Raw genomic sequence first — 54,007 nt, forward strand, 5'->3', positions numbered from 1 at the left:
GCACCGCACCGCACCGCACCGCACCGCACCGCACCGCACCGCACCGCACCGCACCGCACCGCACCGCACCGCACCGCACCGCACCGCACCGACCATTATGTGACCCTCACCACTTGACCTCCACCGGCCGGCCCGAAATGTCGTACCCATCGGTCAGGGTTGTTGATCCGGGGATCTTCAATTCGCAAAACAACCGGTGTTCGTCGTGCCCGCGGGGCCGCGGCGCGCGGTCGCGCGTCCCGATTCAGAGACACGCGACCGCGAAGGCGCGCACGGCGTCTCGGCGTGCCGTTCAGGACGCCGAGGGCACGGACGCCGGAGGCGCGTTCGTCGCGACCGGCGGGGGCCCTTGGGGTTCCGCCCTCTTCGGCCTCGTCGCGAGGACGATCCCGGTGACCGTGATCGCCAGACCCGTCCACAGCAGCGAGTCCGGGCGCTGGCCGAACAGAGGCCAGGCCGCGAACGTCGCGAGCGGGGTGACCAGCAGCATCAGGCGCGCGGTGTCCGCGGCTTGACGGTGGCGGAGCATGAGGAACGTCAACGCGGAGGCGATGCAGGAGTTCCCGATGGCGAGGAACAGGACGACGCCGACTGAGGTGCCGTTGACCGGAATCGCGATGCCGCCCTCGAAGACGAGGGCGAGCGGAAGCGTGACGGCGGCGGCGACCGCCATCTGCACGGCGGTCCCAGTCCGCAGGTCCATGCGGGCGCCGGTGCGGCGCTGGACGAGGGTGCCCGCGGCGAACGCGATGGACCCGGCGACCGGCAGCAGCGCGGCGACGCCAATGGCGACCGCCTGCCACTCCCCCGCGATGGCCACGGCGAGGCCCGCGAATCCGAGTAAAGTCCCTCCCCACTGGAGTGGCGAGAGCCGTTCGCCGAGCGTGAAGGTCCCGCCGACCGCGACCAGGACCGGGGAGGCGCCGATGGCGATCGCGACGATCGCGACCGGGACGCCCAGGGCCAGCCCGAGGTAGCAGAAGCTGAACATGCCCGCCTGCATGAGCAGGCCGGTCGCGACGACCTGGACCCACGCGTCCCGGCCCTGAGGCCAGCGCGCGCGGGTGAGGACGGCGAGGATCGCGAGGATGACGGCGGCGACGCCGAAGCGCCAGAAGCAGAGCGCGAGCGGACTGGCCTGGGTGACGCCGATGGGTCCGGCGATGTAGCCGCCGGTCCACATGACGACGAAGGCGACGGAGAGTCCGGGGCCGAGGAGGAAGGAGCGGGATCGAGACGAGGCAGCGGTGGTGGGGGTGGCCGCGGCGGGAAGTGCGGGGAACGTGGGGACTTTGATCGGCGTCGGCGCTTCGGTGGTCATGGACCCTCCAGTTGTAACGCTTCATATCGTTACAACGTAAGTCGGGCCTTTGTAACAAGTCAACCTGTTACATTGTCCTGATGAAATCCGACAGTCGCAGCGAGTTCACGTTCTCGACAGGCCGGCCATGGCTCGATTTCATTGCGACGCTTGCCGATCGGCTCGGTGAAGAGCCCTTCGAGCGGCTTTGGGACACCGGGCGCCTCGCGCTGTGGCTCCAGCGCGGCATGGGCGCCGAGCCGGAGGTGAAGGTGACCGAGGCCGATCTGGAGCACGCCCGGTGGGCGCGGGAGGCGATCCAGGTCCTGGCCGATGCGGCGCTGGACGGGGCGGCGCCGCCGCAGCGGGCCGTGGCGGCGGCGAACCGGGCGCTGGAGTTGTACGAGCCGCCGCGCGCGCGGATCGAGGGCGGGCGGTTGCGCGCCGGCGCGCCGACCTCGGTGGAGACGGCCGTGTCCTGGCTGGTGCTGGAGGCGCTCCAGACGTTGAGCGGGGACGGGGCGCGGCTGCTGCGGCGGTGCGCCGCACCCGATTGCAGGGCGGTGTTCGCCGACCCTTCGGGCAGGCGCCGGTGGTGCCCGAGCGACCGGTGCGGGGTGAAGCACCGCGTGCGGGCGCACAGGGAGCGGGCGAAGCAGGTCCCGGGCGAGGATGTCGGCGGTGTCCCGTAACCTGCCGGGGTTCACCAAGACCGAGGAGGCCCGGTGAAGTTCAGGAAGATCGACGAGCAGCGCTCGATGCGCAGGCCGCTGTGGGAGGCCGACCGGCTGGCGGCGGTGGCGGAGCCGCCGGAGGCGGACTTCGAGTTGAGCGAGCGGTTGTTCGACGGTCTGGAATGGACGGGCGGGGCCGCGGACGGCAGCCTGGACCAGTCGCTGCTGCGGAGCGTGGACTTCTCGGGGACGGCGCTGTCGCCGTTCGAGGTCGTCGACGTGACCGTGGAGCGGTCGGTGCTGTCGAACGGCAGATGGGAGCGGGCGACGGCTCGCCGCGTGGAGATCACCGACAGCCAGCTGGTGGGCTGGCAGGCGCAGTTCGCGCTGGTGCAGGACCTGTACGTGTCCGATTGCCGGGCGGACTTCGCCGGGATCTCGATCGGGACGGCGAAGGGGCCGGTGGTCTTCGAGCGGTGCCGGTTCATGAACGCGACGTTCTTGGGCGACTTGTCGAAGGCGGTGTTCATCGACTGCGCGTTCCCGGGGGCGGACTTCTCGCGGGTGGCGAACGCGAAGGGCTGCGACCTGCGACGCTCGGACCTGGTGGGCATCACGGGCCTGATGAGTCTGCGAGGAGCGCTGATCACCCCGGGTCAAGCGGTCGAGATAGCGGGGGAACTGGCGAAGGCCGCGGGCTTCAAGCTCGCCTAGCGGGCCGAGGGCCGGCGGGAAGTGCGGGTTGGCGAACTGGAACCGGCGAAGGCGGCAGGTTTCAAGCTCGCCTTGCGGTAAGGCGAAGCGATCGTGTGGCGAGGCGGCGTTGCGGGGTCGCAGCATGGCGAACCGGCAACGGCTAACTTGACCTCGGTGAAGGTCGCGGAGTGGACCTCGCCGGTGCGCCCGCCGTCGGCGTCGAACGACCAGAAGCCGGTGATCGTGCCGGAGTTGAAGTCCATGACGTGGGTGACGGCCGCGCCCGAGACCTCGTTCCAGCCGAGCAGGTAGACGCTGGGGGCGACCTCGCCGACGTGCAGGTCCACTACGCCGGAGCCGCCTTCAGAGGCGCCGTCGATCTGTTCGTATCGGAGCTTGTTGCCTTCGGGTGCATACGCATTGCGAAGGACGACCCCGTTGTCGACGCGGATGTCGAAGACCTTGCCGGCGAACGCGAAATCACTCATGTCCGGTTCCTCTCTCCTCGGATGCGCCCGCGCGCCGAAGCGGCGCGACGGACAACGGCCACCCTCCAACCTATGAGCTGCGAGGCCGGAAGACAGGAGATTCCCCGACTCCATCGTCAGGGTCGATCGAGTTCCGGGCCTGCCAGAAGGCATCGCTGAAGCCCCCTCGCCCCTCGCCCCTCGCCCCTCGCCCCTCGCCCCTCGCCAACGAAGCGTCGTGCCCCTCTCCTTTCGAGCCCAGGGCCCTGCGTCCCGGCCCGCCCCGGAGCCCGGGCCGCGCCTTTCGCGGCGCGACCCGGACTCGGTTTCACCGCCGACGCCGACGCCGACGCCTCACCATTCGCCGAGGCCACTCGTGCACGCCCGCTTCCTATGCCTCGCCTTCCTACGCTTCGCCACCGGCCGAGATCGCCGAATTCGCTGCGGCAAGCCGCACCGCGAAGTCCGCGTCGTCCGTCTCCGCCAGCGCTTCCAGCGTCGTCTTCCTGCGCCGCAGCGACCGCTCCAACCAGTCCTGCCATTCCGGCCCGGCCTCGGCCGCCGCGATTGTGGCCGGTCGCCAGACCGGCATCGGCGCGCCGCTCGCAGGGAAGCGCGGATTCGGCTTCAGCCCCTCCGGTTCCGGTAGGAAGTCGCGGACCGCCGTGTCGGTCCACCCTCGCGAACGCAAGAGCGGCTTGGTGACCCACACCGACCCGTCCCCGCGCTTGACGAACCGCCGCTCCGGCGGCGTCGATCCTTCCGCGGATTCCCTCTGGTCCCCCGCTGCGATCAGTTCGCCCCGCGAGGTTCCCGGCAGAGCGGGCGGTGGGATCGACGTTGTCGCGCTCGGCGACGTCGGCGGGGCCGAATTACCTGCCGAGCTCTGCGATGCCGCCTGCCGAAGGGCCGAGGCGGTCTTGTTCGGCGAACTGCGCGACGCCTTCCGGCGGGTCGGCGAGGCACCTTGCCGCGTCGGCTCACTCGCATCATTGAGCGGGGCCGGTACCGGTCGGGCCGTCAACGGTTCCGCTTCCTCGGCGCCCGTTCCCGCCTTCGACTCGGCTCCCGCCTTCGCATCACGCGTGGCCTCGTCGGCGCCGTCCAGTGACCGCACCAGCCACCTGGTGAAGTGCTCGCGCAGCGGTGTCGCGGGGATCGTCTCGAACGGCAGCATCCGATCGAGCGTTCCCGGCCCCTGCACAACTTGCGGAGGGCTTGCGGCCCTTGCTGTTCGTAGCTTTTCGCCAGGCCAGATGTCGCTCCTGCCCGCCGATGCCTTCCGGCCCGGCGAGGTGCCGCTCGCGGGGCGGTCGGCGAGGTTCTTTCGCTTCGCCTGGGTTCGTGAACTGTCTGATGGTCTCGTTGCCGCCATCGCGCCGTCCGATCGGTCGATCGCGCCTCGCTCACAAGCTCGGCGCTCGCTGTGCAATTGCCGCGACAACTGTACGAGCAGGGTACGACACTTTCCGTGATGTCACTGTCTACCTGCGACGACGCATCTTCAGCGGCTCAGGCCCGGTTCGTCCACGGGCGCACTTCGATCACCGCGCTGACCGGCAGCGGCCCGTAGATGTGCGGGTACCGCTCAGCTCCGGGCTCGAGCGCCTCGTACTCGATCGGCGCTCCCACCAGCGCGTCGTCGATGACCAGCACCACCAGCGGCCCGTCGTAGTCGCCGTAGAGGAAGGCGCCCACCGCATCGACCTGGTCCGGCAGCGAGCAGTGGATGAACCCTTCCTCGGCGAGGGTCTTCCCGCGCGTCGATCCCTCGTACGATCCGGCGGCGAGCGCCGCCTCCCACAGTGCGGGTTCGGTCAGGTGCAGCAGTTCGGCCATGCCCGCACGCTACCTCCCCGCCGACCCGATCTCGACCCGCTTTTCGCCACTACGGCGATGCCGCCCGCGACCGGTCGGTCGCGGGCGGCATCGATCTCCGCACCCTCAGGCGCCGTAGCGAACCGTCAAGTCGCCGACGCCGATTTTCACCGTGATGGTGTAGTCCGCCGTCGTGGAGGGGTCGGTCGCGATGTCGATGTCCTGGCTGCCCACGCCGGAGTCGAAGCGCACGTCGTAGGTAGTGCCGTCGTCGGGCAGGATGAGCTCGACGTCGCCGGTGCCGATGTCGATGCTGATGTCGCCGAGCACCTGGTCGTAAGCGAGCCTCACGGTGCCCACACCGGTCTCGACCGAGGTCGAGGTGGCGCGCAGCTTCTCGCCGTCGACGGCGCCGACGCTCGTCTCGGCGTCGATCTCGCCGTCGAGCCCGTTGAGGCGGATGTCCCCCACGTCGATGTTCGCCTCGGCGTCGGTGCCCGCGGGCAGGTGCATGATGTAGTCCACTCTGCACTCGTCGATGTTGACCCAGAAGAGCGGGCGGTCGTCGCATTCGCCCTCGGCGGTGAAGGTGTCGCCGCGCCAGCTTTCGGTGGTCTCGGGTTCGGCGCCGCGCCAACCGGTGTCGCGGCGGACTTCGAGCACGTCGCCGTCGGCGGCGCTGAGCTCGATCAGGCCGATCTCGACGTCCACGTCGACGCCGCTGACGGGCTGCGTGTGCTCCTCGGTGTGGGTGCGCTGCTCCTCGGGCGAGGAGGCCGACCAGAGCCAGACGCCGGCGATCGTCATGGCGAACAGCAGCAGTGCACCGGTGAAGGTGCCGCCGACGATCCACCAGATCTTGCGGGTCGAGCGGCCCTCGGCCTCCGACGGGTCGGTTGCGGTTGCGTTCTCGGGGGTGACGGTCATGACCGGTCCTTTGCGTTGCCTTGCAGGAACTTGAGAATGGCGAGCACGCGGCGGTTGCCGCTGTCGGTGGGCGGGAGCCCGAGTTTGGAGAAGATCGAGTTGATGTGCTTGCTGACGGCGCCCTCGCTGAGGACGAGTACCGCGGCGATCCCGGCGTTCGAGCGGCCTTCCGCCATGTGCGACAAGACCTCTCGCTCTCGCGGGGTGAGGCGGTCGAGCTCGTCGCCGTCGCGGCGCACGAGGAGCTGGGAGATCACCTCGGGGTCGAGCGCGGTGCCGCCCTCGGCGACGCGCCGCAGCGAGTCGAGGAACTCGGTGACGTCGGCGACGCGGTCCTTGAGCAGGTAGCCGATGCCCCGCATCTGCCCGGTGAGCAGCTCGACCGCGTAGCGCTCCTCGACGTACTGCGAGAGCATGAGCACGGCCAGGTCCGGGTAGCGGCGGCGCAGCACCAGGGCCGCGCGGATGCCCTCGTCGCTCTGGTCGGGCGGCATCCGCACGTCGGCGACCACGAGGTCGGGGCAGTCGCGCTCGACCGAGCGCAGCAGCGCCTCGGCGTCCCCGACGGTGTCGATCACTTCGATGCCGCCGATCTCCATGAGCCGGGCGAGCCCTTCCCTGAGCAGGACCGAGTCTTCGGCGATCACGACGCGCATGGCAGCTCCGCTTCGATGGTGGTGGGCCCGCCGAGCGGGCTGGTGAGGTGGAAGGCGCCGTCGACCGAGCGGACCCGGTCGTCCAGGCCGCGAAGCCCGGTGCCGCCTTCGGGGTCGGCGCCGCCGCGGCCGTCGTCGGTGATGCGCAGCCGCAGGAGGTCGCCGTTGAACGTGATGTCCACGGTGGCGTTCTCGGCGCCCGAGTGGCGGGCGGCGTTGGTCAGCGCCTCGGAGACGACGAAGTAGGCGACGGCCTCCACGTCCTGGGCGGCCCTGCGGTCCATGTCGACCCGCAGGCGCACCGGGATGGGCGAGCGCGCGGCGACGGCCGACAGGGCCGCATCGAGGCCGCGGTCCTCCAGGACGGCCGGGTGCAGGCCGCGGACGAGGTCGCGCAGGTCGGTCAGGACCTGCTTGGCCTCCTCGTGGGCCTCTTCGAGGGCGCGCGAGCCCGCTTCGGGCATGTCGTCGATGGTGGCGCGGGCGATCCCGAGGTTCATGGCGAGGGAGGTGAGCCGCTGCTGGGCGCCGTCGTGGAGGTCGCGCTCGATGCGGCGGCGCTCGGCGTCGGCGGCATCCACAGTGGAGTTCCTACTGGCGGCGAGGTCGGTGACGCGCAGTGCGAGCGCCTCGGCACGGCTGGTGCCGAGCAGGTGGCGGGCCATCTGGGCGTCGAGCCACGCCAGGCCGCGGGTGATCCACGGCGCGGCGATGAACACGACTATGCCTGCGACGCAGATGATCCAGTGCCGCAGGCTCACGCCCGACCCGATGGCCACCAGCGGCGCGAGCGCCATCGCCGGGCCGAACGCCCACGAGAACAGGGTGATCAGGAGCGCGACGAACCCGTAAGGGCCCGCGATGAGGTGGTACGAGAGCTGGCGCCAGGTCTTGGGGTTGCGCAGGATCGCCAACAGCGCCTTCGGTGCGAACGTCACCGGCTGCGCGAAGGGCCCGTCGGGCCATTCGGCGCCGAGGAACGCGGTGTGGCGCGAGCGCTGCACGACGGTGAGCGCGGCGCTGAACACGAGTACGGCGCCCGCGGTCGCCAGCGGGACCACGATCGTGACGATGCCGCCGATCCCGACGAGCACCAGGATGAAGAGGATCAATCCGCCGAAGATTCCCACGGCGGCGCCGGTCGCCAAATGCATGAATGAGCGCCAGGTCGAGCCCGCCCCGAAGGCCCGCACCGCCGTGAGGGGTGCCTGCCGCCAGGGGCTCGCCGGCGTCGCTGAGATGTCCATGCTTGAACAGTAATTTCACCGCGGTCCACCCGCATTGCCGCTGGAGCCCGACTTCACGGTGAAGTTTTCTCCACCCCGCTTGCCGCCGACACTTCTCGGCGGACCCGTTCCTCGTCGCTGCCGGGACGCGATCGCCGACCCGATAGTGTGACAGCCTTTGGCTTGGGGTTGAACACAATTCGTGCTTACGGTCATACTCGGTTGCAGAGCTTGCGGAAAGGGACACCCTATGCCGATGACCGAGAAAGACCGCGAACGGTGGATTGCGATCCTCGACGGTCTGCCGGCCGATCAGACCCCCCAGCCCGAGAACCGCGTCGCCGTCGAAGCCAACCTCTCGGGCTTTCTCGGCAACATGTGGTTGAGCGCCACGAATCCCGAGATCCAAGGAGTCTCGGTCGCGGAGTTGCAGATGGTCGCCGTGCAGTACTTCCTCAACCGCGCCGACGCGTACGCGGCCGCCAGCCTCGCGGCGATGACGGAGCTCGCGGACTCCCCGGGCGGGCGACGGGCCGCGGTCAAGGCCGTCGAGCGCCTGGAGAAACTCGGCGTATCCGCACCTTCCTGGTACGGCGAGGAACTGACCTTGGACGAGTGTTGGGAGGGCGGCGACGTCTACGGCGACTGCCGCACCTACTTCATGTCGTTCCGCGCATCCAGCGGCGACTTCGCCTTGTCCTACACCGTCGAGTACTCCGACTTCCACTTCGACATGGTCACCGCCTGTGGGCACCATCCCGATATCGAGGAACTGCTCCGCCCGCACCGGGAACGGAACGCGCGCTTCGCGGACCGACTCTACCCGCCCCGCCGGTGCGAGCCGGCCGAGGTCTACAAGCACACGATCAGATCCCTCACCGACTGGGATCGCTTCTGCGTCGGGGGCGATCCGAAGCTTCTCGATTTCAGCTTCGTGTCCGTCCGCGCGCTGTGGAAGGCCCGGCTCCGGATGCTCCCCCGGCCGGAGGTGGATGCCGAGGAGATGGTCGCGCCGACTGACGAGGAGCAGGGACTTCGGAACGGCGCCTTCCTGATGTACCTGATTAGCGGCCATCACGAACTCGACGATCCGCATATGAGAGCCATCGACGAGATGTGCTGGTTCCACGGCTTCAACGGCTTCTCGGTCAGCCCCGTCAGCTCGTTCGTCTTCCTGGAGCGCTACCTCCCTGGGAAATACGAGCCGCGCGACCCGGTGATCGACGCGGTCAAGGAACTCATGCCGGACTTCGTGGCCTGGGCTGCCAATGTCACCGACGTCCCGCTCGAAGCAGTGCCGCATCTCAGGCACAGCACCGGGCGGCTGCTCACCGGCTACCCGAAGTGGAAGGTAATGGACAAGGACATCGCCCGCATTCCCCGGCCGCGCTCCCTCTGAAAGGCGATCAGAGGGAGGCTGCGGCCAAGGGATACGGGCGCCCGTTCCGATGGAGCTCGACGAACCGTTTACGCGCGATCGTCGGCGCGGAGCGCCAACGCGGTCTCGCGGCGGTCCTCCCCGCGGATCTGGTCGGTGAACAGGTTGTCGAGCCGACGTTTCTCCTTGCGGAGGTCGGCCGGGTCGCGCTCGTCGATCAGGCGGCAGACCTCCACCAACGGCCCGAGCTCCATCCTCGGTTGGGGGATTCCGGAGAACACGGGCTGGAGCAGCGCTTCGCGGCTGTCCGATGCCCCCTCCGCTGCGGTAACGTTGCCCGCCATCCGGTGCAATGACCTGAGCCGCAGGATGAAACCCTCCCAGGCCGACTGCATTTTGACGTTCAGCAAGCCTACGAGGTCGTCGCGCAGGGTCCGCAGGTCGCTCCAAGCCGAGTCGTATGCGGCGATCCCCCGCTCGGTTCGGCTCGACTGCCATTTATAGCGCCACCGAAGCAGCCGCAGTCGCCGTCGCAGCACGGACAGTTCGTCCGCTACTGGATCGTCAGCAAGGAGCTTGACGACGATCGCGCCGATCGTGAGCAGCGCGATCAGCAGCATGACCGACTCCGGCCGGTACCCGTCGGGCGGCGGCGTCGGATACATCGCCCGCAGCCCGGCCCACCTCGCGAGGACGAAGAGCAGGAACGCCACGAACCCGAACGGCAGCATCCACCAGGCGGCCCGTTGCACCCACTTGCCGATGACGCGCAGCGCGTACGTCAAGGCACCGGTGTCGTCGTCTCGCCGGAGCGGTCGGGGCGCCGCGGCCTTCCAAGCTCGCAACGGTCGCGAGAGCGCGTCGGCCGAGGCCGCGATGATGATCGCCAAGACCACGCCCGGCACGATCCCGACCACCACTTCCAGAGCTCTGACCGCGTTCAGGCCCCTTTCCGCGTCACCGGTCTCCGAGGTGAGGTACCGGAAGACCGCCCCGAAGTACCAGACGTCGAATAGGCCGATCCCGGCCACCACCGGCCAGCGCACCGCGCGCAGCCAAGCGGGCCGCCGCCGACTCGACTGCGCGGCGCGCTCGGCTCGGTCGAGTTCGCCCGCCGCATTGTCGATCCGTTTCTCTTCGATGGTGGTGCGCAACCTGGTCAGTTGGCGCTGCGCACCGCTCCAGGCCGTGTTCGCCGCATGCCGGCGTTCGACGACGCGGGGGTCGGACCGGACGGTCTCATATCCCGTTCGGACGGCGATCAGCATCGCCCGCATCTCCGAGGCGTCGATCTCATCGGCATCTCGGGGCCCGCGGTCGTTCTCGTGGGCGATCAGTTCTCGGACTCCGCACACGCAGCCCGAAGGACATTGCGCGAACGGATCGGGGGACGACTGTGGGGGAACGTCACTCATTGGCACTCCACATCAGGTGTAGACAAGGATCTCGACTCGGCGGTTGCACGCCATGTTGAGCAGATCGGGCTTGCCGTTGGCAAACTCGGGTTCGCACGCGGGCCTGGTAGAGGCATAGCCTTCCGTCGTGATGTCGGTGAAGCCCTCGCCGGCGAGGTAGTCCGCCACCGCCTTGGCGCGCAGTTCCGACAGCGTCTCGTTGCGCTCGGGTGTGCCGGTTGAGTCGGTGTGGCCGTAAATCTCGATCTTCGTGTAATCGAGGGCGTTGAGGAAATCGACTATCTCCCGCAGGGCTTCCTGCGTCCGGTCACCGGCGATGCTGTGCTCGTCGATGTTGAATAGGACCGATGCGGGCACGTTGATGAGGGTGGGGTCTCCCGGTGTGAGAATGATGGCCGGCATAGCCACATCGGCATCGCCTTCGGGGGCGATACCGGCCGCATCGGTGCGGCCGGGTGCGGCCGAGCCCGGCTCGACACAGTTCGCCCCGGTCTCCTCGCACAGTGCAGACCAGAGGTCCCTCATCCAGGTTCGTTGCGACGGTATGACGTCCGACCATCCGTCGGCGGGGTATCCGATGCCGAGAAACTGGACGGTGTAGCTGTCATCGAGTCTGGGCAGTTCCGATCCGCAGGATTCGACGATGCGCGGGATCGCCGTCGGATCTCCGATCGCCGCGGCGCGCAGGTCGGCGCATCCGGTGTTGCTGAGCCCGTCGGTCGCGATGTAAATGGTCTTGGGCCCGCTCCGGTCGCGCACGTAGTCGGCGGCGTCGGCGAGTGCGCGAAGCACGTCCGTGTGTGGCTTGGGCGGCGGTGCGGAAATGGCGTCGGACAGGTCGGCGACCAGGCATTCCCTGGTGTCGTTCATGTCGTTTCTGGTGCGGTTCGCATCATTGCTCTTGCCAGCGGTGACCTTCTCGGACTTCCAGTCCACGGCTCCGCCGAACAGCCCGATCACCACGAGGTCGTTGCCGTTCTGCGGCAGCTTCTCACTCAGCATGGTCGCCCAGTCCTGGCGGCTCTCGGGCTGGTCGACGTTGACGAAACTTGAGGCCGAGCCGTCTGCGAGCAACACGGTGGCCGTCGCGATCTCGCTTTCACCGGTGGGATTGGTGAGCAGGGAGTCGCATCGTTCCTCCGACGGCCCGTCCGACGGGTTGGATTCGGGAACCGGCTCGCCTAGCAGGTCTTCTGTCGAGCAGCCGCTCGCCAGGACGGCCATGGCGCAGAGCGGCGCGAGAACGCGGACAAATCTCATGTGTTCGCCCCCTGCCAGTCCCCGTCCGCGTCGTCGAAGGCGGAGGCAGGCCCCTCGTCCGGCCGCGCGATCCCGAACAGCTCGAAGGTCTGCCTGAGCGCTCGGTCGGAGGCCAGCACGAAGTCCAGCAGGTCCAGCTTCTCGTGTCCGGCGCCCACAGCCCCGACCACCTCGACCAGCTCGGAGGCCTCCTGTTTGCGGTCGCCCCGCATCTTGTACAGCGTGGCGGTAGCCTGCTCGGGCTGCTGCGCCATGTGGATCGCGTACGGAGTCTCCCACTGCGACAGGCCATCGCGGATGAAGGTGGTCCACACTTCCCGCAGCTCACCGAGCCGCTGCGCGGTCTGCTCGCTCTGCTCGTACCGCGCCTCGAACTTGACCTGGTCGGCGACCGCCAGGCGCTGCATCTCGCGCACGACTTCGGGCATGTCCACTCTGACCTTGACCGTGCAGGTGAGGACCGCCCCTTCCTCGTCCGGGATTCCCGCCAGGACGGTTTCGACGGCCTGTTGGACCGCGGTGGTCATCTCCGGTTCCGCCGCACCGGGTCGGAAAGGCGGATAGTCGCGACCGGTCCTCCGCGCGACCGACTTGACCTCAGCGAGGATCGCGGGCACCCGGTCGCGGATCTTCGCGTCGAGCGAGCCCGTGGAGAGCATTCCGGTGGCGCAGAAGCAGAGGTCTGCGGCGACCAAGAAGTCATAGGCGTCCCCTTTGGATGGGGTCTCGAACGCGAAGGTCTCGGTCTGGTTCACGCTCCGGGTCGGTGTGAGCTCAGGCGATGGCGTCGTGGCGTCGAGTTCGGCGAAACGCAAGAGGTTGCGCAGCGCCCGAGCGACCCAGCGGCGGACTCGGCCGCGCCGGGGCTTGGACGGGTCCGCTTGGGGGTGTTGGTCAGTCATGCCGTGGCCTCCAGGGGAGTGCGGTGTCGGGGTCATCGGGCATCCGCCTGTCCTTGCGGAATGCCCAGATTTGCAAGTGGAAGTCGAGGTGCTTCGTGATCTCGTCGTCCGTCCGCAGGTCGGCCAGCAGGCGGTCGATCACGCCGGTCATTTCAGTCGAGTCGGATTCACCGCGCCGGTCCTCCGCGAGGTCGCGCCAGCGACGCAGTGCCTCCCAGACGTTTTCGTTGCGATGGGTGGAATCGAGGGCGTTTCGCCACAGCGCCAGCAGCGCGGTGTAGATCTGCGGCTGGCCGGCCGCCAGCTCGGCCAGCAGCGGCCAGTCCTCCGCGCCGTCCTTGCTGGCGAGGAGCAGCAGGGACCTGGCTGCGGCCCATCGCCACCGCCAGTGCGGCATCCGGGTCCAGTTCGCCAGCTCTTGGACGACCTTCTCCTCGGCACCGGCGTCGAACATGTCCAGAAGCGCTTGGCGCACGATGTTGGCGAGTTCGCGTTCGACTCGTTCGACCTGCGCAAGGTCCCCGCGTCGATTCAACAGGCGCACGCGGCTTCCGGCGATCTCGCGTATCCGCTCGAGCGCCTCTTCAGGGTCCTGCGTGCCAAGGAAGGTGCCGTAGGCGGCGACGGCTGTGGCCGTGAGCTGGAGGTTGCTACTCTTGGCCCATCCTCCGACCACCCGCTGCGTCCGCGAGGCGAACCGGCCGCCGGCGGCGACGGTGAGCACCCCAAGGGCGAACGACGCGGTTTGCCGGGTCCGGAACCCGCCGTCACGAGCCCATGGTCTGATCACTTCCCGGAGCATGACTTCGAAGTCATGGCAGGCGAGCAGCGCCACGGCCAGAGCGACTTTGACTCGGACCCGGTCCTGCGGGTGATCGCCCAGCCCTCGGAGCCAATCGACCAGGAGGTCGCGTTCGCCGAGGTGTTCGAGCCAGATCAGTTCGAGCAGGTCGTGAGCGAACTGCGGGCGGGAGAGCCGGATGATGCGGCCGGAACCGTCGCCAGTCTGATTTTCCGGGGACTCGACGCACTTCGACCAGTGGGTCGATGGTCCTTCGAACCACCTGGTCCTGGGGATCTCGCTGTTGGCGACATCCGGTTCACGCAGTTCGGCGAGACGCGTAGCCTCGCGGATCACGGTGCTCGCGGCCAATTCGGACAGGACGGAAGTCGCCATGAGGAGGTGCCGCTTCCACAGCTCCTTTCCCTGCAAATCCTCGCGGGCGACATCGCGGAACTGGGCGAACTCCATCTCCGCGAGCAGTTCGGAGTCGGGCCGTCCGTCCTCTATTTCACTCAGCACGCGCCTGGCTACGGCGACCGCCTCGCCAGGCGAACTGCACGACTGCAAGTTGGTGCGCACGGTGGGAAGGGCCATCAGGTCGTCGACGCGGTCGGCCCGCAGTCTCAGTTCGACATGCCGACGGAAAACCGCCTCGGACGAAGGCGGACTGTACTTGACCACCTGGTCACCGGTGAGCGCCGCGGAACCCTCCGGCTCGGTCGCCGCCACGACGATGAGGATGCTCCGCTGCTTTCGCAGGACATCCTCCAGCCTGCTGAACGACGCGCTCTTCAGCTCCTCGACTTCCAGGATCAGTGCCTTGTCCTCCGGTATCGAGGAGGCGTCCACGTCGGTCAGCCCTAGGGCGGTATCCATGATGTCGATACCGCCCTCGACTTTGAGCTTGCGCCGTTGGCGGTAGTCGGCCGCGGCTGCGATGGCGGCGGTGTTACGCCCGGTTCGAGGCACCCCGATGAGGCAGAGGAGCGGTGAATCTTCCAATGCCGCGATCAGGCTCTCATGGCACGGAGGCGCGGCGTACACCGAACGCAGCCGCTCCAAGCGCCTGACCGGGACGGAACCACGCCGGGGAACCGAGGGAATCCCCAAGCCGTTGAAGTTCATGTATTCGGCTTGGAAGTACTTGTTCCTCTCGCCCCCGTGAACATTCTGCGAGTACCCTTCGCCCCTACGGGCGTTCAGGTCGTACATGCCTTGGTCGAGGTCGGCCCTGGCCGCCTCGTTGTCGGAGGAGTCGGGCTCAGGGTCGATCCCCTCCAGCTTCTCCTCTCCCTCATCCGGCGCTTCCATGTCGCCGTCCGATCCCCGATTCTCAGTCACCGGTCCGGCCGGAGCCTCGGCCGGCGGCGAGTCCGCGCTCTCATCGAGATCGACTATCGGCTCCTCGCGGGGCACGTCCGTCGGCTCGGGAGGGGGGTTCTCCACATCACTGTCTGAAGTGGTCATACTTCGTCACGTTCGTTGTAGTTCAGGGTTTCGGACTGAAAGAACTTGTTGTGCTGGCCGTTGTCGGCGCGCTGCATGAACCTGGGCCGCTCGCGCCCTTCCGGTTCGGGTTCCTCCTGCTCGACCTCTACTGCCGGATCGGCCGTCCCCTCGGGGTTCACGTCGTTCTCCTCTTCCTTCTCGGCCGTTTCCGGCAGCAGCAGCGCAGGATCGTCCTTGATGATCTGGTCTTTCAATTGACTGGTCTCCTTTGTGGGGTCGGATCCGAATGCCTTCACGAGCGTGTGCCTCAGCCGGTCGAACACCTCGTACGCCCGCCCGCCTTCTCCGGCACGGTGATAGGCGAGCATCCGGATGCGGGCAAGCTCTTCGTTCTCGGCGCCGTAGCTGTCATGCCCGGCCAGTCGGGCGAGCTCTGGGATCAGCTCCTTGTGCCGACCGCGGGCCATCTCGGCGTGCAGGCACGCCATGAGCGCCACCTGGTATTCCTGGCGCATCGCTTCCGCCAGGTTCTCGAGCGGCGGCTCGGCGGCTTCAAGTGGCATGCGGCCGCGCACCCCCGTTGAGTCGCCCCACTCGGCGAGGGCCTTCCTCCCGAACCGGACCGCCGCCTCTGGATCTTCCAGTCCCGCGGCGGCGGCGAGCGCCGCCAGTTCGCGGAAACGCAGGTAGTCCACGCTTGCCGCGCCGATTTCCAGCTGGTATCCCACGCCCCGCAGCGTCGTGATGAGCCTGCTGCTTCCAGGAACGGCTTCGTCGAACGCCTTGCGGATGCCCTTCAGGTACCCCTGGATCTGGGCGTCGGGGTTCTGCGGGCCCCGGTCCAGGTCCCACACCAGGCTCGCGAGTCGGCCCTTCTCGACCCACCCCCGGTCGAGCGCGAGAATGCCCAGCACCGCTCGCTGCTTGCGGTCGCCGAGCCGGACCTCGACTCCGTCGATCGTGACCGAGATGCGGTCCAGCACCCTTATCTCCATGTTCATACAGACAACCTCCAGAGATCGGTAGATGTATTACCCGAGTAAGTGCAGGTCAGGGGCTCAAGCTCTCTCTCATCAGCAAGTGCGGCGCGATTTCCGGCGCCGCCGAAGGGAGTAGCAATGTTCGATGAGAAGCACCAGAGCCCGCGGTTCCAGACCGCCTGCGAGAGCAGCACCTGCGTCGAGGTGGCGTCGTTCGCCAACCTGGTCCTGGTACGCGATTCGAAGGACCCCGAGGGCCCTGTCCTGTCCTTCAGCCAGATCGAGTGGCAGGAGTTCATCGCCGGGGTGAAGCAGGGCGTGTTCGACTTCGCGTAGGCCGAGCCGTCGGGGCCGGGCCGGACTCGGCCCCGACGCGGCATCCGATCAGCCATCGGTCGCCCGCAACTCGACGACCAGTCCCTGTAGGACGGACCGCGCTTCGTCGCCGTGGAGGGCCGATCGGTCGAGCGCCGACCAACGTCTTTGGTAGACCGCGACGTCCGCCTCGCGGACCAGCTGAAGGTTGGCGTGGATCGTCTCCGCGTTCACCAGTACGTCGTCCTCGGCCTCGGCCGGTTCGTAGACGGTGAACCCGTGCGAGTAGGGAACGGCGGCTTGGCGGGAAAACGGCAGCACACCCACGGTGACGTTGCCGAGCGTGCTCAGGCTGCTGATCCTGTCGATCTGGGCGGCGAGCATGGCGGTCGTGCTCGGTCGCCAGCGCAGCGCGGCCTCAGTGATCAGGAAGTTGAAACGCCGGCGCGGATCGTGCAGCAGCGACTGCCTTTCGAGCCTCGCGGTGACCGCTGCCGCGAGGCGGTCGGGGGTGTAGGACGGCTCCTGGAACATCTCGAACACGCGGCGCGCGTACTCGGCGGTCTGGAGGAGGCCCGGAATGACGGAGGGCTGGAAGGTGAGCACCCGGCGAGCGCTGCGCTCGTCCTTCTCGACGCTGTGCTGAAGGTGCGGCCGATCCTTCAGGGCCGACTGCCATCGGAGGATGGTGGTGTGCGCGGCCTCGGCCATCGCGTCCAGCATCCGGCGGGTGTCGTCCGAGGCCTCCACGGCCTCGGCCCAGGCCCTGACCTCGGGAAGGGACGGGAACGCCGCCCCCGATTCGATCCGCGAGATCTTCGACTGGCTGATGTGGATCTTGTCCGCGAGGTCCCGGCCGGACAGCCCGGAGAGCTGCCGGACTCGCTTGAGTTCGTCGGCCAGTCGCCGGCGACTCTCATCCGGCGTCGAACCGTCAGTACCTACCGCCATCGATCCTCCTACATGACGGACGGCTGCTGATCCGGGAAGGGGCAGTGGCCGCACACGACGAACAGGACATGATTCATCATGATGCAGAATGATTCACATTGTCAAGAAGCTTTCTCGTGTGCGGTGCATCACGGCCGTCGTCGCCGGGGTGTCTGGGAACGCGGTGCACCAGCGGCAGCCGCCTGGCGGGTCGCCGAAAATCAGACTGATGAGCTGGGGAAACGCGAATACATGGGATGTCGGAAACACAGCAGGGAGGGCGCGTCCGCCGGCTTCGCCCGGGCGCGGTGCATACAGCTCCACGTCGGCGCGGGGACTTGTCCGAACCCGGCGGGCACGCTCGTCAGCGTCGTCGAGGAGCGGACGAGCGCGCCCCGAACTGTCAGAGTCCCGGTCTTGACGGCGCTCATCGGCGCGTGCGGCACCGTGATCGCCGCGCTGGTCGCCGGGTTGTTCACTCTCTGGCGCGGGTGACGCGCCGTGGCGGCAAGAGGGTCTGCAAAACCTACAGGCTGCGGTATTGGTCGGTTCGAGGTTTCAGAGGTCGAACTTCGCGTCCTCGTCTATGGCGCTTACCAGGAGGCGTTCGATCGCTTGGAGCTCGCGCTTCGCCGCGGGTTCGGAGACGCTTCCGGAATCGAAGAGCAGGCTGATCTCGCAAGCCTGGGGGTCTCTTCCGATTGCAGTGAAGAGCTTCGCGTCATGGCGGGGCCATTCGCCGTTCTTCTCCACCGTCATCTCGCTCAGCAGGTCTTCGACCTCGGCCCGCGTCTTCGCCTCTGGGCTTTCCGCCCGGCCCCCTCCGGCTCGGGTGTCGTTGAAGTAGACCGTGAGGTCGAGGGGTTCGCCGCGTTCGGCTTCTACTTCGGTGGGGGCCGCTTCGAGGGCCTCGGGGTCGTACAGGTCGAACTTGTACGTTCTCGAGTGAGCCCGCACCGTCCACGAACCGGCAAGGACCTTTGTCGTCATCGGCGAACCTCGTGCGCAGCACCGCGAGCTCGTTCATGACGTCGCGGACCACGGCAGCCACCTTGGCGAGCGTGTTTCCCTGCGGCACTTCGCAGACCATCTCGTAGTTGGAGTAGTCGCCGTCTTTCCTGAAGCAGCGGATGCTCTCCAGCACCGCGTACTAGCCCAAGATCATCGGCAGTTCGCGGTCGGGTTCGCCCACTTGGCCTGCCACTTCTCGACCACGAGTGCGAACGTCTCGGAGCCAGACCGCTTGACCTGGTATCAGAGTGCGGAAGCGGTTTCGCCTGCTTTCGGTATCACGACACCTTCGAGGCGGATCTCGCTCAGTCCGGCGCCCTTGAGCCCCATCGTATCGAGCCGTTCGGCGCGGAAGTCCGGAGCGTCGGAAGAGACGCGCACGGGTTGGACGGCGAACATGCCCGAGGCGGCGGTATAGCGGGCGAACACCATGCCGCAGTCAGTATGCTCGGTCCCATTGCCGACGCCCTGGACGCCCGCCATTCCAAACAAAGCCACTGGCACGCAGGGAAATCAGTTGACATTCCGAAAGGAAGGCGCGGACCTTTCACCATTGCGACCGCCGACAAGGCGGAAACGACGAAAAGACCATTAAGAAAAGATCGACGGAAGCGCAGACTGTCAGCCTCCGGCGAAGGTCCGGCGGTAGGCGCTCGGTGAGACCCCTAGCGCTGCTTGGAAATGCAGGCGCAGCGACGAGGCCGAGCCGAACCCGGCCTCGGCCGCCACCTGGTCGATCGTCCGGTCGCTGCGCTCGAGCAGGTGGCGGGCTCGGCCGATCCGCTGGTTCAGCAGCCATCGCTGCGGCGAGGTGCCGACCTCCTCGCGGAAACGCCGGGTGAACGTCCGCACGCTCATCGCCTCGCATTCGGCCAACTGCCGCAAGGAGATCGGCTCGTAGAGGCGTTCGAGCGCCCACGACCTGGCCTTGCTGGTCGAGTTCGCCTCCGGTTCGGGGACCGGGCGCTCGATGAACTGGGCTTGGCCGCCGTCGCGGTGCGGCGGCACGACCGCCAAGCGCGCGACCGCGTTGGCGACCGCCGCGCCGAAGTCCAACCGCGTCAGATGCAGGCACAGGTCGAACCCGGAGGCCACCCCCGCGGAAGTGAACACGCCGCCGTCCTCGGTGTACAGCACCTCGGGTTCGAGCCGCACCCGCGGGAACAGCCGCCGGAACCGGTCGACCGCGTCCCAGTGGGTCGTCGCCCGCTTCCCGTCCAGCAGTCCCGCCGCCGCCAGTGCGAACGAGCCGGTGCAGATCGACGCGACCCGCGCGCCCGCCGGCACCGCCGCGAAGGCCTCCGCGAGCGGCCCGGGAAGGCGCCCGGTCAGGTACGCCGCATCCTGCTCGTGCTCGGAGGGGACGATGACCGTGTCGGCCTCGGCGAGCGCCTCGATCCCGTGGCGGACGTTGACGGTCACATCGGCGTCGGTCCGGATCTCGCCCGGCTCCACCGCGCAGGTCGCCACCTCGTACAGCCGCTCCCCCGACGATGCGCGGGCGGTGCCGAACACGCGGTGCGCGATGCCGAGCTCGACCGGGAGCAGGCCGTGGCGGACCAGGACCGCGACGCGGTGCCGTCCAGGATGCCGGAAAACGCTCATGGCCCGATCTTCGCACATATTGGCCAGCGGGCCACTGGCCGCCGCCGAACCGAACCCCGACACTTGACCCATGTCCATCACCGCCCCGCAACTCCCACAGCAGGAGCACCGGCCCTCCAAGCGCGTCCACCGGGCCTGGTGGGTCGCCGCCGTCGCCTTCACCGCCCTCGTCGGCGCCGCCGCCTTCCGCGCCACCCCGAGCGTCTTCATCGAGCCGCTGCACCGCGAGTTCGGCTGGTCGCACGCCACGATCTCGACCGCGATCTCGGTGAACATCCTGCTGTACGGGCTCTTCTCCCCGTTCGCCTCCGCGTTGCAGGAGCGGTACGGCATCCGCCGCGTCGTCGCCATCGCGCTCACCCTGATCGCCGCCGGCAGCGGCCTCACCGTGTTCATGACCGCGTCCTGGCAGCTCGTCATGGCCTGGGGCTTCATCGTCGGCATCGGCACCGGATCGATGGCGATGGCATTCGTCGCGACCATCACGAACCGCTGGTTCATCGAGCGCCGCGGCCTCGTCAGCGGCATCCTGACGGCCGGATCGGCAGCCGGACAGCTCGTCTTCCTGCCGGTGGTGGGCCTGCTGGTCGAAGGGCCGGGCTGGCGCGCAGCCTCGCTCCTGGTGTCGTCCGCGGCGCTGGCGATGGTGCCGCTGGTGCTGTTCGTGCTCCGCGACCGCCCCGAGGACGTGGGCCTGCGCCCGTACGGCGCGGGGCCGGACTACATGACCCCCGCGCCGCCGACGTCCGGCGCGGTGCGCCGCACCCTCGCAGCGCTGCTCGCGGCGAGCCGCCGCAAGGCGTTCTGGCTGCTGGCGGGGACCTTCGCGATCTGCGGGGCCTCCACGAACGGCCTGGTCGGGGCCCACTTCGTGCCCGCCGCGCACGACCACGGGATGCCGATCACGGCCGCCGCCTCGCTCCTGGCCGTCATCGGGATCGTGGACCTCATCGGGACGATCTTCTCCGGCTGGCTCACCGACCGGTTCGACCCGCGGCACCTCCTGTTCGCCTACTACGCGCTGCGCGGCGTCTCACTCCTGGCACTGCCGCGGCTGTTCACCGACGGCATCGAGCCGCCGATGGTGTTCTTCATCGTGATCTACGGACTCGACTGGGTGGCGACCGTGCCGCCGACGATCGCCTTGTGCCGCGAGCACTTCGGGGAGGACGGCGCGGTGGTCTTCGGCTGGGTCCTCGCCTCCCACCAGGTCGGCGCGGCGATCATCGCCTCGGCCGCGGGCCTGGTCCGCGACTTCACCGGCGCGTACGACTTCGCCTGGCTCGTCGCCGGAGCGCTCTGCGTACTGGCCGCCGGAATGTCCCTGGCGATCGCACGACCGAACCGAGCCTGATCGCGCCGCGACAAGCGGATAGCGACTGCGAGAACGCGGGAGCAACACCGGGCTCACGGAGCCGACGATCGCGGCGCGCCGGCGGCGTCCGGTCGTTTCGCTTGTTTTCTGTCCGTGTCTATCCGCGGGCGGTCGCGAAGCCGGCGATCTGGTCGGCGAACAGTTCGGGCGCGTCGAGCTGGACGAGTGTTCGGGCGCCCGGCACCGCGACGAACTCGGCGTCTCGGAATGCTCCGTGGAGGCGCCTTCCCAGGTCGGGAGTGAACGAGCGATCGGCCATGCCCCACACGATCCGGGCCCGCCCGGTGTAGTCCTTCAGTCGCGTGGACACGTCCAGCAATTCGCGCGGATCGAATCCACGGAGGACGCGCACGGCGTCGCGGCGAACGCCCGGGTCGGTGAGCGCGGGCTCGATCCAGGACCGGGTGAGGTCGGCGTCCAGCTCGTTCGCCAGGAGACCGAACCCGAGCGGCGAGTGGCGGAAGGCCTTGCTGCGTATGGGAAGCAGGTTGACCTTCATTCGGCGCGGACCCTTGAGCAGGCCGAAGATGACGTTGAAGGGGAAGGGCGGGAAGGTGTCGAAGGCGTCGCAGTTGGTCAGCACCACGCGGCCGACGCGGCTCGGGTCGGTGTCGAGCACGAACTGGGTCAGCGCCCCGCCGGTGTCGCTGCCGACGAGGGTGACGTCGTCCAGGTCGAGGGCTTCGAGGAAGGTCACGATGAGGCGGGCGAGGCCCCGCGGGGTCTGATCGGCCTCGGGGCGCATGGGCACGGGGTGCGCGCCCAGCGGCCAGTCGGGCGCGTAGGACCGGACGCCGCTATCGGCGAGGAGGTCGGCGGTGCGGGACCAGACCGCGGCGCTGGTCAGGAACGGGTGGACGAACACGACCGGCGGCTGGGCGGACCGCTCGGGTCCGGTGGCGCGGTAGTGGATCGTCCCGGTGGGCAGGTCGATGGTCGACATGCGAGGGGCTCCTTCGCTCATGAAGTATCATACAGTGTGCATGTAACTTACGGACTGATTGTATGAAAGCATCCAGGCGAACGCAAGAGGAGCGGACCGCGGCGACGCGCGCGGCCCTGATCGAGGCGGGCCGGAGGCTCTTCGCCGAGCACGGCTTCGCCGGTGTCGGCACCGAGACGCTGGTCCGCGAGGCCGGCGTCAGCCGAGGCGCCCTGTACCACCAGTTCGGCGACAAGACCGAGCTGTTCGCCGAGGTCCTCGCGGCGGTCGAGGCCGACGTCACGCGGCGCCTCGCCGCGACGGTGCCCTCAGGGGACGACGGCCTCGTCGCGGTGCTGACGCGGGCGGTGGAGGCCTGGCTGGACGCGTGCGAGAGCCCTGAGGTGCAGCGGATCGTGCTGATCGACGGCCCGTCCGTGCTCGGATGGGTGCGCTGGCGGGCGATCTGCCAGCCGCACGTGCTCGGCCTGATCGGGGCCGTGCTCGCCCAGGCCGCGGCGGAAGGCGAGCTGCTGCCGCTGCCGGTCAAGCCGCTCGCGCACCTGCTGCTCGCGGTCGCCGACGAGGCGGCGCTGTATCTGAACGCCGCGACCGACCGGGCCGCCGCGAGGGCGGAGATCGTCCAGATCGTCGACACGCTGGTTCGAGGGCTCACCGAGAGGCCCGCGTCCACTTGACTCTCTTCTCGGGCCCGGTATCGACTCCGTGCCCGGCGGACTCGTCCGGCGGGCACGGCCAAGCTGCACGACGGCGCGATGTTCCGATCGCAGGGCACGGAAAAGGGGGCCTTTCGGCCCCCTACCTTTGGTCGGGTTGACAGGATTTGAACCTGCGACCCCTTCGTCCCGAACGAAGTGCGCTACCAAGCTGCGCCACAACCCGATGTTCTGTTCTACATGCGCACACACGGTGTCCGCACGAAAGAAAATGCTACCCGAACGCTCCGCCCCGCGTCGAACGGGGTCTCCCGCTCCGGGCCCGGTCACACCCGGGCCCGGAGCGGGGACTCCATCGGCTAAAGAACGGCCGGCACGAACGTCAGCAGGCTCGCCTCCGGCGCGCACGCGAACCGCACCGGCGCGTACGGGCTCGTGCCCAGGCCCGCCGAGACGTGCAGCCACATGTCCTCCCACGGGTGCAGCCCCTTGACCCGCTTGCGGTCGATCCCGCAGTTGGTCACCAGCGCCCCGTACCCCGGCACGCACACCTGCCCGCCGTGGGTGTGCCCGGCGGCCACGAAGTCGTAGCCGTCCCGCGCGAACTCGTCGAGCACGCGCGGCTCCGGCGAGTGCGTCAACCCGATCGACAGGTCCGCGCTCTCGGGCACCCGACCGGCCACGATCGCGTAGTCGTCCAGGTGGAAGTGCGGGTCGTCCACGCCCGCGAAGTGGACGTTGAGCCCCGACACGACCTTGTCGGCCGCGAGGTTGTTGAGGTCGAGCCACCCGCCGTCGACGAGGACCTTCCGCAGCTCCTCGGTCGGCAGCGACTCCCCGTACTTGTGCTCGTGGTTCGGGTTGAAGTACTGGAGCGGGTTCTTGAACACCGGCGCGAAGTAGTCGTTCGAGCCGAACACGAACGCGCCCGGGGCCTTGAACAGCGGCCGGAGCGTCTTGGTCACCAGGTCCACCGCATCGGGGTGGGCCAGGTTGTCCCCGGTCAGCAGGACCAGGTCCGGGTCGAGCGCGGACAGGGACGCGACCCAGTGGGCCTTGCGCACCTGCCCGGGCGTCATGTGCAGGTCGGACAGGTGCAGGACCCGGATCGGCTCGGCGCCTTCGGGAAGCGCCGGCACCGCGAAGTGCCGGAGCGTGTACTGGACGCGCTCATAGAGAGAGGCGTAGGCGAGGGCCAGCGCACCGGCGCCGACCCCGATACCGGCTGCTGCGGCAAGTCCACGGCTGATCTTCATACCCCCAACGGTAGATTGTCGAGATATGAGTGAGCTAAAGACCCAGTTGGAAACAGATATGCGAGCCGCCCTCAAGGCCAAGGACAAGGTGACGCTGGGCACGCTCCGGATGGTCATCGCCGCGGTGCGGAACGAGGAGATCGCCGGGAAGACCCCGCGTGAACTCGACGACGCGGACGTGGTGCGGGTGCTGGTCAAGCAGGCCAAGCAGCGCCGCGAGGCCGCCGAGGGCTTCCGCGCCGGGGGCCGCGAGGACTCCGCCGAGGCCGAGCTGGCGGAGGAGGCCGTGATCAAGCGGTACCTGCCGACCGAACTCACTGAGGCCGAAGTCACGCAGCTGGTGCGCGAGGCGATCGGCGAGGGCGGCTTCTCCGGGCCGAAGGACATGGGCAAGGTCATGAAGGCCGTCGGCCCGAAGACGGCCGGGCGCGCCGACGGCAAGACCGTCGCCGCGATCGTGAAGGCCGAACTGGCCGGGTAGGCAGCGGGATCCGGTCCCCGCCCGCGGCTATCGTTGGAGGTCGGGCCCGCTCCGCCCGTCGCCTGCCCACGTCACAGTTTGAGGAATCCATGTCCAGCCACATCGCGGCCGAGACCGCGCGCCGCCGCACCTTCGCGGTGATCTCCCACCCCGACGCCGGCAAGTCGACCATCACCGAGGCCCTGGCCCTGTACGGGCGCGCCATCTCCTCGGCCGGCGCCGTCCACGGCAAGGGCGACCGCAAGGGCGTGGTCTCCGACTGGATGTCCATGGAGCAGGACCGCGGCATCTCCATCACCTCGGCGGCGCTCCAGTTCGAGTACCGCGGCTGCGTCGTGAACCTCCTCGACACCCCCGGGCACGCCGACTTCTCCGAGGACACCTACCGGGTCCTCACCGCCGTGGACGCGGCCGTGATGCTCCTGGACGCCGCCAAGGGCCTCGAACCGCAGACGCTCAAGCTGTTCGAGGTGTGCCGGGCCCGGCGCATCCCCGTGATCACCTTCATCAACAAGTGGGACCGCCCCGCCAAGGACGCCCTCGAGCTCATCGAGGAGATCGAGAACCGCATCGGCATCAAGCCGACCCCGGTGACCTGGCCGGTCGGCGTCGGCGGCGAGTTCCGCGGCGTCATCGAGCGCATCGGGTTCGAAGACGACGGCGAGGGGCGCCGCGCCGCGGGCCCGCAGCGGCCCGGCATGGTCCGCTACGAGCGCTCGCCCGGCGGCCAGCAGCTCGCCGTCGCCGAGTACCTCGACGAGGCCACCGCCGAGGCCGAATTCGGCCCCGACTTCGAGCGCGCCCGCGAGGAGTCCGAGCTGCTCTCGGAGGTCGAGGCCGATTTCGACCCGAAGTCCTTCGAGGCCGGTCACACCACCCCGACCCTGTTCGGCGCGGCCCTCGTCCACTTCGGCGTCGGCCAGCTCCTCGACCTGCTCGTGGACATCGCCCCCGCTCCGTTCGCCCGCGAGGACGCCGCCGGCGCCCCGCGCGACCTGGAGGCCGGGTTCTCCGGGTTCGTCTTCAAGTCCCAGGCGAACATGAACGCCTCCCACCGCGACCAGCTCGCGTTCATCCGCGTCTGCTCGGGCAAGTTCGAGCGCGGGATGCAGGTCACGCAGGCGCAGGGCAGGCGCACCATGTCCACCAAGTACGCCCAGACCCTGTTCGGCTCGGCCCGCGACACCGTGGACGAGGCCTGGCCCGGCGACATCGTCGGCCTGGTCAACGCCACCGGCCTGTCGGTGGGCGACACGATCTACGCCGGGAAGGCCGTGGAGTACCCGCCGCTGCCGGCGTTCGCTCCCGAGCATTTCGGGGCCCTCCAGATGCACGACACCTCCAAGGCCAAGCGGTTCCGGCGCGGCATCGCCCAGCTCGACGCCGAAGGGGTCGTGCAGGTCCTCTACTCCGAGCGGCGCGGCGAGGCCACGCCCGTGCTCGCCGCGGTCGGCCCGCTCCAGTTCGAGGTCACCGTCGCGCGCCTCGCCGCCGAGTTCGACGTCCCCGCGACCATCGACAACCTGCCGTACCAGCTCGCGCGCCTGACCGACGCCGAAGGCGCCGCGCGCCTGCGCACCGCCCCCGGCGTCGAGGTCTTCTCCCGCCCGAGGGACGGCGCGCACCTGGTGGCCCTGCCGAACAAGTACCGCATCCAGACGATCGTCAACGACTACCCCGGGCTCGTGCTCGAACCGCTCCTCGCCGGGGGCCAGGCCTGATGGCGCGCCTGCTGACCTCGGGCGACATCCGCACCCTCTCCCGCGGCCTGAACATCACGCCGACGAAGAAGTGGGGCCAGAACTTCGTCGTCGACGCCAACACCGTGCGGCGCATCGCCGCGGTCGCGAAACTCGACGCCGAGGACGTGGTCATGGAGGTCGGCCCGGGCCTGGGCTCGCTCACCCTCGCGCTCATCGAGACCGCCCGGAGGGTCATCGCCGTCGAGATCGACCCGAAGCTCGCCCTCGCCCTGCCCACGACGGTCGCCCACCGCGCGCCCGAGGAGCACGAGCGGCTCACCGTCGTCGAGACCGACGCGGCCCGCATCAAGGCCGCGCAGCTGCCCGAGGCGCCCACCGCGCTCGTGGCGAACCTGCCCTACAACGTGGCCGTGCCCGTCGTCCTCCACGCCCTGGAGACCTTCCCGAGCCTCCGGAAGGGCCTGGTCATGGTCCAGGCCGAGGTCGGCGACCGCCTCACCGCGGGGCCCGGGTCCAAGATCTACGGCGCCCCCAGCGTCAAGATGGCCTGGTACGCCAAGGCCAAGCGCGCCGGATCGGTCTCGGCCAACGTGTTCTGGCCCGTGCCCAACGTCGCCAGCAGCCTCGTCGCCTTCGAGCGCATCCAGAGCCCCGACGCGAACCGCGTCGAGGTCTTCGGCGCCGTGGACGCCGCCTTCGGTCAGCGGCGCAAGATGCTGCGCCAGTCGCTCAAGTCCTGGGCGGGCGAGCGCACCGAGGCCGTGCTCGACCGGGCCGGGATCGAACCCACCAGGCGGGGTGAGTCGTTGGACATAACGGAGTTCATCGCCCTCGCCGACGCCAAGGAGGCCGAGGGCGAGACCGCACCGCGACCTCAGGAGGCCTGAATGAGTGGACAGACCGCACCCTTGAAGGGCGAGTCGATCAGCGTCGACGTGCCCGCCAAGATCAACCCGCACCTCGGCGTCGGGGACCCCCGCGCCGACGGCTACCACGCGCTGTCCACGGTGTACCAGGCGATATCGCTGCACGACACCGTCACCGCCGAGCGGCGCGAGGAGCCCGGCATCGAGGTGACCGTCTCGGGCGAGGGCGCCGGGACGCTGCCGACCGGCGAGGACAACCTCGCCCACAAGGCCGCCAAGCTCATCGCGCTGTACGCCGGGATCGAACCGGCCGTGCGCCTGCACCTGAACAAGCGCATCCCCGTCGCCGGCGGTCTCGCGGGGGGCTCCGCCGACGCCGCCGGGGCGCTCATCGCCTGCGCGCGGCTGTGGGAGGTCGAGATCGGCGACGCCGAGCTCCACCGCCTGGCCGCGGGGCTCGGCTCCGACGTCCCGTTCTGCCTCAAGGGCGGCACCGCGATCGGCTCCGGCCGCGGCGAGGAGCTCAAACCGGTTGCGGCCGAGGGCACCTGGCACTGGGTCGTCGCCACCACCGACACCGAGATCGCGACCCCCGAGTGCTACAAGGAGGTCGACCGCCTCCGCGAGGACGGCATCGGCCGCTACTCCAGCGACGTGGAGCAGATCGTGCGGGCCTTCGAGACCGGCGCGAGCGCCGACGAACTCGCCCGGCTCCTGGTCAACGACATGGAGGCCGCCGCGGTGAGCCTGCGCCCGCAGCTCGCCTCGCTCATGCACGGGGGCCTGGAGGAGGGCGCCCTGGCCGCGCACGTCTCCGGCTCGGGGCCCTCGATCCTGTTCCTCGCCACCGACGTCAAGCACGCGGTGGCCCTGGCCCGGCGCATCCGGATGCGCGGCGGCGCCCGGAGCGTCCACTTGGCGCACGGCCCCGTGAGCGGCCCCGCCGCCTGAGACCGGTCCTCGGGCCGTCGCCTCGCCGACCGCGCCGGTTAAGCGCCGCACGGCCGTCCGGTCCTCGAAGGACCGGGCGGCCGTCCACCTTTCCCCGGAACGTCCACCTTCGACGGTTTTCCGGTGCTACGCCGTAGATGTCGACCATATCCGCAGGTCCCGAGCCCGCTCGGCGATCGACGGACCCCGCGCGTTGCGACGGTCTGCCACACTGAGGTGACCATGCCCACCCCCCATGCGGCGATCCCCAGGAGGCCCACATGAGCGATCGCGCCCTCCCCTCGAACCACCCCGGCACCGCCCCGGCGCCCGAGCGCCCGTCGGCGCGCACCGACCTCCGCGGCTATCTGGAGGACTTCTCCTCCCGCATGACCCGCCTCCAAGAGGAGGCCGAGGACTCCCAGGCGCGGCTCGACGCCGTCAGCGCCACCGGTGTCAGCGCCGGTGGCGAGGTCACCGTGACCGTCGGCGCCGGCGGCGTCCTCACCGAGATCGAGTTCACCTCCGAGGTGCGGCGCACCAGCCCCGACTCGCTGTCCGAAATGGTCAAGGAGGCCTACGGGAACGCGGTCGCGGCCGCCTCCGAGCAGGCCACCGAGGCCATGACCGCGCTCCTGGGCGAGGGCACGCCCGCTCTCGCCGCGTTCGAGGCGTCGCTGCGCGCCCGCGGCGAAGGCGGCGACCGCTGATGGCCGCGGGCTGGAGCGTCCTCCACGAGGCGATCGCGAAGCTCATCGCCGCGACGCGCGGGGACGTCAGCGAGCCGCTCAAGGACATCGCGCGCCGGGCGCGGGCCGCCGAGCTCGGCGACCAGAACGCGTTCAGCGAGTTCCTGGCGGGCACCGTCCCGGCCGCGATCACGCGATTCGACCGGACCGCCGAGCAGGCGCTGTACGCCGCGGCCGATTTCGCCGACGCGCTCGCCGAGGGCGTCGAGGCCGCGCACCGGGCCTACGAGGAGGCCGACCGGGCCGCCAACGACGAACTCGTCCGTCTCACCGAGGAGTTGCGGTAGCCATGAGGATCCTGTCCGACATCGCCGGCGACGTCATCGGCGCGGCCGGCGACCTCGCCGAGGACGCGATCGGGGCCGCGGGCGACGCGGTCTCCACATTGGCCGACGGCATCGCGGCCACCGCCGAGGGCGCGTTCAGCGTCGCCGAGGGCGTGGTGAACGGCATCCAGTCGGTGGGCGACTTCATCGGCGAGTACGCCGACGTGCTGGGGATGATCGTCAACCCGATGGGGTTCATCACCGGCGAGGTCGTCTCGTACATCGTGAGCAACATCGACTGGGTCCGGGACCCGATCGACCTGCTCCAGGGCGACACGGGCCCGATCCAGGACCTCGTCGAGGAGTGGAAGGGCATCTCCGACGAGCTCGCCGGGGTCGCCGCGACGCTCGCGGTCGGCTCCCGCAGCTCCGCCGAGGTGTGGGAGGGCGACGCGGGCCGGCGGTACCGGAAGGTCGCCGGCGCGTTCGCGAAGCTGCTGGCCAAGGCCGGCTCGCTCGCGCGGTCGGCGGCCGAGCGGATCAACACCATCGGCAACCTCGTCTCCGAGGCCCGCAGCGACGTGATCGAGCTGGTCTTCGACTGCATCGGCCGGTGCGTGCAGATCATGCTCTCGGCGCTCGCCGCCGGGGTCTTCAGCCTGGGCGCCTCGATCGTGCGCGGGATCATCAGGATCGTGCGCGAGGCGGGCGAGTGCATCCGGAAGGTCGAGCAGCGCCTCAAGCGGCTCGAAGCCGAAGTGGAACTGGCCCTCCGCGGGCTCGCCGAGACCGAGTCGGCCTTCCAGGCGATCCAGCGGACCCTGGTGCAGGCCTCGCAGAACGTGCGCAATCCCGGTTCCGGCAAGGAGACCGAGACGAAGCCGCCGCCGTACAAGCGACCGCCGAGCACCGGCGACCGCAAGCCCTCCACCAAGCCCGGTGACAGTACCGGCGGCGGTTCGGGCACGGGTTCGGGCGGCGGCTCCGGCTCGGTTCCGAGCGGGAGCGGCAGCGGGACCGGTGGCGGCGGGCCCTCGGGCGGCGGCTCGTCCGGCGGAGGGCCCAGCGGCGGAGGCGGACCTTCGGGCGGCGGTTCCTCCGGCGGCGGAGGCGGCGGGCCCGAAGAAGAGGAGAAGCCCGCAGAGGACAAGCCGCAGGCGAAGGAGCCTTCCGAGGTCGTCGGCCGCGAAGCGGGCGTGACCGAACTGCCCGACGGCTCGCAGGTGTGGCACCCGTACCTGGTCGCGACCATCCCCGACTCGGAGTGGAAGGCGATGGCCGCGGCCATCCCGCGCGAGGTGTGGGAGGCCATGGCCGCCGACCCCGACGGCATCCCCCCTGAACTGGCGAAGTACGCGCCCGACGACCTCAAGGACAAGTTCCCGAGCAACGCGCCGGACTGGGAGCCGCCGGTCGGCGAGGACGGCCGGCCCAAGCCCACCGGGGCGCACCTCCCGCCGGAACTGGTGCAGTACATGACCCCGGGGATGCGCGACGCCGTGGCGGACTTCGACATGGAGGACGGCAAGGAGGCGTGGCGGCAGCAGTACCTCACCGAGGAGCAGCGGCTGCGCGAGGACCTCAAGGACGCCTCGACGCTCGAAGAGCGCAACGAGATCCTCGAACGGATCGACCAGATCCGCGAGACCGAGAAGGCCGCCAGCGCAGCCGAGGCCGACACGGTCGCGCCCGACTACGCCGACGCGCTCGGCACGACGACGCAGCAGCGCAGGACCTGGACCGCCGAACCGCTGTAACGGAACCTCTCGATCGCCACGGGCCGCCCCGGACTCGCCTCCGGGGCGGCCCGGCCGCGTCCCGGGCCAAGAGGCACGCCACCCCGGGAGTGAACAGTTCATTGCGTTTCCGTGACCCCTCATCGCAGCGCCCTCCCCCTGCCGCGCCACCTGGGATCCTCTGCCGCGCCGCCGAAGACACACGATCGGGTAGGCGGGCGGCGGTTGGTAGCTTTGAACGATCCGAACTGCTCCTTGGCGAAAGGCGGCTGGAAACATGCCCTCAGTCTTCGAAGACCCGGAAGGGTACATGCGGGACTTCCAAACCCGCATGCGGACGATGGTGGAGAACGCCTCCAACCTGAGCGAGGCGATGGAGTCGGCCACGGGGACCGCCAAGTCGCCGGACGGCGAAGTGCGGATCACCGTCGGCGTCGGCGGCTCCCTCCGCGAGATCGTCCTCACCGCGAAATCGCAGTCGCTCTCTCCGAGAACGCTCTCCGCCATGATCAAGGAGACCTACGACGAGGCCGCGAAGAACGCGGGCGACGCCTCGACCGAGGCGCTGTCCTCGGTGTTCGGCGAGGACAGCGAGATCGTCCGCCAGGCCCGCGCCTCCAGGCCCCCCGAGGAGTAGCGCCGTGCAGGACAGAGTCGACATCCCCTCCAAGGACGCCTTCGACGCCCACGCCACCGCCATCAGGTCCAAAGTGGTCGACATCGTGAAGCAGGCCGCCGACGCCGCCGAGCAGAAGGGCTTCGGCGACCTGCTCGACTTCGGCATCGTCAACCTCCCCTTCGCCGGCGGCGCGGCCGTCATGGCGGGCGACGCCAAGGGCAGCATCGCCGAGGCCCGCGACGGCATCGAGAAGCTCGCCGAGCAGATCCAGCAGACCGGCGCCGCCTACCACGAGAACGACGCCGAGGTCGCGAGCATCCTCAACAAATTCATCAGCGATCAGGAGTAGCCGTGAACAACCTCATCGTCGAACCCGACAAGTCCGTCCCCGACGCCGGGACGTTCACCGGCGCCAGGGCCCTGGCCAGCGCGCAGACGCTCGCCTCGTCCGAGCCGGGCCTGGAGACGGGCCTCAACGGCACGGTCATGGCGCTGGACATCCTCGCCATGGTCATGAACCCGCTCAAGGAACTGATGATGGCCGGGGTCGGCTTCCTCATCGAGCACGTGGGGCCCCTCCGCGACTTCCTCGACATGCTCGCCGGCGACCCCGTCTCGATCAACGCCACCAAGGACACCTGGAAGAACATCGAGGCGGCGCTGGCCCAGGCCGCCGCCGACCTGGTGGACGACGCGAACTCGATGTCCGACTGGAGCAGCGACACCGCCGAGGCCTACCGCAGGACCATCGGCGACTTCGGCGACGCGATCAACGCCGCGAGCAGCGCCTCCGGGAGCATCGCGAAGTACATGGAGGTCATGGGCATCTGGACCGCGGTCACCCGCGGGCTGGTGCTGGAGCTCATCTGCGACTTCGTGTCGCGGGTGATCATGTACGCCCTCTCGGCGCTGGCCTCGGCGTGGTTCACCATGGGCGGGTCGATCGCCGCCATGATCAGCGCCGTCATCGCCGAGGCCATCGCGGTGATCGCCAAGCTCGCCGACAAGATCGCCCGGCTCGGCAAGGCCATGCAGGGGCTGGCCCCCCGCATGGGCAAGGTCGGGCAGATCTTCGACGACGTCGGCGAGACCGTGGGCAAGTTCGGGACGAAGACGAACGCCAAGCTCATGATCAAGCACCACCAGTTCGACATGAAGTCCATGAAGATCCAGGACGCGGCGCTCGACAGCTTCAAGGGATCCGGTCCGCTCGGACGGGGAAGCGTGCCCCAGACCCAGCTGCCCTTCCAGAACAAGATCTACGACACCTTGACCGACCCGTTCGGCTCCGGCAACATCCCCGGCACCTCGGTGGTGGGCAAGGGCCTCAACCAGGGCGTGACCCCTCCCGTCGTGTGGCGCGACCTGACGCTCATCGACGGCAAGAACGTCGCCGACATCATCACCGGCTACCCGATGACCGGCATCAAGGGCGGCATGGGCGGCGGACCCGGCGCGCTCCAGGACGCGGGCCCCACCGAGGAGGAGGGCGAGAAGGAATGACGTCGCGCGCGGGGACCGCCGCGCGTCTCGGACACCGGCCCGGCCAAGGAGCCTGAACGCGTCCGGGGCGAGGTGCGCCCCGGGACGCGGTCAGACGTTGCGGTCCCAGATCATCCTGAGGCCGTGGAGGGTCAGGTTCGGCTCGTAGTGGGTGACGGTCTCGCACTCCTCGATCACCACGGGCGCGAGGCCGCCGGTGGCGACCACCGCGGTCGGCTCGGTTCCCAGCTCCACGGTGATGCGCCGGACCAGGCCGTCCACCTGCGCGGCGGTGCCGTAGACCATGCCGGACTGGAGGCACTCGACGGTGTTCTTCCCGATCACGCTGCGCGGCTTGACCAACGGGATCTTGATGAGGTTCGCCGCGCGCGAGGCGAGGGCGTCGATGGAGATCTCGATGCCCGGCGCGAAGGCCCCGCCGAGGAAGTCGCCGGTCGCGGAGATGACGTCGATGTTCGTGGAGGTCCCGAAGTCCACGGTGATGCACGGGCCGCCGTAGAGGTGGAAGGCCGCGTGGGTGTTCGCGATCCGGTCGGGCCCGGCCTCGCGCGGGTTGTCGATGCTCAGGCGCACCCCGGTGCGCACGCCCGGCGCGATCTGCACCAGGTGCGCGTGCGGGTAGTACCGCTGCGCCATCTTCGCGACCTCGGCGCTCTGCTGGGGCACGGTGGAGGACATGGCGATCCCCGTCAGGTCCACCCCGTCGCCGTCGAGCAGGGCCCGGAAGGTCAGGCCCAGCTCATCGGCCGTCGCATGGGGATCGGTGCGGATCCGCCACGAGTGCTTCAGAGCCTCGCCCTCGAAGACGGCGAGCACCGTGTTGGTGTTCCCGATGTCGACGCACAGCAGCACGTTCACTCCTCGAAGTCGAGTCCGATGTCCAGAATGGGCGAAGAGTGGGTGAGGGCGCCGACCGAGAGGTAGTCCACTCCGGTGGCCGCGTAGTCGACGGCGACGTCGAGCGTGATGCGGCCGGTGGCCTCCAGCTCGGCCCGGTCCCCGACGGCCTCGACGACCTCGCCCAGCTCCTTGGGGCTCATGTTGTCGCACAGGAGAAAGGCCGCGCCCGCGGCCACCGCCTCGACGGCCTCGTCGAGCGTCTCGACCTCGACCTGGATGTCGATGTCCGGTTCGGCCGAGCGGACCGCGGCGTACGCCTCGCTGATCGAGCCGGCCGCCTCCTTGTGGTTGTCCTTGATCATCGCCACGTCGTACAGGCCCATGCGCTTGTTGTCGCCGCCGCCGGCGCGCACCGCGTACTTCTCGAGGGCGCGCAGGCCCGGCGTGGTCTTGCGGGTGTCGAGCACGGTCGTGTGCCAGTCGGCGAGCACGTCGGCGAAGCGGCGGGTGTGGGTGGCGACCCCGCACATGCGGCACAGCAGGTTCAGCGCGGTGCGCTCGGCGGCCAGGAGCGAGCGGGTCGGGCCCGAGACGCGGGCGAGGACCTGCCCGGCGCGGATGCGGGCGCCTTCCTTGGCGAGGTAGGTGAACTCGACGCCGCCGGGCATGGCGTGGAAGACCGCGTGCGCGATCGGCAGGCCCGCCAGGAGCCCGTCGGCGCGGGCGGTGACGGCCACAGTGGAGGTGTGCTCGGGGTCGAAGATGGACTCGGAGGTGACGTCGCGGCGGGCGTGCGACAGGTCCTCGTCGAGGTAGTCCTGAACGGCGACATACACGTCCTCGGGGTCGAGGCGCATGGCGAGCAGGCGCTCGTCCAGGCCCGCGCCTCCGGGCACTTCGGCGAATCGGCTCATGCGATGGGCTCCCAGGTGGTTTCGAGCTCCCCGTCGGAGCTGATGGAAAGGCACAGGTGCCCGAGCCAGTCGCCCTCGGCGTCGGGGTGGTCCTCGCGCCAGTGGCTGCCTCGGGTCTCGCGCCGCCGGTGGGCGGCGGCGGTGACGGCGGCGGCGACGGTGAGCAGGTTCGTGGCCTCCCATGTGGCCGGTCGCGGACGTCCGGACACATTGTCCCCCAAGGCCGTCAGCGACGCTGCGGTGGCCTCCAGTGACGCTTCGGAGCGGAGCACCCCGGCCCCGGCGGTCATGGCCTCCTGGAGCGGGGCGCGGGAGGTGGTCGAGCAGACGTCGCCCTCGCCGCCGGGCGCCTCGGGCACGCCGGGGCTCGGCTTGTGCTCGGCGAGGTCGTCGGCGATGCGCTGGGCGAACACGAGCGCTTCGAGCAGGGAGTTGGAGGCGAGCCGGTTGGCGCCGTGGAGGCCCGTGCAGGCGGCCTCGCCGGCGGCGTAGAGGCCGGGGACGCTGGTGCGCCCGAACAGGTCGGTGCGGACCCCGCCCGAGGAGTAGTGGGCGGCGGGGGCGACCGGGATCATGTCGGCGACCGGGTCGATGCCCATGGCGCGGCAGGAGGCGGTGATGGTCGGGAAGCGCGTCTCGAGCATCTCGCGGCCGAGGTGGCGGGCGTCAAGCCACACGTGCGCCTGACCCTCGGCCCGCATCCGGGCGGTGGCGGCCTTGGCGACGACGTCGCGCGGGGCGAGCTCGGCGAGCTCGTGGCGCCCGAGCATGAACCGCTCGCCGGAGAAGTCGCGCAGGTGCGCGCCCTCACCGCGGAGGGCTTCGGAGATCAGGGGCTGTCGGTCGCGAAGCGGGCCCTGGTCGGGGAGGTCGTGCGGGAGGAATTGTCGGTCCCCGGACGTAGCCTCGGAGACGAGGCCGCGTTCCGAGCCAGGGACGCCGGCGGCGCCGGATCCGGTGCCTCGGGAGCCGCCCCCGGGACCCGGGCCGGGCACCGCCGCGTCCCCGCCGCCGAGGAACAGTGCCGTCGGGTGGAACTGGACGAATTCGAGATCGGTGACCGCGGCGCCGGCCCGCAGGGCCAGCGCGACGCCGTCGCCGATGGACACCGAGGGGTTGGTGGTCGACTGGAAGATCTGGCCGAGACCGCCCGTGGCGAGCACGACCGCGCGGGCCTCGACGCCGCCGACGCCGTGTTCGACGCCTTCGCCGAGCACGTGGAGGCTCACCCCGGCCGCGTGGCCGCGGGCGTCGGTGAGCAGGTCGAGGACCATGGCGTTCTCGATGATGCGGATCCACGGGTCGCGGAGCACGGCCGCGTGGAGGGCCCGCTGGATCTCGGCGCCGGTGGCGTCGCCGCCGGCGTGCACGATGCGGCGGGCGCGGTGGCCGCCTTCGCGGGTGAGCTGGAGCGACCCGTCGGGGTGGCGGTCGAACTCGGTGCCGAGGTGGATGAGGTCGGCGATGCGGGCCGGGCCTTCGGTGACGGTGACGTCGACCGCTGCCGGGTCGCAGAGGCCGACGCCGGCGATCTGGGTGTCGCGGGCGTGGGATTGGGGTGTGTCGAGGGGGTCGAGCACGGCGGCGACGCCGCCTTGGGCCCAGCGGGTGGAGCCGTCGTCGATGTTGACCTTGGTGACCACGGTGACGTGGAATCCGGCGCGGCGCAGGTTGAGCGCGCAGGTGAGTCCGGCGACGCCGGAGCCGATGACGCACACGTCGGTGGTCTCGGTCCACGAGGGGGCTTCGGCCCGCAGGTGCCGCGGCAGGCGCGGCAGCCGCGGGAGCTGGGTGAACTCGGGTGGCAAGTGCCCGTCGCCCTTCTAGCGTCGGGCGCCCGGTCGCCCGGGCTCCCGTTCGGTGGGTGCGGCGACGCCGGGTCCGGCGGTCGCCCGGTCAACTGTGCCCGCAGGGGGCCGCGGGGTGCCAAGCGGGTGTGGCGCGCGTCCCGTCCCGCGGGACGCGGAGCGGCACGCGGTGTCGGTCCGCGGGTGCTCGGTCGGCGCGATCGGCTGAGGCGCGGCGAGGAAGCTCGACCGATCGTGTGCGGTGCGCGGACTTACTGCGGAGCGGCGCGCGGCGTAAGCCCACGGGTACTCGATCGACTCGACTTGCGAAGGCGCGGCCAGGACGACCGTCCGATCGCGCACGGCGCGCGGGCTGCGCGGTGCGGGCCGGAGCGCAACCGTGCCGCTACACAGCTCGGCTGCGTTCCTTCGCGGCTCGCCGCCGCGTGGACGCGACCGGGCCCGGGCCGCGCCGCTCGGGGCGGTGCGGGCCGGGCCCGGGTTCGCGTGCACGGTGCTACTGGCCTCGCCGCGAGGCGCGCCGCACGAAGTCGGCCAGGTCGGCCGACTGCTGGAGGCGCGACTCCTCGTGGACGTACATCATGTGCCCGGCCGGGTAGGTCTTCGTCTCGATGCGCTCGCGGTCGGCGAGCGGGATCTCCAGGTGGTCGAGCGTGTACTCGATCGCCTCGATCGGGACGCCGCCGTCGTAGCGGCCCATCGCGACGTGGACCTTGAGGAACGGGTTGAGCCGCATGGCGTTGCCGAGCTTGCCGATGACATCGACGGCCTCGCCCTCGAACTCCTTGTACGACCACGGGTGCACCGACCGCGAGAGCCGCTCGTACACGTGCTCGTTCTCGTATTCGAGTTCGGTGCGCAGGTAGTACTGGAGCGAGGCGGTGTACGGGCCGTCGGTGCCGGTCAGGAACGGGTCGTACGGCATCCGCTCGTACGTGTAGTGGTCGGCGGGCCCGGTGAAGCGGGTGTCGAGGCGACCGGTGACCAGGCGCTCGTGGCGCAGCAGCTCGGCGTAGAACCGGGTGTGCTCCAGGCGCAGGTTGGCGCGGTCGACGTAGTCCTCGCTGACGCCGGCGAGCGAGGCGATCTTGGCGACGGCGGCGGCCCGCTCCTCGGGCTGGAGGTTCTGGCCCTTGGCGAGCACGCTGCGGTACTCGTCGGCGTAGTCGCGGGCCTCGGCGACGAGGTCTTCGAGGGAGCGGTCGGGGTGGAGCCCGTGGTAGTGGGCGGTGGCCGCGTAGGTCGGCAGGAACAGCGGGTTCGGCAGGTCCGAGCGCGAGGTGTGGAAGAGCGTCTCCATGTTGAACGCCGGGGCGATGAACATGACGCCGTTGAGGGACATGCCGAACCGGGTCTGGAGGTATTCGGCGATGCCGGCGCCGCGGGTGCCGCCGTAGGACTCGCCGATGAGGAACTTCGGCGAGAGCCAGCGGTTGTTGCGGGTCGTCCACAGGCGGATGATCTCGCTGATGGACTCGATGTCGCGGGAGAACCCGTGGTAGTCCTTGGCCTTGCCGCCCTCGACGGCCCTCGACCAGCCGGTGGAGACCGGGTCGATGAAGACCAGGTCGGAGTCCTTCAGCAGGGTCTCGGCGTTGTCGAGGAGGCCGAACGGCGGCGGGGTGAGCGCCCCGGCGTCGCCGGAGTCGACGCGGCGGGGGCCGAGCAGGCCCATGTGCAGCCAGATCGAGGACGATCCGGGGCCGCCGTTGAACGCGAAGGTGACGGGGCGTTCGGTGACCTCGGCGTCGTCGAGGGTGTAGTAGGTGATGGAGACCTCGGCCTTGGGTTTGCGGCCGTTGAACTTGTCGTCCTCGGTGACCTCCTCGCGCAGCACGATGCGCCCGGTGGTGGCCGTGTAGGCGAGGTCGCCGAGGGTGTGGTGGGTGGTCTTGAGGTCGTCGGCGGGTTCGGGCTTGTCGGTCTTCTCGTCCGCTTCGACGGCCTCGTTCTTCTGCTCATCGCTCATGGGAAAGAAACTTACCGCTCGGCTAGTGGCGATGCCACCGGGTTGCCGGCGGTCCCCGGCGCGGGGCGGGCCTTGTCGGCGTTGACCTCGATGATCGCGTTCTTCTCGTCCACGTGGACGACGGTGGGCGTGTAGGCGCGAGCCTCGGCGTCCTCCATCTGCGCGTAGGAGATGAGGATGACCAGGTCGCCGGGCTGGACGAGGCGGGCGGCGGCGCCGTTGATGCCGATGACGCCCGTGCCGCGCTCCCCGGCGATCGTGTAGGTCTCCAGGCGCGCGCCGTTGGTGATGTCGACGATGGCGACCAGTTCGCCGTCGAGGATGTCGGCGGCGTCGAGCAGGTCCGCGTCGACGGTGACCGAGCCGACGTAGTGGAGGTCGGCCTCGGTGACGGTGGCGCGGTGGATCTTGGACTTGAACATGGTCCGGATCATCGGGCGTCTCCTCTCGGGGTGCGCGCCACGGCGTCTGCGACCGTGACGGGGGCGTTGTCGATCAGGCGGGTGGCGCCCGCGCGGGCGGCGATGAGCAGCCGCGCGGGGCCCTGGGCGGGGGCCTCGCCGAGGTCGTTGGAACGGACGACGACGTAGTCGACGTCGAGGCCGGGTTCGGCTTCGAGGGTGCGGCGGGCGGCGGCGAGCGGGTCGGGCGAGGCCTGGGCGGCCCCGATGGCGGCCGGGATGGCGAGGGCGGCGTCGCGTTCGGCCTCGGAGAGGAACACGTTGCGGCTGGAGCGGGCCAGGCCGTCGCTTTCGCGGTCGGTCGGCACGGCCTCGATCGCGATACTCATGTCAAGGTCGCGGACCATGCGCCGGACCATCGCGAGCTGCTGGAAGTCCTTCTCGCCGAAGCAGGCCGCGTCGGGGCGCGTCAGCTGGAAGAGCTTGGCGACGACGGTGAGCACGCCGGTGAAGAACCCGGGCCGCGAGGCGCCTTCGAGGATCTCGCCGTCGGGCCCGGCGTGCACGGTGGTCAGGCCTGCGCGCCCGTCGGGGTACATCTCGTTGACGCTGGGCGCGAACACGAGGTCGACCCCTTCGTCCTCGCACACGGCCAGGTCGGCGTCGAGGGTGCGCGGGTACTTGTCGAGGTCCTCGTTCGGGCGGAACTGGAGCGGGTTGACGAAGACGGTGACGATCACCGAGTCGGCGATCTCCTTGGCGCGCTTGAAGTTCACGCGGTGACCATTATGGAGGGCGCCCATGGTGGGGACGACGGCGACGCGGCCGGGCAGGGCCGCGCGGGCCTTGGCGAGGTCCGCCTTGGTGTGCACGAGCCGCACAGCGCGGCGCGGCCGCTCCGATTCGGAGGGCGGCGCCGGCGGGCGGGGCGACGGGCTCATTCGGGGCGCTCCTCCTTCTCGGGATGGGCCAGGACGTCGAGCAGGCCTTCGGCGTCGGCGCTCTTGAGGCGGCCGGAGGCCAGGGCGCGCTCGGCGGTGCGCCGGGCCATGGCCCGGTAGGCGTACTCGACGCCGGTGCCCTCCAGCGCGGCGAGGTGGCGGGCGACGGTGCCGGCGTCGCCTCGCGAGACCGGCCCGGTGAGCGCGGCGTCGCCGTGGCGCAGGGCGTTGTCGAGCGAGGCCGACACGAGCGGCGAGAGCAGCCGCTCGGGGTTCGCGACGCCGATGGCCCGCAACTGGTCGGACGCGTCGTTGATAAGCGTCGTCAAGTGGTTGGCGGCGTAGACGAGCGCTGCGTGGTAGCGGGGCCGGTCGGCCTCGTCCACGTGCTCGGGTTCGCCGCCCAGTTCCAGCGCGAGGGCCTCGCCGACGAACCGGGCCTCGGCCTCGCCGGTGACGGCCCACGAGATCCCTTGGAGGCGTTCGAGGTCCTCGTCGCGGCCGGTGAAGGTCATGGCGGGGGCGATCGCGATCGTGAGGGCCCCGGCGTCGCGGGCCGGGCGGAGCACGTCGGCGCCGAGCGCGCCGGAGGTGTGGGCCCAGATCTGGCCGGGCCGCACGGGCAGGGAGGCCACGAGCGGGGCGACGGCGTCGTCGGGGACGGCGATGAGGAGGAGGTCCGCGGCGGCGGCCACGTCGGGCGGCGGGAGGATCTCGGCGTCGGGCAGGCGCCGGGCGGCGCGGGCGCGGGAGGCGTCGGATACGGCGGAGGCGGCGACGACCCGGTGGCCGGCGCGGTTGAGGGCCGCTCCGACCGTGGAGCCGACCCTGCCTGCGGAGACGACGCCCACGGCGAGCCGGGAGGCGGGCCGTTGCGGAGCGCTGCGCTGCTGATCCATGATGCTGATCCAGTCCTTCGGGAGGTACCGGTCATTGCTTACGTGTTAATTGTGCTTCGCAGGATTGCTAACGGGAGCCTGGGAGCCGCCGAGTGGCAATTCTCACGCGGGAATAGGGTCGCCGCATGGCGCGGATCGGACGTTGGGGTGCAGCGGAGTTCGAGCGCTGGAGTGCGGCGATGGAGCGGGCCCTGTACGGGCCGGCGGGGTTCTACCGCCGTGAGCTGCCAGGGGACCACTTCGCGACGAGCGCGCAGACCCCGGCGTTCGCCGAGGCGGTGGCGCGGCTGGCGGACGAGACACACGAGCGGCTCGGCCGGCCCGAGGCGTTCGCGGTCGTGGACGTCGGGGCCGGGGGCGGCGACCTGCTCGCGCACCTCGCGGGGCTCCTCGACGAGCGGTTCCGGTTGGTCGCGGTGGAGCTGCGGCCGCGCCCGGAGGATCTGCCGGAGCGGATCGAGTGGCGGAGGGACCCGCCGCAGGAGGTGGAAGGCCTGCTGATCGCGTGCGAACTGCTCGACAACGTGCCCTGCGACGTGGCGGTGGTCGACCACGACGGCGCGCTCCGCTACGAGGAGGTCGATATCGAGGGCGCGACCCGGCTCGGGGACCGGCTCGAAGCGGCGGACGAGGCGTGGCTTGCCGAATGGTGGCCGATCGCGGAGCCGGGCGAGCGTGCCGAGATCGGGAGGCCCAGAGAAGCCGTCTGGCGCAACCTCGCGAACCGCCTGGTGCGCGGGTCGGCGCTGGCGGTCGATTACGGGCACGTGAAGACGAACCGGCCCGAGGGCGGGACGATGACCGGTTTCAAGGACGGCAGGTGCACCGACCCGGTCCCGGACGGCACGTGCGACCTCACCGCGCACGTGGCGGTGGACGCGATCGGGAGCGACTGCCTGGAACGGCAGCGGGAGGCCCTGCTGGAGCTCGGCGTGAGGGCGACCCGCCCGCCGCTGGAGCAGGCCTACAAGGACCCGCTGGCGTACGCGACGGCGCTGGCGAACGCCGGCGCCGCCGCAAGACTCACGGACGAGTCGGGCCTAGGAGCCCACTGGTGGCTCCGAACCGACCGCTAGCGTCAGAACAGCTCGGCGGTCGTCTCCACCGACGGAGCTCGCATCACCCAGGCTTCGAGCATCTCGGCATCAGTGCATCCTTCGATTCGCTCGCGCTCGTCGTTGCTGACGGGGATGCCGCGCATGTCGAGGAACTTCAGGATCGCGCGAACCCGCTCCTTGGCGATACTTTCCAGCGCGAGCCGGGATCCGAATTCGTAAGAGCCCAGTTGTCGATGCGGACGAACCACTAGTCCTCGAACAACGCGGCTGCGCTGGCCACCGACGGTGCGAGAAGCAGCCAGCGCTTCAGCAGGTCGACATCATCACAGGTCGTTATCCGCTCTCGTTCGGCACCGCTGACGGCAAGGTCGCGGTCGTCGAAAAACGATAGGATCGCATCCGCCAGGGCCTCTGCACGACCCTCATCACGGGCTTCGCGGCGGGTTTCGGAGACGTATCCGTAGTTCATGGTCTTCATTATGTTCCTCCAGGTGTTCCGTGCACAACCTTCGCCGAGACCACCCTCGGTGAACTCGAACCAGTAACTCGCGGTCTTCGGTTCGAGCTTGGTGAGGGCGTCCGCGAGCGGTCGCATCGATTTTTCGATGTCAGGGTCGAGCCTGTGAGACAGCAGCGCGAGGACGGTGAAAACCACGTCCTCGGCGGCCTGCTCGGGATCGGTGATGAACGGCATGTTGTCCGGCCCGCACACGAACGGGAAGATCCGCATCGAAGGGCGTTCGGGCGGGCCGAGGGTCAGTGCGCCTCGCGCCCACCGGGCGGTGGCCGCTTTCGGCGTGATCACCAGCAGCGTTGCGGGGATCTTGTACTTGTTCTCCAGGAAGCTGAGGTAGTAGGCCCAGCTTCGGATCTTCTCCTTCTTCTCGGCCGTCTGGGGCTCGATGACGAGTAGGCGGCTGCCTTCGGCGGTCTCGGCTTTGAGGATCGTGTCGACGCGCCGTTCGATCGCCCCGGTCGTCGTAAGGTCGGTGTCGATGACGCTCACTTCCTCGATCTCGGGGAAGTCGGCAGAGAGCACCCGCCGTAGCGTTCGGGTGAACAGACTCGGGTCGTCGCGGAAGATGCGGTGCAGGGCTTCATGGGGAATCTTCGCCATGCACTCAAGTTACAATCCGACACTCCCGTTTCGCGGGAGGCGAACATGTGTCGAGTGTCGGTTAGGCGACAGTTGCGGCGTGACGCTGCGCGTTGCGGAACTCGGTGGGGCTCTTGCCTTTGCGGCGTTTGAAGGCGTTGCTGAAGCCGAACTGGTCGGCGTAGCCGACCGTGCGGGCCACCTGCGCCACAGTGCGATCGGGGTCGGCCAGGAGTTCCTCGGCCAATTCCATGCGCCACTCGGTCAGATACGCCAGGGGCGGTTCGCCCATGATCTCGTTGAAGCGCTTGGCGAGCAGGGCCCTGGAGACCCCGGCCTCGCCCGCGAGGCCGGCCACCGTCCACGGCTGCGCCGGTCGCGTGTGGATCGCTTCGAGCGCCGGTCCCGCGACGGGATCGGTGAAGCCGCGGTACCAGCCCGGGGCGCGATCCTCCTGCCGGTCGAACCAGGTCCGCAAGGTGCACACCAGGCCCCAGTCGAAGAGCCGGTCGATGAACGCCTGCGTCCCGGGCTTGCGGGCGGCCAGGTCCCTCATGCAGGCCTCCAGCATCGGGCAGACCTCGGAGTCGTCGTCCACCACCAGCACCGTCGGCAGCGCCCGCAGCAGCCGCTCGTGGCGGCGCCCCGGCGCCCGGTAGGCGCCGACGAACATCGCGGTCGCCTCGCCCGCTCCCCCAACGGAAACGGGCAGGTCGACGATGCCGCACTCCTCGGGGTCGAAGCAGGTGAGCCAGTAGTCCAGGTGCGGGCGCTCGACCGAGGCGGCCTCGTCGGCCATGCGGAACTGCTCGCTGCCGCGCACCACCGCCGTCTGCCCGGCCCGCAGCGGGACCTCGGTGCCGTCGGCGAGCAGGAGCACGCCGCCGCCGCGCGCGACGGTGACCATCGTCAGCGGCGCCCGGTCGTCGAAGCCGACCACCCACGGGGCCTTGAGGAGCGCGTCGCTGAAGATCGCGCCCTCGGCGCGGATGCCGTTGAGGAGTTCACTGAGCGGGTCCATGCCCCAATGGTAGACGATCGGACATACATCGAAGCGTTCTGGCCATCGTACGTCCACGCGTTCGGCGCTGTACTGGAGGAGCACCGCCACCGCACCACGAATGGAGACCCCATGGCCGCCAAGCCCACCGCCCTCGTCGTCGTCGCCCACCACCGCGCCGACTCCCTCACCGCGCACATCGGCGGCGTGGCCGCCGCCCGCCTCGAAAAGGCCGGCTACGCGGTCGACCTGCTCGACCTGCGCGCCGAGGGCTTCGACCCGCGCATGACCGTCGCCGACCAGCCCGACTGGAACGACCGCGACAAGGTCTACTCCCCCGAAGTGCAGTCCCATATGGACCGCATCCTGGCCGCCGAGCTCATCGTCCCGGTCTTCCCCGTCTACTGGAACAGCGCCCCGGCCCTGCTGAAGGGCTGGATCGACCGGGTCTGGAACTACGGTTTCGCCTACGGCCGCAGCAAGCCCCGCCTCGCCGGGAAGCGGATGCTGTGGCTCGGCCTGGCCGGCGCCGTGCAGGACGACGACTTCGCGCCGTGGATGAAGGAGACCCTCGACCGCGTGCTGCGCGAAGGCGTCTCGTTCTACAACGGGATCACCGAGGCGAGCCTGGAGGTCCTCTACGACGTCGAGGGCGAGCCGCAGTACGTGGACGCCGAAGGGAACTTCACCAAGGGCGAGGCGCTCACCGGCCAGGCCCGCCTCAGCCACTACGAGGCACTCGACCGCCAGGCCGCCGAGTACGTCGCGAAACTCGTCTCGGCCTGAGTCGGCGCGCTGCGGCGTCGCGGTGTTCCGGGACGCCGCGGCGCGGTCAGTCGCGGGCGGTTATCCAGCCGATGCCCGCCAGGAGGGCGATCAGGCCGAAGAAGACGTAGATGGCCAGTTCGACCCAGGCGCTCGCGGACAGGTTCCGCCAGAAGCCCTTGTCGGGCCGCTCGGGTTCGATGGGGTCAGGGGTGTTGTTCATGCCTCCAGCGTAAGCAGGCCCCGCCGACGCCACCACCGCCCCAAATGGCTTTGACGCAGCCCACGGCGACGCCCAGAATCGGGGCATGGGATTCGTGGATCTGTCCGGGGTGCGGTACGGGCTCGGGGACGGCAGGACGCTGTTCTCGGACGTGTCGTTCCGTGTCGGCGAGGGCGCCAAGGTCGCGCTCATCGGAGCGAACGGCACGGGCAAGACCACGCTGCTGCGCATCGTGACCGGGGCTTTGACGCCGGAGGCGGGCACGGTCGCGCACTCCGGCGGCCTCGGCGTCATGCGCCAGCTCGTGGGGATGCGCGACGGACTGCTGCCGCTGCGGCGCCTCGCCGTGGACCTCGCCCCGCCGCCGGTCCGGGCCGTCGCCGCGCGCCTGGCCGACGCCGAGGCGCGCATGGACGCGGGCGGGGGCGAGCGGTCGCAGCTGGCGTACGCCCAGGCGCTCGCCGACTGGGGCGAGTCGGGCGGCTACGAGTTCGACGTCCTGTGCGACACCGTCGCCGTGTCGATCCTCGGCCTGCCTTGGGAGAAGGTCAAGGACCGCCCTCTGAGGACGCTCTCGGGCGGGGAGCAGAAGCGGTTCGCGCTCCAACTGCTGCTGCGCGGGAGGGACGAGGTGCTCGTGCTCGACGAGCCGGACAACTTCCTCGACGTGCCCGCCAAACGCGAACTCGAGGAGGCGATCCGCGCCTCGGACAAGTCGATCCTGTTCGTCTCCCACGACCGGGAGGTCCTCGCCAACGCGGCCGGAGCGATCGTCACCCTCGAGGCGGGCACGACCTGGACGCACGGCGGCGGGTTCGCCACCTGGCACGAGGCGCGCTCGGCCCGGCACGAGCGGTTCGAGGAGCTGCGGCGCCGCTGGGACGAGGAGCACCACAAGCTGCGCGAGCTGATGCTCATGTACAAGAACAAGGCGGCCTTCAACTCGGACATGGCCTCTCGGTACCGGGCCGCGCAGACGCGGCTGCGGAAGTTCGAGGAGGCCGGGCCCCCGCCCGCGCCGCCGCGCGAGCAGGACCTGCGGGTCAAGCTCACCGGCGGGCGCACCGGCAAGCGCGCGGTCATCTGCGAGCAGTTGGAGCTGGAGGACCTGACGTTCCCGTTCGACCTGGAGGTCTGGTACGGCGACCGCGTGGCCGTGCTGGGCGCCAACGGGACCGGCAAGAGCCACTTCCTGCGGCTGCTCGCCAGGGGCGGTTCCGACCCCGAGTCGGCGCCCGCGGCGGGCAGGAACCTCGACCCGGTGCGCCACCAGGGTGTCGCGCGCCTCGGCGCGAGGGTCCGACCGGGACACTTCTCGCAGACGCACGAGCATCCCGAGTTCGACGGGCGCTCGCTGCGCGAGATCCTCTGGGATGGGAGCGAAGAGCGCCCGTCGCTGGACCGCTCCCGCGCTATGAGCGCCCTCAACCGCTACGAGCTGACCGCGCAGTCCGAACAGGACTTCGCGACGCTCTCGGGCGGCCAGCAGGCCCGGTTCATGGTGCTCATGCTCGAACTGTCGGGCGCGACCTGCCTGCTGCTGGACGAGCCGACCGACAACCTCGACCTCGCCAGCGCCGAGGCCCTCGAACAGGGCCTGAAGGCCTTCGAGGGCACCGTCCTCGCCGTGACGCACGACCGCTGGTTCACCCGCGGCTTCGACCGCTTCGTGGTCTTCCAGGAGGACGGCGAGGTCGTCGAGTCCGACGAGCCGGTCTGGGACGTCCGCTAGCGGCGGGGCCGAGGCAACGCACCTCGGCCGGTGCGATGCGGTTCTACAGCAGTTCGAGCAGTTCCTCGATGTACTGGGCCACGCCGTCGTCGTTGTTGCCGGCCGGGGCGATCTCGCTCGCGGCGGCCTGGACCCACGGGTGGCCGTTGGGCATGGCCACGGCGTGCCCGGCGGCGTTGATCATGCTCAGGTCGTTGGTCGCGTCGCCGAAGACGAGCACGTCGGACCAGTCGATGCCGAACTTGTCGAGCACGATCTGGATGCCGGCGGCCTTGGTGACGCCGACGGGGCACACTTCGAGCATCCCGACGCCCGATTCGGTGACGGTGACCAGGTCGGGGTCGAGCACGTCCTGGGCGGCCACGAGCAGTTCGGGGCCGGTGTGGTGGTCGGACACGAAGTAGCCCTTGACCATCGGGCCGGTGAAGGCGACCTCGCGGGGCGCGGTCTCCAGGACCACGCCGGGCCAGGGCCAGTCGGGCATGGGGTCGCCGGTGATGCGCCGCTCGGGGTCGGCCGGTTCGGCGAGGGCCCGCACGGGCCCGACCTCGGCCTCCACCAGGCGCAGCGCCTCGTGGAGCACCCGGCCGTCGACCGAGCGGTCGGCGAGTTGGACGACCGAGTCGTCGTAGCGGCATTCGTAGACGAACGCGCCCTGGCCGAGGACGAGGAAGTCCGCGGCGGGGATGTCGTTGCGGCACAGATCGAGCAGGCGCGGTCCGCGTCCGCTGGCGCCGACGAGGATGACGCCGGCGGCGGCGAGGCGCTTGAGCGCGGCCATGGTGCGCGGCGAGACCGTCTCGTCGGAGCGGACGACGGTGCCGTCGAGGTCCGTGGCGACGAGTCGGGGAGCCCGGGCCAGTTGGATCATGCGTCCTCCTTGGTTGTCTCGCTTCGAACCGCCGCTGGGGATCCGTTGCCGTGCTTCGCTCGTCGGTACGCGTTCGGTCGGTGCCCGCTCGCGGTCGCGGTGGTCAGGGGAACCAGCGTGCCAGCACCTTCGCGACCCCGTCCTCCCATACCGGGGGCGCCACTTCGTCGGCGGCGGCCCGGACTTCGGGGTCCGCCTGGCCCATCGCGACGGCGTGTCCGGCCCACGCGAACATGGTGAGGTCGTTGTGGGCGTCGCCGAAGACGACGGTGTCGGCCGATGATACGCCGTAGCGCTCGGCGATGCGGGCGATGCCGGTGGCCTTGGTCATTCCGGGCGGTCCGATGTCGACCCAGCCGTTGAAGCCGACCTCGACGTGGTAGGCCGAGGGGTCGAGGCCGACGCGGTCGGCGAGGCGCAGCGCGTGGGGGCAGCGGGTGCCGCCGTAGCGGTTGTCGGAGTCGATGCGGGCGACGACGCGGGCGGTGGGGCGGTCGAGGAGTTCGTCGACAGAGATGACGCCGGCCCACTTGGCGTGGAAGTCGCGGCGGAAGTGCTCGGTGTGCCACCAGCCGTCGAGGCCGCGGGCGACGGCGAACTGGACCTTCGGGTCGGCGGCGAGGAAGGACTCGACGGCGAGGCGCACGTCGAGGTCGGCCTCGTGGGAGACCTCGCCCTCGGCGAGGTCGAACTCGGCGGCGCCGTGGTTGGCGGAGGCGAAGCCGTCGTCGAGTCCGAGGTCGGCGGCGGTGCTCACGGCGCCCCACAGGGGCCGGCCGGTGACGACGGCGACGGGGACCCCGGCCTCGCGCACGGCCGCGATCGCGTCGACCACCGCTCGGCTCGGCGTCGTGGCCTGCTGGTCGTGGTAGTCCACGACGGTCCCGTCGAGGTCGACGGCGACGAGCTTCGGCGGCGTGTGGCGGGGCTTGGCGGGGGCGGAATCTGACACGCCTCAACCGTAGCGTCGCCTAGGTGAACGGCAGTGGACCGAGCGGCTGAACTCACGCCGCTGTCCTCATGACAACCTGCAATCACACCAAACCCACCCATCGAGGCGGCTTCAGGCATACGGTTCGTCCATGGGCGAGATCACGATCGAACGCGTCTACGACTACCGCACGGACCCGCAGCGGCCCGGGGCGGCGTTCCTGGTCGACCGGCTGTGGCCGCGAGGGGTCGGCAAGGAGGACCTCGAGGGGGTCACCTGGGAGCAGGACGCCGCGCCGTCGCCGAACCTGCGGATCTGGTTCGGCCACCGGGCCGAACGGTTCGAGGAGTTCACCGGCAGGTACCGCGGTGAGCTCGACGGCCACCCCGAACGGACCGAGGCGATCCTCGAGGCGGCCCGGTCGGGGCCGGTGACCCTCTTGTACGCCGCGAAGGACCCCGAGGTCAACCACGCGCTGGTCCTGAAGGGCTGGCTGGAGGAGCGGCTCGAATAGGTACTCCCGCGAAACGCAGCAGCACGCGCCGCGGCCCGCCGACCTGAAGGTCGGCGGGCCGCGGCGTTCGCTCGGGGACTACTTCGGTTCGATGACGTCCTTGCCGAGGAAGGGCTGGAGGGCCTTCGGGACGGCCAGCGAGCCGTCGGCCTGCTGGTGGTTCTCCAGGATCGCCACGAGCCAGCGCGTGGTCGCGAGCGTCCCGTTCAAGGTCGCGGCCACGGCGTTCCTGCCCTGCTCGTCGCGGTACTTCACGTTCAGGCGCCGCGCCTGGAAAGTGGTGCAGTTCGAGGCGGAGGTGAGCTCGCGGTAGCGGCCCTGCGTGGGCACCCAGGCCTCGCAGTCGAACTTGCGCGAGGCCGAGGTGCCGAGGTCGCCCGCGGCCACGTCGATGACCCGGTAGGGCAGCTCCATCTTCTGGAGCATCCGCTCCTCGTAGGACAGGAGCTTCTCGTGCTCGGCCTCGGCGTCCTCGGGCCGGCAGAAGGAGAACATCTCGACCTTGTCGAACTGGTGGACGCGGATGATCCCGCGCGTGTCCTTGCCGTAGGAGCCGGCCTCGCGGCGGAAGCACGAGGACCAGGCCGCGTAGCGGCGCGGCGCGGTCAGGTCGCCGAGGTTCTCCCCCGAGTGGTAGGCCGCGAGCGGGACCTCGGAGGTGCCGACCAGGTACATCTCGTCGCGTTCGAGGTAGTAGATCTCGTCGGCGTGCTCGCCGAGGAAACCGGTGCCCTCCATCGCCTCGGGGCGCACGAGCACCGGCGGGATCATCGGGGTGAACCCGGTCTCGACGGCCTGCTGGATGGCGAGGTTGAGCATGGCGAGCTGGAGCAGCGCGCCGTCGCCGGTGAGGTAGTAGAAGCGGGCGCCGGAGGTCTTGGCGCCGCGCTCGGTGTCGAGCAGGCCGAGGGCCGTGCCGATCTCCAGGTGGTCCCTGGGGTCGGCGATCGCGGTCCGCTCGCCGACCTCGCGCAGGACCACGTAGTCGTCCTCGCCGCCGGGCGGGGCGGCTTCGGCGACGAGGTTGGGCAGGGCCTTCCCGGCGGCGTCGAAGGCCGCGGCGGCCTCGGTGACGCGCAACTCGGCGGCCTTGACCTCGTCCGAGAGGGTCTTGGTGCGGTCGAGGAGGGCGCGCTTGTCGTCCCCTTCGGCCTTGGCGATCCGCTTGCCGAGGCCCTTCTGCTCGGCGCGGAGGGTCTCGAAGGACTGGAGGGCGCTGCGGTGGTCGGCGTCGGCGGAGAGGAGGGCGTCGACGGCGTCCGCGGACGCGCCGCGCTTGCGCTGGCTGTCGCGGTAGGCGTCCGGGTCTTCTCGCAGTGCACGCAGATCAATCACGCCCACCAGATTACCGGCCGGGCCCGCGCGGTCACGAGCGCATATTGTGGGCGTGTGGCGGTGGAGATGGACGAGGCGGACTTCGAGGCGGCGGTGTCCGACGCGCTGGACTCGGTCCCGGTCGAGCTGATGGCGATGCTCGACAACGTGGTGATCCTCGTGGAGGAGGAGCCCGAGGGGCCGGAGAAGGAGCTCCTGGGCCTCTACCAGGGGACGGCGCTGACCGATCGGGGCTGGGAGTACGGCGGGGTCCTGCCCGACACGATCACGATCTACCGGGGGCCGACGCTGCGGATGTGCGCGACGGTGGAGGAGGTGGTCGAGGAGGTCGCGGTGACGGTGGTCCACGAGATCGCCCACCACTTCGGCATCGAGGAGCACCGGCTCCACCAACTCGGCTGGGGCTGACGGCAGGGCCACGGGGCGGCGTTGGCGCCGCCCTCTCCAAGCACCGCCAGACCGGCCGCGCCGCGCGGGCGGCGGTGCCTCGCGGAAGACGCGAAGCAAGACCGGCGCTGACCAGGTTGACCAGGAGCGGGGCCGGCTCATGGTGAGGCCAATTGGGCGGGTCGGCCAACGAACTCATCGCCCCCGGTTCAACTACCGTGCCACGCGGGTGCGACATCACAAGCCTCGCAATCGCGATGGTAGAGGCTTAACAGTCCGGTAAATACGAGGCTTATTCGCTCCCGCAGCTCGTATTCGCGAGGTTAAGCTCATCCCGTGACGACGTTTCGCATCGGGGAGGCCGCCGAGTTGCTCGGGGTCTCGCCGGACACCCTCAGACGCTGGATCGACGCCGGGCGCCTCGCCGCCGAGCGCGACGAGCACGGGCACCGGGCGATCACCGGCGCCGACCTGGCCGCCTTCGCCCGCGAGCGGGCCGCCGCGCCCGACGCGGGCGCCGGCTCCTCCTCGGCGCGCAACCGGATGCGCGGCATCGTCACCGGCATCGTCAAAGACCAGGTCATGGCCCAGGTCGACCTCCAGGTCGGCCCGTTCCGGGTCGTGTCCCTCATGAGCCGCGAAGCGGTCGACGACCTCGGCCTCGAAATCGGCTCACCGGCGACCGCCGTCGTCAAGTCCACCAACGTCGTCGTCGAACGTCCCGAGCACTGACCTTCCTCCCGTCAAGGAGTTCCCATGCGCGCCAAGCCCATCCTCGCCACAGCGGCGATCGCCCTCGCCACCCTCACCGCCTGCGGCGGCGACGACGCCGAAGAAGAGGTCACCCTCACCGTCTTCGCCGCCGCCTCCCTCACCGAGTCCTTCACCGAGATCGGCGAGCTGTTCGAGGCCGAAAACGAGGGCGTCACCGTCGAGTTCAACTTCGCCGGCTCCTCCGACCTCGCCGCCCAGATCACCGAGGGCGCCCCCGCCGACGTCTTCGCCTCCGCCGACGAGGCCAACATGGAGAAGGCCGTCGAGGCCGGCGCCGCGGTCGACCCCGAGACCTTCGCGCTCAACCAGCTCGTCATCGCCGTCCCCGAAGGCAACCCCGACGGCGTCACCGGCCTCGCCGACCTCGCGGGCCTCGACTTCGCCGCGTGCGCCGAAGAGGTCCCCTGCGGCACCGCGACCCAGACCGCCTTCGACGCCGGCGAGCTCGAACTCACCCCCGTGACCTTCGAGCCCGACGTCAAGTCCACCCTCCAGAAGCTCACCCTCGGCGAGGTCGACGCCGCCCTCGTCTACCGCACCGACGCCATCGCCGCCCAGGACGAAGTGGACGCCGTCGAGTTCCCCGAATCGGCCGAGGCCGTGAACACCTACCCGATCGTCGCCCTCGAAGAGGCCCCGAACGCCGACCTCGCCGCCGCGTTCACCGCGTACATCCTCTCCGAGGACGCCCAGGCCGTGCTCGAAGCCGCCGGATTCCAGCAGCCGTAAGCGACGGGGAACGCCATGCCAGCCCAGCGGACCCGCCGTCGCCGCCGCGTCCCGGCGGCGCTCCTGGCCCCCGCCGTGCTCGGCCTGGCGTTCCTCATCCTCCCCCTCGCCGGGCTCCTCATCCGCGCCCCCTGGGCCGAACTCCCCGCCCGCCTGGCCGAACCCGAGATGCTCGCGGCCCTGCGCCTGTCCCTGGTCACCGCCACCTCCGCGACCGCCCTCTCCCTGTTCTTCGGCGTCCCGATCGCCTGGCTCCTCGCCCGCGGCGACTTCCCCGGCCGCAGCCTCCTGCGCGCGCTCGTGACCGTGCCGCTCGTGCTGCCGCCCGTCGTCGGCGGCGTCGCGCTCCTGCTCGTGTTCGGCCGCAGCGGCCTCATCGGCGCCTGGCTCCACGAGCGCTTCGACGTCACCATCCCCTTCACCACCACCGCCGTGGTCCTCGCGATGACCTTCGTGTCCATGCCGTTCCTCATCGTCTCCGTCGAAGGCTCCCTGCGCGGGGCCGACGCCCGCTTCGAAGAGGCCGCCGCGACCCTCGGCGCGGGCCGCTGGACCGTGTTCACGCACGTCACCCTCCCGATGATCGCCCCGGGCGTGCTCGCCGGCGCGGTCCTGTGCTGGGCGCGGGCGCTCGGCGAGTTCGGCGCCACCATCACCTTCGCCGGGAACTTCCCCGGCCGCACCCAGACGATGCCGCTCGCCGTCTACCTCGCGCTGCAAACGGACCTGGAGGCCGCGATCGTGCTCAGCCTGCTCCTGCTCGCGGTGTCCGTCGTGGTCCTCGCGTCCCTGCGCGACCGCTGGACGGCCGCGCCGTGAACACCGAGAGCCCGAACACCGGCCTGGACGCGCACCTCGTCGTCGACCGCGGCGAGTTCCGCCTCGACCTGCGCCTGCGCGTCGCACCCGGCGAGACCGTGGCCCTGCTCGGCCCCAACGGCGCCGGCAAGACCACCGCCCTGCGCGCCCTGGCGGGCCTCGAATCGCTCTCCGCCGGACGCATCGCCCTCAACGGCACCCTGCTCGACCGGCCCAAGAACGGCGGCGAGATCGACCGGGCAGAACTCGGCCCCGAGAACCAAAACCGTTCGGCCGCAACAGGGCGGGGCACCGGACCGAACACCGCGGCGCGACGCCGCTCCGGCGCCCTGAACACCGACCCGAACCGCGAACCCGGCGAGCCCGCCGACGGCCCGCGATACCGGTGGGTCCCGCCCGAGCACCGCCGCATCGGCGTGGTCTTCCAGGACTACCTGCTGTTCCCGCACCTGAACGCGCTCGACAACGTCGCCTTCGGACCCCGCCGCCGAGGCACCGGCCGGGCCGAGGCCCGCTCCCTCGCCGCGGACTGGCTCGCCCGCGTCGGCCTGAGCGACTTCACCAGACGCCGCCCCGCGCAGCTCTCGGGTGGGCAGGCGCAGCGGGTGGCGCTCGCGCGGGCGCTGGCGACCGATCCGGCGCTGCTGCTGCTCGACGAGCCGCTGGCGGCCCTGGACGCGCGGACCCGTCTCGACACCCGCGTGGAGCTCCACCGGCACCTGGCGGGCCACTCAGGGGCGGCGGTGCTGGTCACGCACGACCCGGTGGACGCCCTGATGCTCGCCGACCGGCTCGTGGTGGTCGAGGACGGGCGGGCGGTCCAGGAGGGCGACGGCGAGTCGATCACCGCCCGGCCCCGCACCGACTACATCGCCCGGCTGGTCGGGCTCAACCTGTACCGGGGCAGGGGTTCGGGGAGCGCGGTCCGGTTGCCGTCGGGGACGACGCTCCAGACCGGCGAACCGCTCGAAGGCGAGGCCTTCGCCGCGTTCGCGCCCAGCGCGGTGTCGCTGTTCCGGGAGCGGCCTGACGGGAGCCCCCGGAACACCTGGCGGGCGACGGTGTCGGGGGTGCACCGGCACGGCGACCACATCCGGGTCCAGTTGGAGGGCCCGCTGCGCGCAG

The 54,007-nt window shown here is 70.2% G+C and carries 57 protein-coding genes and 1 tRNA gene (1 of these 58 cut by a window edge); 25 read left to right on the forward strand and 33 right to left on the reverse strand.

Annotation, left to right across the window (positions count from 1 at the left end):
• Positions 1–292 precede the first annotated feature (292 nt).
• Positions 293–1,321: a DMT family transporter gene (locus IF12_RS0119815; protein WP_030161545.1), complete on the reverse strand. Its 1,029-nt coding sequence runs from the start codon at positions 1,319–1,321 to the stop codon at positions 293–295.
• An 80-nt stretch (positions 1,322–1,401) separates the two neighbouring features.
• Here IF12_RS0119815 and IF12_RS24410 point away from each other — a divergent pair, with 80 nt between their 5' ends.
• Positions 1,402–1,992 (forward strand): ABATE domain-containing protein, encoded by a 591-nt coding sequence (locus IF12_RS24410; RefSeq protein WP_051704653.1) that lies wholly within the window; start codon positions 1,402–1,404, stop codon positions 1,990–1,992.
• Between the two features lie 33 nt (positions 1,993–2,025).
• Positions 2,026–2,688, forward strand: coding sequence for a pentapeptide repeat-containing protein (locus IF12_RS24415; RefSeq protein WP_051704654.1), 663 nt, complete (start codon positions 2,026–2,028; stop codon positions 2,686–2,688).
• On the opposite strand, the gene IF12_RS0119830 is transcribed toward IF12_RS24415, so the two are convergent.
• The 6 genes from IF12_RS0119830 to IF12_RS0119855 all read right to left on the reverse strand — a co-directional run bounded on the left by IF12_RS0119830 (position 2,685) and on the right by IF12_RS0119855 (position 7,785).
• On the reverse strand, positions 2,685–3,158 hold the full coding sequence (locus IF12_RS0119830) for a hypothetical protein (RefSeq protein ID WP_030161551.1): 474 nt from the start codon (positions 3,156–3,158) through the stop codon (positions 2,685–2,687). The genes IF12_RS24415 and IF12_RS0119830 overlap by 4 nt on opposite strands.
• Positions 3,159–3,543: 385 nt before the next feature.
• Complete coding sequence (locus IF12_RS25855) at positions 3,544–4,314, reverse strand: hypothetical protein (protein ID WP_133884100.1); 771 nt, start codon at positions 4,312–4,314, stop codon at positions 3,544–3,546.
• A 335-nt stretch (positions 4,315–4,649) separates the two neighbouring features.
• Complete coding sequence (locus tag IF12_RS0119840; RefSeq protein ID WP_030161555.1) at positions 4,650–4,976, reverse strand: DUF952 domain-containing protein; 327 nt, start codon at positions 4,974–4,976, stop codon at positions 4,650–4,652.
• Between the two features lie 105 nt (positions 4,977–5,081).
• The gene (locus IF12_RS0119845) at positions 5,082–5,882 is read right to left on the reverse strand and encodes a DUF4097 family beta strand repeat-containing protein (RefSeq protein WP_030161557.1); all 801 of its coding nucleotides are present in this window, start codon (positions 5,880–5,882) and stop codon (positions 5,082–5,084) included.
• Positions 5,879–6,538: a response regulator transcription factor gene (locus IF12_RS0119850; RefSeq protein ID WP_030161559.1), complete on the reverse strand. Its 660-nt coding sequence runs from the start codon at positions 6,536–6,538 to the stop codon at positions 5,879–5,881. The genes IF12_RS0119845 and IF12_RS0119850 overlap by 4 nt, the downstream gene beginning before the upstream one ends.
• Positions 6,526–7,785, reverse strand: coding sequence for a sensor histidine kinase (locus IF12_RS0119855; RefSeq protein ID WP_081913777.1), 1,260 nt, complete (start codon positions 7,783–7,785; stop codon positions 6,526–6,528). Before IF12_RS0119855 ends, IF12_RS0119850 begins: the two co-directional genes overlap by 13 nt.
• 235 nt (positions 7,786–8,020) lie before the next feature.
• Here IF12_RS0119855 and IF12_RS0119865 point away from each other — a divergent pair, with 235 nt between their 5' ends.
• Positions 8,021–9,163 (forward strand): hypothetical protein, encoded by a 1,143-nt coding sequence (locus tag IF12_RS0119865; RefSeq protein WP_156036863.1) that lies wholly within the window; start codon positions 8,021–8,023, stop codon positions 9,161–9,163.
• 68 nt (positions 9,164–9,231) lie between these two features.
• On the opposite strand, the gene IF12_RS0119870 is transcribed toward IF12_RS0119865, so the two are convergent.
• The 5 genes from IF12_RS0119870 to IF12_RS0119890 all read right to left on the reverse strand — a co-directional run bounded on the left by IF12_RS0119870 (position 9,232) and on the right by IF12_RS0119890 (position 15,953).
• The gene (locus tag IF12_RS0119870; RefSeq protein WP_133884098.1) at positions 9,232–10,410 is read right to left on the reverse strand and encodes a hypothetical protein; all 1,179 of its coding nucleotides are present in this window, start codon (positions 10,408–10,410) and stop codon (positions 9,232–9,234) included.
• Between the two features lie 159 nt (positions 10,411–10,569).
• Complete coding sequence (locus tag IF12_RS0119875; RefSeq protein WP_030161567.1) at positions 10,570–11,781, reverse strand: OmpA family protein; 1,212 nt, start codon at positions 11,779–11,781, stop codon at positions 10,570–10,572.
• 32 nt (positions 11,782–11,813) lie between these two features.
• Positions 11,814–12,719 (reverse strand): hypothetical protein, encoded by a 906-nt coding sequence (locus tag IF12_RS0119880; protein ID WP_133884097.1) that lies wholly within the window; start codon positions 12,717–12,719, stop codon positions 11,814–11,816.
• Positions 12,712–14,970 carry a hypothetical protein gene (locus IF12_RS0119885; RefSeq protein ID WP_030161571.1) on the reverse strand — a complete coding sequence of 753 codons (2,259 nt, stop codon included), beginning with the start codon at positions 14,968–14,970 and terminating at the stop codon, positions 12,712–12,714. Before IF12_RS0119885 ends, IF12_RS0119880 begins: the two co-directional genes overlap by 8 nt.
• Positions 14,967–15,953, reverse strand: a complete 987-nt coding sequence (locus IF12_RS0119890) for a BTAD domain-containing putative transcriptional regulator (protein WP_081913779.1) — start codon at positions 15,951–15,953, stop codon at positions 14,967–14,969. Before IF12_RS0119890 ends, IF12_RS0119885 begins: the two co-directional genes overlap by 4 nt.
• Before the next feature lie 117 nt (positions 15,954–16,070).
• On the opposite strand from IF12_RS0119890, the gene IF12_RS0119895 reads away from it, so the two are divergent.
• On the forward strand, positions 16,071–16,268 hold the full coding sequence (locus IF12_RS0119895; RefSeq protein ID WP_030161575.1) for a DUF397 domain-containing protein: 198 nt from the start codon (positions 16,071–16,073) through the stop codon (positions 16,266–16,268).
• A gap of 48 nt (positions 16,269–16,316) precedes the next feature.
• Here the strand turns inward: IF12_RS0119895 and IF12_RS0119900 are convergent, their stop codons facing one another.
• The 4 genes from IF12_RS0119900 to IF12_RS0119920 form a co-directional block, all read right to left on the reverse strand.
• Positions 16,317–17,198, reverse strand: a complete 882-nt coding sequence (locus IF12_RS0119900; protein ID WP_051704655.1) for a helix-turn-helix transcriptional regulator — start codon at positions 17,196–17,198, stop codon at positions 16,317–16,319.
• A gap of 537 nt (positions 17,199–17,735) precedes the next feature.
• Positions 17,736–18,167, reverse strand: a complete 432-nt coding sequence (locus IF12_RS0119910; protein ID WP_030161581.1) for a hypothetical protein — start codon at positions 18,165–18,167, stop codon at positions 17,736–17,738.
• Between the two features lie 264 nt (positions 18,168–18,431).
• Complete coding sequence (locus IF12_RS0119915; RefSeq protein WP_030161583.1) at positions 18,432–18,620, reverse strand: hypothetical protein; 189 nt, start codon at positions 18,618–18,620, stop codon at positions 18,432–18,434.
• A gap of 189 nt (positions 18,621–18,809) precedes the next feature.
• Positions 18,810–19,793 carry a GlxA family transcriptional regulator gene (locus tag IF12_RS0119920; RefSeq protein WP_051704656.1) on the reverse strand — a complete coding sequence of 328 codons (984 nt, stop codon included), beginning with the start codon at positions 19,791–19,793 and terminating at the stop codon, positions 18,810–18,812.
• A 70-nt stretch (positions 19,794–19,863) separates the two neighbouring features.
• Between IF12_RS0119920 and IF12_RS0119925 the strand changes: the two genes are divergently transcribed.
• On the forward strand, positions 19,864–21,147 hold the full coding sequence (locus tag IF12_RS0119925; protein ID WP_030161587.1) for an MFS transporter: 1,284 nt from the start codon (positions 19,864–19,866) through the stop codon (positions 21,145–21,147).
• A 118-nt stretch (positions 21,148–21,265) separates the two neighbouring features.
• Here the strand turns inward: IF12_RS0119925 and IF12_RS0119930 are convergent, their stop codons facing one another.
• The gene (locus IF12_RS0119930; protein WP_030161588.1) at positions 21,266–22,111 is read right to left on the reverse strand and encodes an alpha/beta fold hydrolase; all 846 of its coding nucleotides are present in this window, start codon (positions 22,109–22,111) and stop codon (positions 21,266–21,268) included.
• Positions 22,112–22,173: 62 nt separating this feature from the next.
• On the opposite strand from IF12_RS0119930, the gene IF12_RS0119935 reads away from it, so the two are divergent.
• On the forward strand, positions 22,174–22,788 hold the full coding sequence (locus IF12_RS0119935; protein ID WP_030161590.1) for a TetR/AcrR family transcriptional regulator: 615 nt from the start codon (positions 22,174–22,176) through the stop codon (positions 22,786–22,788).
• Between the two features lie 128 nt (positions 22,789–22,916).
• On the opposite strand, the gene IF12_RS0119940 is transcribed toward IF12_RS0119935, so the two are convergent.
• Both IF12_RS0119940 and IF12_RS0119945 read right to left on the reverse strand, forming a co-directional pair.
• Positions 22,917–22,993 (reverse strand) — tRNA-Pro (locus tag IF12_RS0119940).
• A gap of 133 nt (positions 22,994–23,126) precedes the next feature.
• A complete protein-coding gene (locus tag IF12_RS0119945) occupies positions 23,127–24,023 on the reverse strand; it encodes a metallophosphoesterase (protein WP_030161592.1) in 897 nt (298 codons plus the stop codon).
• 25 nt (positions 24,024–24,048) lie between these two features.
• Between IF12_RS0119945 and IF12_RS0119950 the strand changes: the two genes are divergently transcribed.
• From IF12_RS0119950 to IF12_RS0119995, 10 genes are all read left to right on the forward strand, one after another.
• Complete coding sequence (locus tag IF12_RS0119950) at positions 24,049–24,504, forward strand: GatB/YqeY domain-containing protein (protein WP_030161593.1); 456 nt, start codon at positions 24,049–24,051, stop codon at positions 24,502–24,504.
• A gap of 89 nt (positions 24,505–24,593) precedes the next feature.
• Positions 24,594–26,225, forward strand: a complete 1,632-nt coding sequence (locus IF12_RS0119955; protein ID WP_030161595.1) for a peptide chain release factor 3 — start codon at positions 24,594–24,596, stop codon at positions 26,223–26,225.
• Positions 26,225–27,094 (forward strand): 16S rRNA (adenine(1518)-N(6)/adenine(1519)-N(6))-dimethyltransferase RsmA, encoded by an 870-nt coding sequence (gene rsmA / locus IF12_RS0119960; RefSeq protein ID WP_051704657.1) that lies wholly within the window; start codon positions 26,225–26,227, stop codon positions 27,092–27,094. Before IF12_RS0119955 ends, rsmA begins: the two co-directional genes overlap by 1 nt.
• A complete protein-coding gene (locus IF12_RS0119965; RefSeq protein WP_035749767.1) occupies positions 27,095–28,024 on the forward strand; it encodes a 4-(cytidine 5'-diphospho)-2-C-methyl-D-erythritol kinase in 930 nt (309 codons plus the stop codon).
• Positions 28,025–28,284: 260 nt separating this feature from the next.
• On the forward strand, positions 28,285–28,713 hold the full coding sequence (locus IF12_RS0119970) for a YbaB/EbfC family nucleoid-associated protein (RefSeq protein WP_030161602.1): 429 nt from the start codon (positions 28,285–28,287) through the stop codon (positions 28,711–28,713).
• Positions 28,713–29,039 carry a hypothetical protein gene (locus tag IF12_RS0119975; protein ID WP_030161603.1) on the forward strand — a complete coding sequence of 109 codons (327 nt, stop codon included), beginning with the start codon at positions 28,713–28,715 and terminating at the stop codon, positions 29,037–29,039. The genes IF12_RS0119970 and IF12_RS0119975 overlap by 1 nt, the downstream gene beginning before the upstream one ends.
• A gap of 2 nt (positions 29,040–29,041) precedes the next feature.
• The gene (locus tag IF12_RS0119980; RefSeq protein WP_030161605.1) at positions 29,042–30,775 is read left to right on the forward strand and encodes a hypothetical protein; all 1,734 of its coding nucleotides are present in this window, start codon (positions 29,042–29,044) and stop codon (positions 30,773–30,775) included.
• Positions 30,776–31,085: 310 nt separating this feature from the next.
• The gene (locus IF12_RS0119985) at positions 31,086–31,391 is read left to right on the forward strand and encodes a YbaB/EbfC family nucleoid-associated protein (protein ID WP_166659550.1); all 306 of its coding nucleotides are present in this window, start codon (positions 31,086–31,088) and stop codon (positions 31,389–31,391) included.
• Between the two features lie 4 nt (positions 31,392–31,395).
• On the forward strand, positions 31,396–31,722 hold the full coding sequence (locus tag IF12_RS0119990; protein ID WP_030161613.1) for a hypothetical protein: 327 nt from the start codon (positions 31,396–31,398) through the stop codon (positions 31,720–31,722).
• 2 nt (positions 31,723–31,724) lie between these two features.
• Positions 31,725–32,876, forward strand: coding sequence for a hypothetical protein (locus IF12_RS0119995; protein ID WP_030161615.1), 1,152 nt, complete (start codon positions 31,725–31,727; stop codon positions 32,874–32,876).
• Between the two features lie 90 nt (positions 32,877–32,966).
• Here IF12_RS0119995 and IF12_RS0120000 read toward each other — a convergent pair whose 3' ends face one another.
• From IF12_RS0120000 to IF12_RS0120030, 7 genes are all read right to left on the reverse strand, one after another.
• The gene (locus IF12_RS0120000; protein WP_030161617.1) at positions 32,967–33,728 is read right to left on the reverse strand and encodes a type III pantothenate kinase; all 762 of its coding nucleotides are present in this window, start codon (positions 33,726–33,728) and stop codon (positions 32,967–32,969) included.
• Positions 33,729–33,730: 2 nt separating this feature from the next.
• Positions 33,731–34,630, reverse strand: a complete 900-nt coding sequence (gene nadC, locus IF12_RS0120005; RefSeq protein WP_197034816.1) for a carboxylating nicotinate-nucleotide diphosphorylase — start codon at positions 34,628–34,630, stop codon at positions 33,731–33,733.
• Positions 34,627–36,438: an L-aspartate oxidase gene (locus IF12_RS26755; protein ID WP_051704658.1), complete on the reverse strand. Its 1,812-nt coding sequence runs from the start codon at positions 36,436–36,438 to the stop codon at positions 34,627–34,629. Before IF12_RS26755 ends, nadC begins: the two co-directional genes overlap by 4 nt.
• A gap of 496 nt (positions 36,439–36,934) precedes the next feature.
• Positions 36,935–38,407 carry a S10 family peptidase gene (locus IF12_RS0120015; RefSeq protein ID WP_030161622.1) on the reverse strand — a complete coding sequence of 491 codons (1,473 nt, stop codon included), beginning with the start codon at positions 38,405–38,407 and terminating at the stop codon, positions 36,935–36,937.
• A gap of 11 nt (positions 38,408–38,418) precedes the next feature.
• The gene (gene panD, locus IF12_RS0120020; RefSeq protein WP_030161623.1) at positions 38,419–38,841 is read right to left on the reverse strand and encodes an aspartate 1-decarboxylase; all 423 of its coding nucleotides are present in this window, start codon (positions 38,839–38,841) and stop codon (positions 38,419–38,421) included.
• Positions 38,838–39,749, reverse strand: a complete 912-nt coding sequence (gene panC / locus IF12_RS0120025) for a pantoate--beta-alanine ligase (protein WP_081913780.1) — start codon at positions 39,747–39,749, stop codon at positions 38,838–38,840. Before panC ends, panD begins: the two co-directional genes overlap by 4 nt.
• Positions 39,746–40,648: a Rossmann-like and DUF2520 domain-containing protein gene (locus IF12_RS0120030; protein ID WP_030161627.1), complete on the reverse strand. Its 903-nt coding sequence runs from the start codon at positions 40,646–40,648 to the stop codon at positions 39,746–39,748. Before IF12_RS0120030 ends, panC begins: the two co-directional genes overlap by 4 nt.
• Before the next feature lie 125 nt (positions 40,649–40,773).
• Here IF12_RS0120030 and IF12_RS0120035 point away from each other — a divergent pair, with 125 nt between their 5' ends.
• Positions 40,774–41,724, forward strand: coding sequence for an SAM-dependent methyltransferase (locus tag IF12_RS0120035; RefSeq protein ID WP_081913781.1), 951 nt, complete (start codon positions 40,774–40,776; stop codon positions 41,722–41,724).
• Positions 41,725–41,726: 2 nt separating this feature from the next.
• On the opposite strand, the gene IF12_RS0120040 is transcribed toward IF12_RS0120035, so the two are convergent.
• The 3 genes from IF12_RS0120040 to IF12_RS0120050 form a co-directional block, all read right to left on the reverse strand.
• The gene (locus IF12_RS0120040; RefSeq protein WP_051704659.1) at positions 41,727–41,954 is read right to left on the reverse strand and encodes a hypothetical protein; all 228 of its coding nucleotides are present in this window, start codon (positions 41,952–41,954) and stop codon (positions 41,727–41,729) included.
• Entirely contained in the window at positions 41,954–42,823 is an 870-nt protein-coding gene (locus tag IF12_RS0120045; RefSeq protein ID WP_030161633.1) for a hypothetical protein, read from the reverse strand. The genes IF12_RS0120040 and IF12_RS0120045 overlap by 1 nt, the downstream gene beginning before the upstream one ends.
• 61 nt (positions 42,824–42,884) lie before the next feature.
• Positions 42,885–43,823, reverse strand: a complete 939-nt coding sequence (locus tag IF12_RS0120050; RefSeq protein ID WP_030161635.1) for an AraC family transcriptional regulator — start codon at positions 43,821–43,823, stop codon at positions 42,885–42,887.
• A gap of 111 nt (positions 43,824–43,934) precedes the next feature.
• Here IF12_RS0120050 and IF12_RS0120055 point away from each other — a divergent pair, with 111 nt between their 5' ends.
• Positions 43,935–44,588, forward strand: coding sequence for an NAD(P)H oxidoreductase (locus tag IF12_RS0120055; protein WP_030161637.1), 654 nt, complete (start codon positions 43,935–43,937; stop codon positions 44,586–44,588).
• 46 nt (positions 44,589–44,634) lie between these two features.
• Here IF12_RS0120055 and IF12_RS25860 read toward each other — a convergent pair whose 3' ends face one another.
• Entirely contained in the window at positions 44,635–44,790 is a 156-nt protein-coding gene (locus tag IF12_RS25860; RefSeq protein WP_156036867.1) for a hypothetical protein, read from the reverse strand.
• Positions 44,791–44,875: 85 nt separating this feature from the next.
• Between IF12_RS25860 and IF12_RS0120065 the strand changes: the two genes are divergently transcribed.
• Positions 44,876–46,522, forward strand: a complete 1,647-nt coding sequence (locus tag IF12_RS0120065; protein WP_030161640.1) for an ABC-F family ATP-binding cassette domain-containing protein — start codon at positions 44,876–44,878, stop codon at positions 46,520–46,522.
• Between the two features lie 43 nt (positions 46,523–46,565).
• Here the strand turns inward: IF12_RS0120065 and IF12_RS0120070 are convergent, their stop codons facing one another.
• Positions 46,566–47,393 (reverse strand): HAD family hydrolase, encoded by an 828-nt coding sequence (locus tag IF12_RS0120070; protein WP_030161641.1) that lies wholly within the window; start codon positions 47,391–47,393, stop codon positions 46,566–46,568.
• Between the two features lie 103 nt (positions 47,394–47,496).
• Positions 47,497–48,345, reverse strand: coding sequence for an HAD family hydrolase (locus IF12_RS0120075; protein ID WP_030161643.1), 849 nt, complete (start codon positions 48,343–48,345; stop codon positions 47,497–47,499).
• A gap of 130 nt (positions 48,346–48,475) precedes the next feature.
• On the opposite strand from IF12_RS0120075, the gene IF12_RS0120080 reads away from it, so the two are divergent.
• Entirely contained in the window at positions 48,476–48,838 is a 363-nt protein-coding gene (locus tag IF12_RS0120080) for a DUF488 domain-containing protein (RefSeq protein WP_030161645.1), read from the forward strand.
• Between the two features lie 78 nt (positions 48,839–48,916).
• Here IF12_RS0120080 and serS read toward each other — a convergent pair whose 3' ends face one another.
• On the reverse strand, positions 48,917–50,173 hold the full coding sequence (gene serS, locus IF12_RS0120085; protein ID WP_030161646.1) for a serine--tRNA ligase: 1,257 nt from the start codon (positions 50,171–50,173) through the stop codon (positions 48,917–48,919).
• Between the two features lie 66 nt (positions 50,174–50,239).
• Between serS and IF12_RS27070 the strand changes: the two genes are divergently transcribed.
• From IF12_RS27070 to IF12_RS0120110, 5 genes are all read left to right on the forward strand, one after another.
• A complete protein-coding gene (locus IF12_RS27070) occupies positions 50,240–50,581 on the forward strand; it encodes a metallopeptidase family protein (RefSeq protein WP_197034822.1) in 342 nt (113 codons plus the stop codon).
• Positions 50,582–50,896: 315 nt separating this feature from the next.
• Positions 50,897–51,292, forward strand: coding sequence for a molybdopterin-binding protein (locus tag IF12_RS0120095; RefSeq protein ID WP_030161649.1), 396 nt, complete (start codon positions 50,897–50,899; stop codon positions 51,290–51,292).
• A 24-nt stretch (positions 51,293–51,316) separates the two neighbouring features.
• Positions 51,317–52,063 (forward strand): molybdate ABC transporter substrate-binding protein, encoded by a 747-nt coding sequence (gene modA, locus IF12_RS0120100; RefSeq protein WP_030161652.1) that lies wholly within the window; start codon positions 51,317–51,319, stop codon positions 52,061–52,063.
• Between the two features lie 15 nt (positions 52,064–52,078).
• Positions 52,079–52,882, forward strand: coding sequence for an ABC transporter permease (locus IF12_RS0120105; RefSeq protein WP_030161653.1), 804 nt, complete (start codon positions 52,079–52,081; stop codon positions 52,880–52,882).
• Positions 52,879–54,007 carry the 5' portion of an ABC transporter ATP-binding protein gene (locus tag IF12_RS0120110; protein ID WP_035749772.1) on the forward strand. 104 nt of this gene lie beyond the right edge of the window, so only the first 1,129 of its 1,233 coding nucleotides appear in the window; its start codon is at positions 52,879–52,881; its stop codon lies beyond the right edge, outside the window. The genes IF12_RS0120105 and IF12_RS0120110 overlap by 4 nt, the downstream gene beginning before the upstream one ends.

The organism is Glycomyces sp. NRRL B-16210 (assembly GCF_000719515.1).
Classification (GTDB): Bacteria; Actinomycetota; Actinomycetes; order Mycobacteriales; family Micromonosporaceae; genus Glycomyces.

What these genes read in the sequence shown, in the direction of transcription:
- rsmA (WP_051704657.1), top strand. Translation starts at nt 26,225, where the DNA reads ATGGCGCGCCTGCTGACCTCGGGCGACATCCGCACCCTCTCCCGCGGC.
- IF12_RS0119985 (WP_166659550.1), top strand. Translation starts at nt 31,086, where the DNA reads ATGCGGACGATGGTGGAGAACGCCTCCAACCTGAGCGAGGCGATGGAG.
- IF12_RS0119870 (WP_133884098.1), bottom strand. Translation starts at nt 10,410, where the DNA reads ATGCTGATCGCCGTCCGAACGGGATATGAGACCGTCCGGTCCGACCCC.
- IF12_RS24410 (WP_051704653.1), top strand. Translation starts at nt 1,402, where the DNA reads ATGAAATCCGACAGTCGCAGCGAGTTCACGTTCTCGACAGGCCGGCCA.
- IF12_RS25860 (WP_156036867.1), bottom strand. Translation starts at nt 44,790, where the DNA reads ATGAACAACACCCCTGACCCCATCGAACCCGAGCGGCCCGACAAGGGC.
- IF12_RS0119845 (WP_030161557.1), bottom strand. Translation starts at nt 5,882, where the DNA reads ATGACCGTCACCCCCGAGAACGCAACCGCAACCGACCCGTCGGAGGCC.
- IF12_RS0119955 (WP_030161595.1), top strand. Translation starts at nt 24,594, where the DNA reads ATGTCCAGCCACATCGCGGCCGAGACCGCGCGCCGCCGCACCTTCGCG.
- modA (WP_030161652.1), top strand. Translation starts at nt 51,317, where the DNA reads ATGCGCGCCAAGCCCATCCTCGCCACAGCGGCGATCGCCCTCGCCACC.
- IF12_RS0120015 (WP_030161622.1), bottom strand. Translation starts at nt 38,407, where the DNA reads ATGAGCGATGAGCAGAAGAACGAGGCCGTCGAAGCGGACGAGAAGACC.
- IF12_RS0119965 (WP_035749767.1), top strand. Translation starts at nt 27,095, where the DNA reads ATGAGTGGACAGACCGCACCCTTGAAGGGCGAGTCGATCAGCGTCGAC.
- IF12_RS0119890 (WP_081913779.1), bottom strand. Translation starts at nt 15,953, where the DNA reads ATGAACATGGAGATAAGGGTGCTGGACCGCATCTCGGTCACGATCGAC.
- IF12_RS0119915 (WP_030161583.1), bottom strand. Translation starts at nt 18,620, where the DNA reads ATGGTGTTCGCCCGCTATACCGCCGCCTCGGGCATGTTCGCCGTCCAA.
- IF12_RS0119830 (WP_030161551.1), bottom strand. Translation starts at nt 3,158, where the DNA reads ATGAGTGATTTCGCGTTCGCCGGCAAGGTCTTCGACATCCGCGTCGAC.
- IF12_RS0120050 (WP_030161635.1), bottom strand. Translation starts at nt 43,823, where the DNA reads ATGGACCCGCTCAGTGAACTCCTCAACGGCATCCGCGCCGAGGGCGCG.
- IF12_RS0119975 (WP_030161603.1), top strand. Translation starts at nt 28,713, where the DNA reads ATGGCCGCGGGCTGGAGCGTCCTCCACGAGGCGATCGCGAAGCTCATC.
- IF12_RS0120080 (WP_030161645.1), top strand. Translation starts at nt 48,476, where the DNA reads ATGGGCGAGATCACGATCGAACGCGTCTACGACTACCGCACGGACCCG.
- IF12_RS0119875 (WP_030161567.1), bottom strand. Translation starts at nt 11,781, where the DNA reads ATGGCCGTCCTGGCGAGCGGCTGCTCGACAGAAGACCTGCTAGGCGAG.
- IF12_RS0120035 (WP_081913781.1), top strand. Translation starts at nt 40,774, where the DNA reads ATGGCGCGGATCGGACGTTGGGGTGCAGCGGAGTTCGAGCGCTGGAGT.
- panC (WP_081913780.1), bottom strand. Translation starts at nt 39,749, where the DNA reads ATGAGCCCGTCGCCCCGCCCGCCGGCGCCGCCCTCCGAATCGGAGCGG.
- IF12_RS0119880 (WP_133884097.1), bottom strand. Translation starts at nt 12,719, where the DNA reads ATGACTGACCAACACCCCCAAGCGGACCCGTCCAAGCCCCGGCGCGGC.
- IF12_RS27070 (WP_197034822.1), top strand. Translation starts at nt 50,240, where the DNA reads ATGGACGAGGCGGACTTCGAGGCGGCGGTGTCCGACGCGCTGGACTCG.
- panD (WP_030161623.1), bottom strand. Translation starts at nt 38,841, where the DNA reads ATGATCCGGACCATGTTCAAGTCCAAGATCCACCGCGCCACCGTCACC.
- IF12_RS25855 (WP_133884100.1), bottom strand. Translation starts at nt 4,314, where the DNA reads ATGCTGCCGTTCGAGACGATCCCCGCGACACCGCTGCGCGAGCACTTC.
- IF12_RS0119895 (WP_030161575.1), top strand. Translation starts at nt 16,071, where the DNA reads ATGTTCGATGAGAAGCACCAGAGCCCGCGGTTCCAGACCGCCTGCGAG.
- IF12_RS0119865 (WP_156036863.1), top strand. Translation starts at nt 8,021, where the DNA reads ATGACCGAGAAAGACCGCGAACGGTGGATTGCGATCCTCGACGGTCTG.
- IF12_RS0119920 (WP_051704656.1), bottom strand. Translation starts at nt 19,793, where the DNA reads ATGAGCGTTTTCCGGCATCCTGGACGGCACCGCGTCGCGGTCCTGGTC.
- IF12_RS0119840 (WP_030161555.1), bottom strand. Translation starts at nt 4,976, where the DNA reads ATGGCCGAACTGCTGCACCTGACCGAACCCGCACTGTGGGAGGCGGCG.
- IF12_RS0119850 (WP_030161559.1), bottom strand. Translation starts at nt 6,538, where the DNA reads ATGCGCGTCGTGATCGCCGAAGACTCGGTCCTGCTCAGGGAAGGGCTC.
- IF12_RS0119925 (WP_030161587.1), top strand. Translation starts at nt 19,864, where the DNA reads ATGTCCATCACCGCCCCGCAACTCCCACAGCAGGAGCACCGGCCCTCC.
- IF12_RS0119970 (WP_030161602.1), top strand. Translation starts at nt 28,285, where the DNA reads ATGAGCGATCGCGCCCTCCCCTCGAACCACCCCGGCACCGCCCCGGCG.
- IF12_RS0119980 (WP_030161605.1), top strand. Translation starts at nt 29,042, where the DNA reads ATGAGGATCCTGTCCGACATCGCCGGCGACGTCATCGGCGCGGCCGGC.
- IF12_RS0119945 (WP_030161592.1), bottom strand. Translation starts at nt 24,023, where the DNA reads ATGAAGATCAGCCGTGGACTTGCCGCAGCAGCCGGTATCGGGGTCGGC.
- IF12_RS0119855 (WP_081913777.1), bottom strand. Translation starts at nt 7,785, where the DNA reads ATGGACATCTCAGCGACGCCGGCGAGCCCCTGGCGGCAGGCACCCCTC.
- IF12_RS0120065 (WP_030161640.1), top strand. Translation starts at nt 44,876, where the DNA reads ATGGGATTCGTGGATCTGTCCGGGGTGCGGTACGGGCTCGGGGACGGC.
- IF12_RS0119910 (WP_030161581.1), bottom strand. Translation starts at nt 18,167, where the DNA reads ATGACGACAAAGGTCCTTGCCGGTTCGTGGACGGTGCGGGCTCACTCG.
- nadC (WP_197034816.1), bottom strand. Translation starts at nt 34,630, where the DNA reads ATGAGCCGATTCGCCGAAGTGCCCGGAGGCGCGGGCCTGGACGAGCGC.
- IF12_RS0120105 (WP_030161653.1), top strand. Translation starts at nt 52,079, where the DNA reads ATGCCAGCCCAGCGGACCCGCCGTCGCCGCCGCGTCCCGGCGGCGCTC.
- IF12_RS0119950 (WP_030161593.1), top strand. Translation starts at nt 24,049, where the DNA reads ATGAGTGAGCTAAAGACCCAGTTGGAAACAGATATGCGAGCCGCCCTC.
- IF12_RS0120070 (WP_030161641.1), bottom strand. Translation starts at nt 47,393, where the DNA reads ATGATCCAACTGGCCCGGGCTCCCCGACTCGTCGCCACGGACCTCGAC.
- IF12_RS0120030 (WP_030161627.1), bottom strand. Translation starts at nt 40,648, where the DNA reads ATGGATCAGCAGCGCAGCGCTCCGCAACGGCCCGCCTCCCGGCTCGCC.
- IF12_RS0119885 (WP_030161571.1), bottom strand. Translation starts at nt 14,970, where the DNA reads ATGACCACTTCAGACAGTGATGTGGAGAACCCCCCTCCCGAGCCGACG.
- IF12_RS0119930 (WP_030161588.1), bottom strand. Translation starts at nt 22,111, where the DNA reads ATGTCGACCATCGACCTGCCCACCGGGACGATCCACTACCGCGCCACC.
- IF12_RS0120055 (WP_030161637.1), top strand. Translation starts at nt 43,935, where the DNA reads ATGGCCGCCAAGCCCACCGCCCTCGTCGTCGTCGCCCACCACCGCGCC.
- IF12_RS0119815 (WP_030161545.1), bottom strand. Translation starts at nt 1,321, where the DNA reads ATGACCACCGAAGCGCCGACGCCGATCAAAGTCCCCACGTTCCCCGCA.
- IF12_RS0120045 (WP_030161633.1), bottom strand. Translation starts at nt 42,823, where the DNA reads ATGGCGAAGATTCCCCATGAAGCCCTGCACCGCATCTTCCGCGACGAC.
- IF12_RS0119935 (WP_030161590.1), top strand. Translation starts at nt 22,174, where the DNA reads ATGAAAGCATCCAGGCGAACGCAAGAGGAGCGGACCGCGGCGACGCGC.
- IF12_RS0119900 (WP_051704655.1), bottom strand. Translation starts at nt 17,198, where the DNA reads ATGGCGGTAGGTACTGACGGTTCGACGCCGGATGAGAGTCGCCGGCGA.